Origin of the sequence: Mycobacterium marinum (assembly GCF_003391395.1) — a bacterium.
In the GTDB taxonomy this organism is placed as follows: Bacteria; Actinomycetota; Actinomycetes; order Mycobacteriales; family Mycobacteriaceae; genus Mycobacterium; species Mycobacterium marinum.
The window spans coordinates 2,016,455-2,074,125 of the sequence record NZ_CP024190.1; the positions used below are offsets into that span (position 1 = coordinate 2,016,455).

A 57,671-nucleotide genomic window follows, 5' to 3' on the forward strand; every position below is an offset into this window, starting at 1 on the left:
ACCCGGCGCGCGGCCGATTCCGACATGTTCAAGACAATCTCGTCGTCGAGCACCATCGCGCTGTGCAGGACTCCGGCCAGCCGGAAGCCGGTGTTCTGCACCGTCTGCACCAGCCGTTCGGCGGTGCCGGGCTCGGCGATGTCGCCGGTGACGACCTCGATCCGGGTGCCACCGGAGCTCAGATCCGCGATGGCCGCCCGAACGTCGTCGCTGGGCTCCGAACGTCCGTTCAGCACAATCAAACCCGCGCCCTGCTCGGCCAGCCACCGCGCGACCACGAAACCCAAACCGCCCATGCCGCCCACGATGAGGTAGCCGCCCTCCGGGCTGACCAACGGCTCCGGTGGCGGCGAGGCGATCGCCTCGACAGTGCCGCCATCGGGGATCGAGATGACGATCTTGCCGGTGTGCTTACCGGAGGCCATGAGCCGAAATCCGTCGGCCGCATCGCGCAGACCGAATTCGGTGACCGGAAGCACTTCCAGCGTGCCATCGGCCACATGCTCGAGTATTTCCTGCAGAAGTTCGCGGTACTTGGCCGGCTGCAGCTTCAGATTCAGGTCCAGGTCAACCACCGAGAACGACGCGCTCTTCGCCAGCGCGGCCAATCCCAGGTTGGCGTTGGCGTGGACGTCCTTCTTGCCCAGTTCGATAAACCGGCCGCCAGGGGCCAGTATCTGCACGCCGCGCTGAATCGCCTCGCCGGCCAGCGAGTTGAGAACGATGTCGACACCGTAGCCGTCTGTGAGCTCCAGAATTTCGTCGGCGAAGTCCACGGTGCGCGAGTCGCCGACGTAGTCGACGCCCAGGCTGGACAGCATTTCGCGTTTGGCATCCGAGCCGGCCGTCGTGTAGATGCGCGCGCCGATCATCTTCGCGATCGACACCGCTGCCATTCCGACCCCGCCGGTGGCGGAGTGGATCAGCACGCGTTCGCCGGGGGACAGCCGCCCGACCTCGCACAACGAGTGCCACGCGGTGAGATAGGCGATGCCGAAGGTGGCCGCCTCGTTATCGGGCAACGTGTCGGGGATCGGGACGACGAGATCGGCAATCGTGCCCAGATGCGATCCGAATGTGCCTGGGCCGAAGGCGATCACGCGCTGCCCGATCTCGAGCGAGTCGACGTCGTCGCCGATGGCAGTCACGTAGCCGACACACTCGCCGCCGATCACCGGAGCCGCACCGTCGAGTCCCGGGTAGACGCCCATCGCCTTGAGCACATCGCTGAAGTTGAGCCCGGCGGCGGCGACACGAACCTCCACCTGATCGCCTTGAGGCCGGCATCGTTTCACCTGATGCACGGTCAGCGAGTCCAGCCGTCCGGGTTGATCGGTCCGCAGCTGTACCGCCCCGCCGGCGTCCAGATTTACCACGGTGCGGCGAGATTCGAGTTCGAGATCGCCGGTGCCAACCGTCGGTGCGGCCACCAGTCGGTGGACATAGCGTTGTCCGTCCCGAAGCGAGATTTCGTCGTCGTCCGCGCCGGCGAGCAACTCTTGGGTCAGGGCGGCAAGTGAGCCCTCGCCGTCGCCCTCGATGTCGACGAGGGTGGTCTTGAGTTCCGGGTGCTCGAAGGTGAGCACGCGCGCGATTCCTCGAAGCTGTGTCTGTGCCAGGGTGACCTCGTCGGCCGGACTCAGTTGTTGTGCGCCCCGGGTGACGATCCACAGTCGTGGGCTGTTCCGGGCCCCCATCCGCGTCACGGTCTGTGCCACGTCGGCGATCATCAGCGTGCGCTGCTGGGTCAGGTCCAGTTGAGCGTCCTGCGGCAGGGCCTCATCGACGGCCCGTGGCGGACAGACCACGACGATGTCTTGCCACCGGACATCGGTTCGGGTGATGGCCGCGCGCAGCTTGGCTGCGTCGGCCGGCGACACCACGTCCAGCTCGGCGGCGCTGCCGGTCAGCGACGTCTGCAGGGCCGGCAACAGCCGGTCGTCGGCGCCGAGGTCACCGATCAACAACACGGCACCGGGTGTGGCGGCGGTTTGGTCGAGGGGTTTTGGCTCCCATTCCAGAGTGAACAGGCGGCTGGTGAGTTCGGTCGGGCTGGCGCTGGACCCCAGCACCGCCATCTCCACCTCGTCGATGACCAGCAGCGGCTGGCCATCGGGATCAACCAGGGTCACTCGGCCCACGAGGCGATCCGGGCGATCGGTGGCGGCGAGCGAGCCGATCGCGCGGACTCCCTCGGCGATGTCGCCGTACACGTGGATACCCGCGAAACGTATTGGCAGCACCAGGGTGTGGCCAGAATCCTGCTGTTCGGCGAGTTCGAGGGCCATCCGGGTGGCCCCGAGGGTCTGCACCGCGATATCCATCATCACCGGGTGTAGCGCGAAGCCGCGGTAACCGATCCTGGCCGAAGAGGGGAGCCGCACTTCCGCACGGGCCGCACCCGACTCGGTGACGGCGAGGCCGACGATTCCGCGAAACGCGGGTCCGTGCTGTTGCCCGGCACCGCGGAGCCGCTGATAGAGCTGCTCCGGGTCGAGTTCGTCGGTTGGGGCGCCCGCTTCCTCGACCGCCGGTCGCGGTGCGTCGCTATCGGAGGCGTCGTGGCGCGCGAGTGTCGCGGAGGCGTGCTTGACCCACCCCGAAGCGCCGCTTTGGGTGCTGATTTCGATCCGGCAGGTGTGCTCGTCCCCGGTGAGGGTGGTGACAAGTTCGGTGCCGTCGGTGACGTGGAGCAGTTGATGGAGGCTCAGTTCACGAATCACCCAGGGCTGATGCGCGTTTGAGGCCACCGAACCGTCCGGGCCGGCTGGGTCTGCCGAACCCTGGTCGCCTTCAGCGTCTTTGAAGGTGTCCATCGCTGCTGCCAGCGCGACCTCGGCGTAGGCCGACCCCGGCAGCACGCAAAGGTCGTCGATGACGTGATCTCCGAGCCACAGCAGATCCGGGCCCAGCTGGGATTCCCATACCCGGGTGCCATTGGTGGGATCGGTGACACCGATGCCGAGCAGTGGGTGGGATCCGGTCGCATAGCGAGACGCGGTCGTGCTGGAAATCCAGTGCTGGCCGTGTTGCCAGGGGGTGGTGGGGAGCACCGGGTGCGGTTCGGCAGGGTGCGGCGTCTGGGGTCCGCGGGTGGTGTGGGTCGCGTTGAAGTTGGTGTGGAACGTCAGGGTGTCATGCGCATCGCGCTGCAGGGTGCCGATGCTCAGATAACTCGCACCGGAATCGGTTTCGCCTTGGGCGCTGTCCTGGCTTGCGGCCAGGGTCTCGCTGATGGCGTGTGTCAACAGCGGGTGTGCGCTGATCTCGATGAAGGTGTGGTGGGCGGTGTCGGCGCCGTTGAAGGCATGGGTGATGGCCTGCTGGAAGCGCACCGGGTTGCGCATGTTGGTGGCCCAGTGCTCGGCGTCGAAGGCCGGGCGACTTTCCAGATCCTCATAGGTGGTTGAGATGATCGGAATGGAGGGCGGCCGTGGGGTGAGGTCGGCCAACTCGGACCGCATCAGGGGCTGCAGGGCATCCATCGCCGGGTTGTGCGGGGCCACTTCGATATTGACCCGGCCGGCGAAGCGGTTCTGCGCGCGTACCTGCTCGATGAGTTCGTCGATCATCTGGGGCGGGCCCGCGATGACGGTTTGGCGTGGCGAGGCGTAGATGGCCAACGTGACCTCGGGGTAGCCAGCGATCAGTGCCTCGGTAGCCGTGGCGTCCAGTTCGAGCATCGCCATGGTGCCCTGGCCCGACAGCGGTGCCATCAGCCGGGACCGGGTCGCGGTCACCCGCAGGCCCTCGGCCGGTGTCAAGGCACCGGCCACCACCGCGGCTGCCACTTCACCCATGGAATGGCCGATCACCAGATCGGGTGTAACCCCGTAGTGGCGCCACAGCGCGGTGAGCGCCAACTGCATCCCGATCAGACCCAGCTGGATCTGTTCGATGCCTTCCAGTTCTTTTCCGTCGGCGATCACGTCGTGGAGCGAAAACCCGGCCTCGGCCAGGAACACCGGTTCCAGTTCGGCGATCGCCGCGGCGAATGCGGGTTCGTCGGCGAGAAGTTGACGGCCCATTCCGGCCCACTGCGACCCGCGACCCGAGTACACGAACACGGTGCCGGGCCCGAGCGGTTTCTCGGGGCAGCCGACTACGCCGGTGGCCGGCTCGCCGGCGGCCAGCGCACGCAACCCCGTGATGGCTTGCTCGCGGTCGACGGCGGCCACCGTGGCAAATTTGGGTTGGCGGGCGCGGTGATGGTTGAGCGTGTGGGCCACATCGCTCAGTGGCACCTCGCTACCGGGGCCTTCCATCCAATCGGCCAGCGCAGCGGCCGTTGCGGCCACCCGCTGCGCCGTCTTACCCGACACCACCAGCGTCGACACCGCCGGAGCAGCGTCTCGCGGCACCGGCGCCGGATCCGGGGCCTGCTCGATCACCACGTGCGCATTGGTCCCGCTGACACCGAACGACGACACGCCGGCCCGGCGCGGTTGATCGGTCGCCGGCCATTCCATTTCCTCGGTGGCAATGGTCAGCCGCGACACGCCTTCACTGGCGTGGGGAGTGAGCTGGCGGAAGTTCAAGTTGCGTGGAATACGGCCGTGTCCGACGGCCAGCACCGACTTCATGAATCCGGCGATCCCGGCCGCGGCCTCCAGGTGGCCGAGGTTGGTCTTGACCGCGCCGAGCACCAGCGGCTCGCGGCCCTCCCGATCGGCGAAAACCTTACTCAGCGAGTCGAGTTCGATCGGGTCGCCGAGGGGAGTGCCGGTTCCGTGCGCCTCGATGTAGTCGATGTCGGCCGGCGTCAACTTGGCCGAATCGAGCGCCTGCGCCAGCAGCGCTTGCTGGGCCGGGCCATTGGGAACCGTCACGCCACTGCTGGCGCCGTCCTGGTTGACCGCCGAACCGCGCACCACGGCGAGGATCCGATTGCCGTCGCGCTGCGCGTCGGACAACCGCTTGAGCACCACCACGCCAGCGCCTTCGCTGCGCACGTACCCGTCGGCGTCCGCGTCGAAGGTCTTGCATTGCCCCTCCGGCGACAGCATGCCCCACCGGGAGCAGGCGATGCTGGTTCCGGGGCTGAGCAGCAGGTTGGTCCCGCCGACCAAGGCCATGTCGGTTTCGCGCCAGCGCAGGCTTTGGCAGGCCAGGTGGATGGCCACCAACGACGACGAGCACGCCGTGTCCAGGACCATGGCGGGACCCCGGGCCCCGAGCAGATAGGCGGTTCGTCCGGCAGCGAAGTTCGCCGAGTTCCCGGTGAGCAGGTAGGCGTCCAGTTCTTCGGCTCGCACGGCGCCCGACATCATCAGCATGTAGTCATAGGCCGTTACGCCGACGAAAACCCCGGTCTGGGTGCCGCGAATGGTCTGCGGCGGGATTCCCGCGTTTTCCAGGGCTTCCCAGGCAACTTCGAGGAACAACCGTTGTTGCGGGTCCATCGCCGCCGCCTCGCGCGGCGGGATGGAGAAGAACTCCGCATCGAATTCACTAGGCTCCCATGTCGAGAGGAAGCCGCCTTCGCGATTACAGATCGTTCCCGCAAGGGTGTGGTCGTCGGTGTAGAGGGCGTCGGCGTCCCACCGCTGGGAGGGAACCCGGACGATGCCGCTGCGGCCTTCGTGCAGCAAGTCCCAAAACTGTTCCGGGTTGTCGACTCCACCAGGGAATCGGCACCCCATGCCAACCACTGCGATTGGCTCGGTGCCCGCCTTTTCGGCGATTTCCAGGCGCGCGCTGAGGTCATCGATCTTGCGCAGCGCATCGGTTATGACCGCTCTGCGGTCCGGTGTCGCGGTCATCAGGTTCCTCGCAGCCTCTGCGAAAGCTGTTCCAATAGTTCGGCTTCGGTCAGTTCGTCGTAAACATCGGCTGTCGACTCATCGTCGGTCTCCAGCTCGGGCAGGATAGTCGCCAGATAGTCGGTAAGGCTGTAAACGGTCGGGTAGTCGAAAACCACCGACGGCGGCAGGAACTCGCCGAGGCTGTCCGACAGCGCCCGCTGCAGCGTCACGCTCATCAATGAGTCCATCCCGAGCTGGAAGAAGCCCGTGGAGGGATCCAGCGATTCGCCCGCATGTAAACCCATCACGTTGGCGGCAAGCATTGCCACCTGGTCGTGCAGCATGTCGTGGCGACGCTCCGGTGCACAGTTGCGCAGGGCGACACGGAATTCGCTTTCCAGCACCGTCGTCTCGTCCGAGACCGGCAGCACATCATCGACGATGCGCAGCGACCCGCGGGTTCGGTAGGCGGCGGCCAGCAGCGGCCAATCCGCCGCCACGACTACCGAATGCACTCCGGCGGCTTGGCTCATCACCAGCGGCAATGCGCCGATGGCGACGTCGTCCTGCATGGGCACCAGCCCGGAGCCGAGGCTGACCTGGCTGGCATCGTGCTCGGCGTCGGCGAGGGACTTCCACAGGCCCCAGTTGACCGTGGTGGCCGGCAACCCCATCACCCGGCGCGCGTAAGCCAGTGCGTCGAGGTAGCCGCTGGTGGCGGTGTAGTGGGCTAGCCAGCGTGAGCCGATCAGGCCGGAGATGGAGGAGAACAAGACGAAGTGACGCACCGGGACCTTCAGCGACAGCCGGTGCAGTAGGGCAGCGGCGTCGAGTTTGGGCGCAAACATGGCCGTCACGTCGTCGTTTGTCATCTCGGTGAGCAGCACGGGCTGGCCCGCGAAGGCGGCCAGATAGATGCCTTCCAGCGGTGGCAAGTCGGCACCGAACCGGTCGAACAACGCGGTCATCGCGGCTTCATCGGTGGCATCAGCGGCCGCGATGACGAGGTTAACCCCTTCTGCGCCAAGGTTTTCAGCCAACTTCTGCAGCCGCTGACCGGGATTGCGCGATACGGCGACGATGGTCTTGGCGCCCATCTCGGCGAGCTGGTTGATCAGGTGCGGCCCGATGTTACCGGTGGCGCCGATCACCAATTGGCTAGCGCCGGCATCCAGCGCGACCGGTTGCGCGGCGAGGGAGTGTCTGCGCAACCGGGGAACGTGGCGCACCCCCGACCGGTAGACCACCTGGTCCTCCGAGTCGGTGGCGTCGGCTTCGTCCAACACCTGGCGCGCGACCACCTGGGCCGGCACCGAGTTGTCGAAATCAATGATTGCGCCCCAGATTTCGGGGTGCTCGAGGGTTATGGTGCGGCCCAGACCCCACAACACGCCATGGCTGGGGTTCGCGGGATCGCCTTCGGCGATCGGCTGGGCGTTACGGGTGGCGATGAGCAACTTGGCCGGTGAGCCGTTGGCGATCATCGCCGTGGCGAGGCGGCGCACCTGGTGGAACAGCTGGTAGGCCTCTCCGACATCGAGCGGGTCGGCGGGGACCGGCGGCGCGTAGAGCACGTAGTCGACATCGCTGAGCGCCCGGGCCAACGCGGCCGGCTCGCTATCGCTGTCCAGCACGTCCGCGCCACGACCCAGTTCGGCGGCCAGGTCGGCATTGCCCAGCACCAGCCACCGGCCGTTGACCGCGGTCTGCGCACTCGGCGTGTCCGGCAAGGACTGCGCCGCCCACACAACCTTGTGGGACCACTCGTCGAGGAGGCTGCCGCTCTCCGGTGACCAGCGGGTATCCAACGCAGCCCCGGTACCGTCTCGAGACTCCGACCGCGACAGCGCGGGTGAACTCGAGGCCGCGTTGTCGATCCAGTGGTGGGTGTGGTGCCAGGGTGTGGTGGGGATTTGGGGGTGTGGTTCGGGGGGGTGGGGGGTTTGGGGTGGGGCGGTGCGCACGGTGTTGAGGTTGGTGCGAAAGACGATGGTGTCGTCGCTGTCGCGTTGCAGGGTCCCCAAGCAGGTGTGCTTGCTTCCGGGCTGCACGGCGTGCAGGGTTTCCAGGATCGCTTGGGTCAACAGCGGGTGTGCGCTGATTTCGATGAAGTTGTGCTTGTCGGTTGCCGCTGCGGTGATGGCTTGTTGGAAGTGCACTGGGTTGCGCATGTTGATGGCCCAGTGCTCGGCGTCGAAGGTCGGGCCGGATTCGCGGGCGGCGCCCAGGTCCGCGTAGGTGGTGGAGATGATCGGGATTGTTGGGGTCCGCGGCGCCAGATCCGCTAGTTCCGAACGCATCTGGGGTTGCAGCGCATCCATGGCCGGGTTGTGTGGGGCCACTTCGATGTTGACTCGGGTGGCGAAACGGTCTCGGGCGCGTACGACGGTGATCAACTCGTCGATCTGGTCGGTGGGCCCGGAGATCACGGTCTGGCGCGGCGAGTTGTAGATGCCCAGCGTGACCTGTGGGTAGTCGGCGATCAGCGCCTCGGTCTGGGACGCGTCGAGGCCGAGGAGGGCCATGGTGCCTTGTCCGGACAGTGGGGCCATCAGCCGCGAGCGCACGGCGGTCACCCGCAATCCTTCGGCGGGGGTCAGTGCTCCGGCGACCACGGCGGCGGCGACCTCGCCCATGGAGTGGCCGATGACCAGGTCGGGCTGGATTCCGTAGGAGCGCCACAGCTCGGTGAGGGTGAGCTGCATGCCGATCAGGCCTAGCTGGATCTGTTCGATCCCGACTAGTTCTGTTCCGTTGGCCAGGACGTCGTGCAGGGAGAACCCGGCTTCGGCCACGAATACCGGTTCCAGTTCGGCGACGGCTGCGGCGAAGGCGGGTTCGTCGGCCAGCAGTTGGCGGCCCATTCCGGCCCACTGCGATCCGCGGCCGGAGTAGACGAACACGGTGCCCGGCTCGGGCGGGGCGTCGGCTGGGTTGACCACGCCGGGGGCGTGTTGGCTGGCGGCCAGCGCGCGTAGTCCGGCCACCGCTTGGGCGCGTTCCCGGGCCACCACGGTGCCGAACCTGGCCTGCCGGGAACGGTGATGGTTGAGCGTGTGGGCCACATCGGCCAGCGCCACCTCGGCGCCCGGGCCCTCCATCCAATCGGCCAGCATCCCGGCCGTCGCAGCCACCCGCGCCGGCGTCTTACCCGCCACCACCAGCGTCGTGACCTCATCGTCGGTGCCGCGCCGGTTGGCTGGCGACAGTTCCGGACCCTGCTCGACGATTGCATGCGCATTCGTCCCGCCCAGGCCGAAGGAGGAAACCGCCGCCCGTCGTGGACCCGAATCTGACGGCCAAGCAATGTTGTCGAGCGGAACGAAAAGCCGCGTCGATGCCGCGTCGATGGCCGGATTCCATTGTGAGAAGTGCAGGTTCGGGGGGATTTGGCCGTGTTGCACGGCCAGTACCGCCTTGATGAACCCGGCCACGCCGGATGCGGCCTCGAGGTGACCGATGTTGGTCTTGACGGCTCCCAGCGCGCACGAGTCGCCATCCTGGCCTTTGATGAGGCCATAGGTGGCCGCCAGCGCCTCGAACTCGATCGGGTCCCCGAGTTGGGTTCCGGTGCCGTGGGTCTCCACGTAGTGCACACTCTCCGGCGCGACATCGGCCGAGCGCAACGCGTCGGCGATCACATCGCACTGGGCGGCCGTGTTCGGTGCCGTGATGCCGTTGGAGCGCCCGTCCTGGTTGACCGCGGAACCGCGCACCACCGCCAGTATCTGATCCTGGTCACGTAGCGCGTCGGTAAGACGCTTGAGCACCACAACCCCGGCACCTTCACCACGGACGAACCCGTCGGCGGCCGCATCGAAGGTGGCGCACCGGCCTTCCGGTGAGAGCAGACCCCACGCCGAGATGGCGATCTGGGTCTCCGGGCGCAGGGTCGCGCTGACCCCGCCCGCCAGTGCCAGATCGGTTTCGCGCAGGCGCAGGCTTTGGCACGCCAGGTGGATCGCCGACAAGGACGACGAGCAGGCCGTGTCGATTGCCGCGGCCGGGCCACGCAGCCCCAGCAGGTAGGAGATCCGCCCGGCGGTGATGCTGTGCGAGTTGCCGGTTCCGGTGTAGGCGTCCACGTTTTCGCGGCTGGACGCCAACATGGATTGGTACTCGTTGAAGTAGACGCCCATCATGACCGCGGTTCGCGTGCCGGCGAGGGATTCCGTTGGAATGCCGGCATGTTCGAGGGCTTCCCAGGTGACCTCGAGCAGCATCCGCTGTTGCGGGTCCATCGACGCCGCTTCGCGCGGGGTGATGCCGAAGAATTCGGCGTCGAATCCGGCGATGTCTGCTACGAAGGCGCCCCACTTGGTGGTCATGTGCCCGGGCGTCAACGGGTCGGGGTGGTAATAGTCGTCCGCGTCCCAGCGCTCCGCGGGAATCCCCGAGATGGCGTTGCCGCCTTCGACCAACAGGTCCCAGAAGCTGTCGGGGCCCGTTACGTTCCCCGGAAAACGGCAGCCGATACCCACGACCGCCACGGGCTCTGCCGTGGTGGTGCGTGAGGCCCGGGAGAACTCCTCGGACAGGGCAGCACGCTGCTGAGCCGTCATACTCGAGATGCGGCTGTACACAGATCGCATTACCCAGGGCCCTCCGGGAGCAATGAAGACGACTCGATGCGGTCGAACAGGCTGTCCAATGTGCTTCCCGCTGAAGCGGACAATTCGGCCATCTGGTCGTTACTTAAATTATCTTGTGGCGCAACACGGTTAGCGAGATAGCTGGCAAGTGATGCGACAGTCGGGTGATTGAACAGCATGGTTGCCGACAACTCGATACCCACGAACATCTCGGCCTCGCGCCGAATCGCCATCGCCATCAGGGAATTGAGCCCCAGTTCGGCAAGCGGCCGGTCGGTTTCCAGATCTGACTCCGAAACCCGCAGCTCGCGGGCGACTATCTTGCGTAGCCCCGCTTCAAACTCGGTGCGCACTTCCTGCGCCGACAGGTGCGACCAATCTCGCGCCGGAATCGTCGAAGCCTCCGCGAAATCGCGCAGCAGGTCGTCAACGATGTGCAGGGACCCCCGGGTTCGGTAGGCGGCGGCCAGCAGCGGCCAATCCGCTTCGACCACAACGGAATGCACTCCGGCGGCTTGGTTCATCAGCAGCGGCAGTGTGCCGATGGCGACGTCGTCCTGCATCGGCAGTAGTCCGGATCCCACGCTGACCTGGCTGGCGTCGTGCTCGGCGTCGGCGAGGGACTTCCACAGGCCCCAGTTGACCGTGGTGGCCGGCAACCCCAGGGCGTGGCGTGCGTAGGCCAGTGCGTCGAGGTAGCCGCTGGTGGCGGTGTAGTGGGCGAGCCAGCGTGAGCCGATCAGGCCGGAGATGGAGGAGAACAAGACGAAGTGGCGCGCCGGGACCTTCAGCGACAACCGGTGCAGCAGGGCCGCGGCGTCGAGCTTGGGTGCAAACATGGCGCGCACGTCGTCATCGGTCATTTCGTTGAGCAGGACCGGTCCGCCGGCAAAGGCCGCTAGGTAGATCCCCTCGAGGCGCGGCAAGTCGGCACCGAACCGGTCGAACAGCGCTGTCATCGCTGCTTCGTCGGTGGCATCAGCAGCTTCGATGACGAGGTTGGTCCCTTCTGCGGCAAGACTTTCAGCCAGTTCTTGGAGTCGCTGTCCGGGATTGCGCGACACCGCGACAACGGTCTTGGCGCCCATCTGCGCCAGCTGGCGGATCAAGTACGGGCCGATGTTACCAGTCGCGCCGATGACGAGTTGACTGCTGTTGGGGTCCAGCGTCACCGGCGCCACGGCAGGCGCCGTGCGGCGCTGCAAGCGGGGCACGTGGCGACCGCCACACCGGTAAACGACCTGGTCTTCGCCATCGGTGCCGGTGACTTCGCCCAGTATCTTCGGCGCCGCCAGCTCGGCCGGCATCGATTCGTCCAAATCGATAATGCCGCGCCAAATTTCGGGGTGCTCCAGGGCGATGGTGCGGCCCAGGCCCCACAGCACTCCGTGCGCGGGGTTGGCGCGATCGCCCTCGGCGATCGGCTGCGCGTTGCGGGTAACGAGCAACAGTTTCGCCGTCAAAGACGCCTTGGTCATCACCGTGACCAGGCGGCGCACCTGGTGGAAGAGCTGGTAGGCCGCGTTGACGTCAAGGGACTTTCCTGCGGGTGGGGCGTAGACCACATGCTCGACGCCGGCAAGCGCCGCGAGCAGCTCGCTCTCCTCGGTCAGCGCGGACGGGTCGATGACGTCGACGCGTGTTTGTGCGCCGGCGGCCAGGCCCAGCTCGGCACCGAGCTCTGCGTCCGCGAACACCAGCCACCGGGTACCGCTTGCGGTCTCGGTGCTTGCCTCGGCATCAGCCAACGGCTTGGTGGGCCAGCCCACCCGGTAGTGGCAGGAGTCAACCGCATCGTCGGAGTCGCCCGACACCGAGGGCTCGCTGGACCCAGCGGCGTCCTTGTCCGGGGTTGATGCCGATCGGCTGGCGACTGCTGGGGTGTCGATCCAGTGGTGGGTGTGGTGCCAGGGTGTGGTGGGGATTTGGGGGTGTGGTTCGGGGGGGTGGGGGGTTTGGGGTGGGGCGGTGCGCACGGTGTTGAGGTTGGTGCGAAAGACGATGGTGTCGTCGCTGTCGCGTTGCAGGGTCCCCAAGCAGGTGTATTTGCTTCCGGGCTGCACGGCGTGCAGGGTTTCCAGGATCGCTTGGGTCAACAGCGGGTGTGCGCTGATTTCGATGAAGTTGTGCTTGTCGGTTGCCGCTGCGGTGATGGCTTGTTGGAAGTGCACTGGGTTGCGCATGTTGATGGCCCAGTGCTCGGCGTCGAAGGTCGGGCCGGATTCGCGGGCGGCGCCCAGGTCCGCGTAGGTGGTGGAGATGATCGGGATTGTTGGGGTCCGCGGCGCCAGATCCGCTAGTTCCGAACGCATCTGGGGTTGCAGCGCATCCATGGCCGGGTTGTGTGGGGCCACTTCGATGTTGACTCGGGTGGCGAAACGGTCTCGGGCGCGTACGACGGTGATCAACTCGTCGATCTGGTCGGTGGGCCCGGAGATCACGGTCTGGCGCGGCGAGTTGTAGATGCCCAGCGTGACCTGTGGGTAGTCGGCGATCAGCGCCTCGGTCTGGGACACATCGAGCTCCAGGAGGGCCATGGTGCCTTGTCCGGACAGTGGGGCCATCAGCCGCGAGCGCACGGCGGTCACCCGCAATCCTTCGGCGGGGGTCAGTGCTCCGGCGACCACGGCGGCGGCGACCTCGCCCATGGAGTGGCCGATGACCAGGTCGGGCTGGATTCCGTAGGAGCGCCACAGCTCGGTGAGGGTGAGCTGCATGCCGATCAGGCCTAGCTGGATCTGTTCGATCCCGACTAGTTCTGTTCCGTTGGCCAGGACGTCGTGCAGGGAGAACCCGGCTTCGGCCACGAATACCGGTTCCAGTTCGGCGACGGCTGCGGCGAAGGCGGGTTCGTCGGCCAGCAGTTGGCGGCCCATTCCGGCCCACTGCGATCCGCGGCCGGAGTAGACGAACACGGTGCCCGGCTCGGGCGGGGCGTCGGCTGGGTTGACCACGCCGGGGGCGTGTTGGCTGGCGGCCAGCGCGCGTAGTCCGGCCACCGCTTGGGCGCGTTCCCGGGCGACCACGGTGCCGAACCTGGCCTGCCGGGAACGGTGATGGTTGAGCGTGTGGGCCACATCGGCCAGCGCCACCTCGGCGCCCGGGCCCTCCATCCAATCGGCCAGCATCCCGGCCGTCGCAGCCACCCGCGCCGGCGTCTTACCCGCCACCACCAGCGTCGACAGCGCCGGGGTCAAGCCCGCCTCGGGCGAGGAAGCCGCTTGTTGACCCTGCTCGATCACCACGTGGGCGTTGGTGCCGCCGAATCCGAATGACGACACGCCGGCCCGCCGCGGATGACCCGTGTCCGGCCAATCAGTCAGTTCGTCAACGACCTTCATCCGCAGGTCGGCGAAGGCAATGTGTGGGTTGGGGCTCTCGAAACGCTGGTTGGGCGGAATCTGGCCATGCTGCACCGCCAGCACCGCCTTGATGAAACCGGCGATTCCGGCCGCTGCCTCGGTGTGGCCGAGGTTGGTCTTGACGGCGCCGATGAGCAGCGGAGATTCCTCGGGACGACCGCGGCCCAGCACCGAGCCCAGGGCGCGCGCCTCGATCGGGTCGCCCAGCAATGTTCCGGTCCCGTGCGCTTCGACGTAGTCGACCTCGCTGGGCTGCATCCCCGCGTTCGTGTAGGCCGCACGGAGCACGGCCTGCTGCGCGGCCGGGTTGGGAGCCATCAGACCGTTGGAGCGACCGTCCTGGTTGATCGCCGAACCGCAGATCACTGCGAGCACTCGATCGCCGTCTTGCTGCGCGTCGGTCAACCGCTTGAGCACCACCACCCCGGCACCTTCACCACGGACGAAACCGTCGGCGGCCGCGTCGAAGGCGCGGCAGTTGCCGGTTGGCGACAATGCGCCGACCTGATCGAATCCGCGAAACACCGCCGGAGACAACAGCAAATTCACCCCGGCGGCGATCGCCAGGTTCGAGTCCTGCATTCGAAGGCTCTGGCAGGCGAGATGAATCGCCACCAACGACGACGAGCAAGCGGTGTCAACTGCCACCGAAGGGCCACGCAGGTCAAGGAAGTAGGAGAGGCGGTTGGCGATGATGCTCATCGCGCCGCCGGTGTTGCTCCAGCCATCGACTTGAGTGAGGTCGGTGGAAGCGATGGCGCCGTATTCACTCAGACATGAGCCGGCGAACACCCCGGTTTGCGAACGGCGCAGCGAGCTCGGCGGAATTCCCGCGTGCTCCAACGCTTCCCACGCCACCTCCAGTAGCAGGCGTTGCTGCGGGTCCATCTTGTCGGCCTCGCTGGCGGAGATCTCGAAGAAATCCGCGTCGAAGGCATCGATGTCGGACAGGTACGAGCCCCACCGGGTGGTGCGGGCCAGCAGCGCTTTTACCGCGGGCGATCCGTCGTCGAATTGCGCCCACCGTTCGTCGGGAACCCGACCGATCGAGGACTTGCGATCACAGAGGAACTGCCACAACGCTTCCGGTCCGGATATCCCGCCCGGAAACCGGCACCCCATGCCGACAACGGCGATGGGCTCCTCGAGTGAGCCGCGCACGGTGCGGCTCACTGCGGCTTCGGCCCCCGTGCTGGGCTCGGGCGCGGTTAGGTATGCGGCCAGGTCATTGATGGTCGGATGTTCCCAGAAGTCGATCGGGGAGACGGTCCTGCCCAGCAACTCGGTCAACTCGCCCGACAGCACAACGGCGTCACGGGAACTCACGCCGAGGTCAGCCAGCGAAAGGTTGGGGTCGACCTCATCGGGTGGGCAGCCGATGTTGGTGACCAGGTAATCGACGAGCCAGTGGCGGAGGTCGGCTTCTCCACCGATGCTCGGTGTCATACCGTCACGTCCAGCCGATTGAATCCGTCGCTGCGATAGCGTTCGACGCAGGCCGCACGCCGGATCTTTCCGCTGGTGGTGATCGGGATCGAGCCGGGCGGTACCAGCACGACGTCGGCCACCCGCAGACTGTGTGACTTCGAGATCGCCGAGGTGATCTCGCGCTTCACCGAGCGGAGCTTGACCATGGCTTCCTCCGCGGAAGCCCCCCGCCTCTTCAGCTCGATGATCGCCACCAGTTGCTCGGTGATGTTGTCCGGCACGGCAATGGCCGCCACGCGCCCGCCGGTGATCTCCTGGATCGTCGCTTCGATGTCGTCGGGGTAGTGGTTGCGGCCGTCCACGATCACGAGGTCCTTGATCCGGCCCATGATGAACAGTTCGCCATTGGACATGACGCCCAAGTCTCCGGTGCGCAGCCACGGCCCCTCAGGTGTTCCGGGCGCGGGATTGACGATCCGTGCGTTGAACGTGCGCTCGCTCTGCTCGGGCTTCTGCCAGTACCCCATGGCCACGTGCTCGCCATTCGCCCAGATCTCACCGACCGTCCCCGATGGGTTCTCGATCATGGTCTCGGGGTTGACGATTCGCACGGCCGACGGGTCGGGCGACCCGTAGCTGATGAGTTCAGTGCCGACCGATCCGTCAGCCCGGCACGGCCTGGCGTGGCCGGCGGTCAGGGACTCGTAGTCGAACCGGACCGTCCTGGGGGTGGTGCCGGGTTCCGGTGCGGCCACGTAGAGGGTTGCCTCGGCGAGGCCGTAGGACGGTCGCACCGCAGCTGGGCTGAGGTTGAAGGGAGCGAAACGCTCGGTGAACCGCTTGATCGTTGCCACGTGAATGCGCTCACTGCCGCTGACGATCCCGAGCACGTCACCCAGGTCGAGTCCGGCCAAGTCCTCGTCGGTCGTCCTGCGCACCGCCAATTCGAAGGCAAAGTTCGGTGCCGCGGAAAAGCATTTGGGATGGCTGGCCAGCAACTGCATCCAACGGGCCGGCCGGCGCAGGAACGACATCGGGCTTAACAAGACGGCGGTGCAACCGGTCACCAATGGGGCGCAAATTCCGAGGATGAGACCCATGTCGTGAAACAGCGGCAGCCATGACACCAAGGTGGTGTCCGCCGGCATCTTGTCGGGACCGCCGAAATACCCGTACAGGCTCTGCGTCACGTTCGCGATGACATTCTCGTGCGAGACGATGACGCCGGCCGGGGTGCGGGTCGACCCAGACGTGTACTGCAGATACGCGGACCCGGAGGAGGGCTGCGGGAGAGCTTGCAGCGGGCGCGGGGTGTCCAGGTCGAGCAGGTCGACCTCGATGACCGACGGAGCGGGCTGTCCGTCTTGTGAGCAGGCGTATTTTGTGACGTCACCTACCACAGCCGAGGTTGTGAGAATGGCGACCGGTTGGGAATCCAGCAGTACCGCGGATACACGTTCGTCGTGAACGCCGTACTGCGGTGTTGAAAGTGGGACCCCGATAAAGCCGGCCTGTAGTGCGCCGAGGAACGCGACAACGTATTCCAGCCCCTGCGGTGCCAAAATCGCTACTCGGTCACCCGGGACGCCATACATTGTGAGTTCGTCAGCAACGACGCAGGCACGCGCATAAACCTGCGACCAGGTCAACGTCTCGGCAAAGCCGTTGGGATCTAAGTCGTAGTCCAGAAAAGTAAAGGCAGTCTCGTTGGGCCGCTGGTCGGCCTGCTCCTTCAGCAAAGAGGGGATGGAACGGTCGGTCACCGGCATCGAACTACACTCCCATTCGGCTGTCTGCTCAATTATGTGTTGCGGAAGCTGTGAACCCGCTTGCGATCGCACAGCGAGACTTCTCAGCGCTGTCTAACCGCGCTGGTCCGCATTGACCAGGCCGCTCTGTTGCTGCCGCAGTTTTGCACCTCGCAAAGCACGCCTGCGTGGCACCAGCAGTCGGCCCTAGACTAAACCCAGTTCCCCGAATAACGAATCCCTAGCTGTAGGGTATGCGCCTTCGGAGACAGGTGCGGGCGGTATTCGGAAAATCTGGTCGCTGCTTGCGACGCCCGCAGGTCGCACTATCTAGTATCCCAGCGCTTTGATCAGCATTGAGCGCTAATTTCATGCCCCCCGGGGGAAGCGGTCGTACGTTCTGTGAAATTTGAGGCATGTGTGACCAATGTCTAGTTGCGTGAGATATGAGGTTTCGACTGCTAGGACCAGGATGCCAGCGGTTTTGGGACTGGCGTCCAGTTGTGACAAAGGTAACATCGGCGAAACCTCCGTCGCGGGTGATCCATGGCACATTGGCCCAGGCTAGGTGGCATGCGGGGGTGAAACCGGGTGGGCTTGCGGCGGCCCGGCGGCCCTCCGCCGGCGTGCAGCGAACCGGGATGCCGGAGCGTGGTAAGCCGCCCGTCAGCCGGCGTCGTGGGCCCAGGTTTCGCCCTAGCTAAATTTGGTCAAACTGCTGCAGCGTTCCGATCTCTATGTCGCTTACCAGCTCTGGCAAATTTTTGTTCAGGTAAAAATGGTCGCCGGGAAACTCGCGGAGCGAAAAGTCTCCGGTGGTGCGCTCGCGCCACGGTTCCATGTCTTCTCGGGTGGCAATCCAATCTTTGCTCCCGATAAATGTGTAGATTGGGCACGATAATTTGTTTTCCGGTGGGCAGCTATAACCGGCGATGGCTCGAACTGCCCTCAATGTCGGCAGGACTCCCACTCGAAATTCTTCATCGTTGAAGAATTCTGGATCGGTTCCAGTTGCCCGGGCGACGAGGTCGAGCATCTCGTTATCCGAGTAGCCCTTCAGTTGCTTGTACTTGATGTGGCCCGGCGCCGAGCAGGCCGACAGAAACAGGGCAAGTACCCGATATCCCGCCGCCTCGAATCGCAGTGCCACTTCGAACGCCAGCATTCCGCCCATGCTGTGACCGAAAAGCGCGACCGGAGTGTCAATCCGAGCCGCTGGCTTCATGATCGCGAAGATTTCCTCGGCGAGGCCGGGGATGCTTTCCAGTGGCGGCAGGCCGTACCCGTCCTGCTGGCCGGGGTATTGGACGGCTACCCGCTTCACTTCGCCGGAAAATTCCTTAGCAAATGGAACGTAATCCTTCGCCGTTCCACCGGCATGTGGGAAAATGTATAGCGTAGGTGCAGTTAGCTTTTCGTCGCTTTTACTGTTACTTGAGCGCCCGTTCACGGGGTCACCATACCTTGGTTTACAAACCGCTTGTATCGGCGTTCTTCCTCGTCGTGGTGGCTAGACGACTCACTGGCGCGGTGCCGCGCGGGCCCGGCGATGACCGCTTCGGCGGCCACACCCGCCGGCCCGGGCCGCCGCTGGGCGTGGCCGTGTGCTGCAGGAACCGCCGTATCGCGGGTCGCCGAGACCGCGTTGAAATCTGGAAATAGACCCGACACACCGGTGCCGAACCATCGTCACAGGGATAACACCGGGCACACTGGTAACAACAGCAGTGCCAGTGATACCAGGAGGGTATGGCCGTGTACCGAGTCTTTGAAGCGCTCGACGAATTGGGCGCAATCGTCGAAGAAGCCCGCGGCGTGCCGATGACGGCCGGATGCGTTGTGCCCCGTGGCGACGTGCTCGAGCTGCTCGACGACATCAAAGACGCGATTCCGGGTGAACTTGACGACGCCCAGGATGTGCTCGACGCGCGCGACTCAATGCTGCAGGAGGCCAAGGCGCATGCCGACTCGATGGTGTCCTCGGCGACCACCGAGTCGGAATCGATGCTCAACCACGCCCGTGCGGAGGCTGACCGGATTCTCTCCGATGCGAAAGCTCAGGCCGATCGGATGGTTGGTGAGGCGCGCCAGCACAGCGAACGAATGGTAGGGGAAGCGCGCGAGGAGGCCATTCGTATCGCGGCCGCGGCCAAGCGCGAATACGAAGCGAGCATGAGTCGGGCCAAGTCGGAATGCGATCGGCTCATCGAAAGCGGCAATATCTCGTACGAGAACGCCGTGCAGGAGGGCATCAAAGAACAGCAACGCCTGGTTTCGCAGAACGAGGTGGTCCAGGCGGCAAATGCGGAAGCCACCCGGCTGGTCGATACCGCCCACGCCGAGTCCGACCGGCTGCGTGGTGAATGCGATGTCTATGTGGACACGAAACTTGCCGAGTTCGAGGAAATGCTCAACGGCACGCTCCGTTCTGTCGGGCGGGGACGCCACCAGCTACGCACCGCGGCCGGCACGCACGACTACGCCACGCGCTAGTCGCGAGCGGCCGCCGGGAGGCCGGGCAAACCGGATGGCGCCAGACCGCGGGCTCGCGCCGTAGGATTTCGTCTATGGCAAGGCAGCGTAGCCAGACAAAATCGGGACATGTAAGTAGCCCCTTGACGGTCGACATTGCCCGACTCGGGCGCCGCCCCGGGTCGATGGTCACCGTGCGCACCACTGTGGACAGCCCCTCACGCATCGGGCTGGACCTGATCGCGATCGACAAGGGTGCGCCGGTGGAGCTCGACCTGAGGGTGGAGTCGGTATCGGAGGGAGTGCTGGTGACAGGGACCGTCGCCGCGGACACCGTCGGTGAGTGCTCGCGCTGCCTTACTCCCGTCACCGGCAGCGTGCAGGTGCACCTGACCGAGCTATTCGCCTATCCCGACAGCACCACCGAGGCGACCACGGAGGAAGGCGAGGTCAGCCGCGTCGTCGACGAGAGGATCGACCTCGAGCAACCGATCATCGACGCCGTCGGTCTGGAACTGCCGTTGTCGCCGGTGTGCCGGCCCGATTGCTCGGGACTGTGCCCACAGTGCGGTGTCGCCTTGGATGCCGAGCCCGGTCATCACCATGACCAAATCGATCCGAGGTGGTCCAAGCTGGCCGACATGTTCACCCCCGACGGCCCCGAGGCGACGGGGCGGGGTGAGCGGTGAGCGTGTCACGGCAAGCGCTGCTCGACGCGGTGGGCGTCGAGCTGCCTGAGGAACTTGTCACGCTGGCGTTGACGCATCGCAGCTACGCCTATGAGAACGGCGGGTTGCCGACCAACGAGAGGCTGGAGTTTCTGGGCGACGCGGTGCTGGGGCTGACGATCACCGACGAGCTCTTCCACCGGCATCCGGAACGCTCGGAAGGCGACCTGGCCAAACTGCGGGCCAGCGTGGTCAACACTCAGGCGCTGGCCGATGTGGCGCGCCACCTGTCCGAACACGGTCTGGGGGCCCACATGCTGTTGGGGCGGGGTGAGGCCAACACCGGTGGTGCCGATAAATCCAGCATCCTGGCCGACGGCATGGAATCGCTGCTGGGCGCGATATACCTGCACCACGGAATGGAGGTGGCGCGCGAGGCGATCCTGCGCATCTTCGGTCCGTTGCTCGACGCGGCACCCACGCTGGGCGCCGGATTGGATTGGAAGACCAGCCTGCAGGAATTGACCGCCTCGCGCAGTCTGGGCGCCCCGTCTTACGCGGTGACATCCACCGGCCCGGATCATCACAAGGAGTTCACCGCGGTGGTCGTGGTGAACAACACCGAATACGGATCGGGAGTCGGGCGTTCGAAGAAGGAAGCCGAGCAGAAGGCGGCGGCCGCCGCCTACCAGGCACTCGAAGGTCTGGAAGTCCTCGACGGCGCCATGCCCGGCAACTCGTCGGCCTAGATGCCTGAGCTGCCCGAAGTCGAGGTGGTGCGGCGCGGCCTGCAGGACCACGTGGTGGGCAGGACGATGACCGCGGTGCGGGTCCACCACCCCCGTGCGGTGCGCCGCCACGAAGCAGGGCCGGCCGACTTGACGGCGCGGCTGCTCGGCGCGCGCATCACCGGAACCGATCGGCGCGGCAAGTACCTGTGGTTGACGCTGGACTCTGGGTCGCCCACGACCGGGCGCGATGATCCGGACACCGCGCTGGTGGTGCACCTGGGTATGAGCGGGCAGATGTTGCTGGGGGGTGTTCCACGCGCCGAGCACGTGCGGATCTCCGCCGTGCTCGATGACGGGACGGTGCTGAGCTTTGCCGACCAACGGACCTTCGGCGGGTGGCTGCTTGCCGACCTGGTGAGCGTCGACGGCAGCGTGGTACCGGCGCCGGTCGCGCACCTGGCGCGTGACCCGCTTGACCCGCTATTCGACGCCGACTCCGTCATTAAAGTGTTGCGGGGCAAGCACTCTGAGATCAAACGCCAACTCCTCGACCAGCAGGTGGTGTCGGGAATCGGCAACATCTACGCCGATGAGGCGCTGTGGCGGGCCAAGGTGCACGGCGCCCGGGTGGCCGCCACGCTGACCCGTCGGCAACTGGGCGCGGTTTTGGATGCTGCCGCCGATGTGATGCGTGCGGCGCTGGCCAAGGGCGGGACCTCGTTTGATTCGCTGTATGTGAACGTCAACGGTCAGTCGGGCTACTTCGACCGATCGCTGGACGCGTACGGCCGCGAAGGAGAAAACTGCCGGCGCTGTGGTGCGGTGATGCGTCGGGAAAAGTTCATGAACCGCTCGTCGTCCTACTGCCCGAGATGTCAGCCGCGGCCCCGCCGGTAGCCGGAGTCGAGTTCGTGGGGGTGAGGTGGCGCCGTCCCGGGGCGGTAGTGGTGTCCGGAGCCGGCACCGCAATTTAGTAGAAAGAAGCCATGACGCAACTGTGGGTCGAACGCACCGGCGCCCGCCGCTATACCGGACACAGCTCGCGGGGTGCGCAGGTACTCATCGGCTCTGAGGACGTCGACGGGGTGTTCACCCCGGGCGAGTTGATGAAGATTGCGCTTGCCGCGTGCAGCGGTATGTCCAGTGACCGGCCGCTGGCTCGTCGTCTCGGCGACGACTACCAAGCCGTGGTCAGGGTTTCCGGTGCCGCCGACCGCGATCAGGAACGCTATCCGCTGTTGGAGGAGACCCTGGAGCTGGACCTGTCGGGTTTGTCCGAAGACGAGAAAGAGCGCGTGCGCGTGGTTGTCGACCGGGCTATCGACCTGGTCTGCACCGTGGGCCGCACGCTGAAGTCGGGCACCGTGGTCAACTTCGAGGTCGCCGATGTCGCGCCCGTGTCACAGCCGGATGTGCGGCTGACCGCATGGGTGCACGGTCACGTCCAGGGGGTCGGTTTTCGCTGGTGGACCCGCTGCCGGGCGCTGGAGCTGGGCCTGACCGGTTACGCCGCCAATCACGCTGACGGCCGGGTGATGGTGGTCGCCCAGGGGCCGCGTGACTCGGGTGTTCAGCTGCTGCGGTTGCTCGAGGGTGATACCACTCCTGGCCGGGTGGACAAGGTCGTCGCGGACTGGTCGCAACCGGTTGAACCGATCAGTGGGTTCAGCGAGCGATAGCCCGGGCGGCGAGATGCGCCGCGAGTGAGGGTGCGCGGGTCCGCCAGCTTGCGGGGGACCGGCTGGGGCGAATGCGCTGCTGGGTAGTCTGGCTGGTCGTGTACCTCAAGAGTCTGACGCTGAAGGGCTTCAAATCCTTCGCTGCGCCGACGACTCTGCGCTTCGAGCCGGGCATCACGGCCGTGGTCGGGCCCAACGGATCCGGCAAGTCCAATGTGGTGGATGCCCTGGCCTGGGTGATGGGGGAGCAGGGCGCCAAGACCCTGCGTGGCGGAAAGATGGAAGACGTCATTTTCGCCGGTACGTCGTCGCGGGCACCGCTGGGGCGCGCCGAAGTCACGGTCACGATCGACAATTCCGACAACGCCCTGCCGATCGAGTACACCGAGGTGTCGATCACCAGGCGCATGTTCCGCGATGGCGCCAGCGAGTACGAAATCAACGGCAGCAGTTGCCGGTTGATGGATGTCCAGGAACTGCTGAGCGACTCCGGCATCGGCCGTGAGATGCATGTGATCGTCGGTCAGGGCAAGCTGGACGAGATCCTGCAGTCGCGACCGGAGGACCGCCGCGCATTCATCGAAGAAGCCGCGGGTGTGCTCAAACATCGCAAGCGCAAGGAAAAAGCCTTGCGCAAACTCGACGCGATGTCGGCCAACCTGGCCCGGCTCACCGACCTGACCACCGAACTGCGTCGCCAGCTCAAGCCGCTGGGCCGACAGGCCGAGGTGGCCCGCCGTGCCCAGACCATTCAGGCCGATCTGCGCGATGCGCGGCTGCGGCTGGCCGCCGACGATGTGGTGAGCAGGCGCGCCGAGCGCGAAGCCATTTTCGAAGCCGAGGCGACGATGCGTCGCGAGCACGACGAGGCCGCTGCCCGCCTGACCGTGGCGGCCGAAGAGTTGGCCGCCCACGAGGCGGCGCTGGCCGAGCTCACGTCCAGGGCGGAGTCGGTTCAGCACACCTGGTTCGGGTTGTCGGCATTGGCCGAACGAGTGGGCACCACGGTGCGCATCGCCAACGAGCGTGCTCAGCATCTCGACGTCGAGCCGGTGACCAACAGCGACACCGACCCGGACGCGTTGGAAGCAGAGGCCGAGCAGGTCGCGATCGCCGAACAGCAGCTGCTGGTCGAGCTGGCCGAAGCCCGCGACCGGCTGGATGCCGCGCGCGCGGAGTTGGCCGACCGTGAGCATCGCGCCGCCGAGGCCGACCGCGCGCACTTGGCGGCGGTCCGCGCCGAGGCCGACCGCCGTGAGGGGCTGGCGCGGCTGGCCGGACAGGTGGAAACCATGCGGGCGCGCGTCGAATCGATCGACGACAGCGTTGCGCGGCTCTCCGAGCGCATCGAACATGCCGCCGCCCGGGCCCAGCAGACCCGCGCGGAGTTCGAGACCGTGCAGGCCCGCGTCGGCGAATTGGATCAGGGCGAGGTCGGTCTGGACGAGCAGCACGAACGCACGGTCGCGGCACTGCGGCTGGCCGAGCAGCGGCTCGCCGAACTGCAGGTCGCCGAACGTGACGCCGAGCGACAGGTGGCGTCGCTGCGGGCCCGCATCGAGGCGCTGTCGGTGGGTCTGGACCGCAAGGACGGCGCGGCGTGGCTGGCCCGCAATCACAGCGATGCCGGGCTTTTCGGGTCGGTTGCCCAGCTGGTCAAGGTGCGTTCGGGTTACGAGGCGGCAGTTGCCGCAGTGCTCGGGTCGGCGGCCGAGGCACTGGCCGCCGACAGTTTCGGGGCAGCCCGCAGCGCGGTCACCGCGCTCAAGCAAGCCGACGGCGGCCGCGCCGCGCTGGTGCTGGGTGATTGGCCGGGTGCCCACGACCACCGGCCGGCCGGTGGCCTGCCGTCCGGGGCGCTGTGGGCGCTGGATTTGATCGAGGTGCCGTCGCGGTTACGACCAGCGATGACGGCGATGCTCTCGGGCGTTGTCGTGGTCAACGATTTGTCCGAAGCGCTGGATCTGGTGCAGGCCCAACCGCAACTGCGTGCGGTCACCCTCGACGGTGATCTGGTGGGTGCCGGCTGGGTGAGCGGCGGTTCGGACCGCAAACCCAGCACGCTGGAGATCACTTCGGAGATCGACAAGGCCCGTAGCGAGCTGGCCGCCGCGGAGGTGCGGGTGGCCGAACTCGGCGCGGCGCTCTCGGGTGCGTTGACCGATCAGACCGCCCGCCAGGATGCGGCCGAACAGGCCTTGGCGGCGCTCAACGAATCCGACACCGCCATTTCGGCGATGTATGAGCAACTAGGCCGCATCGGACAGGATGCGCGTGGGTCCGAGGAAGAGTGGACCAGGCTGCTGCGACAGCGTGAGGAATTAGAGGTTGGGCGAACGCAGACCCTCGAAGAGGTTCTCGAGCTGGAGAGCCGGCTGCGCAACGCTCAAGAGTCCCAGCACGTCCAGGCTGCCGAACCGGTCGACCGCCAGCAGATAGCGGCCGCTGCCGAGAGCGCGCGCGCCATTGAAGTGGAGGCCAGGCTGACCGTGCGGACCGCCGAGGAGCGTGCCAACGCGTTGCGCGGGCGGGCTGACTCGCTGCGCCGGGCGGCCGCGGCGGAACGTGAAGCCCGGGTGCGCGCCGAACTTGCGCGGGCGGTTCGATTGCGCTCGGCGGCGGTGGCCGCGGCCGTCGCAGAATCCGGGCGGCTGTTGGCGTGGCGGTTGAACCGGGTGGTCGATGCGGCGTCGCAGCTTCGTGACGAGTTGGCGGCCGAACGGCAGCAGCGTTCAGCGGCGATGTCGGCGGTTCGTGAAGAAACCAACTCGCTGAGCGCGCGAGTGGCCATACTGACTGATTCGCTGCACCGTGACGAGGTGGCAAATGCCCAGGCGGCGTTGCGAATTGAGCAAGTCGAACAGATGGTGCTAGAGCAGTTCGGGATGGCGCCATCAGATCTGGTCGCCGAGTACGGCCCAGATGTTGCGCTGCCGCCCACCGAGCTGGAGATGGCCGAATTCGAACAGGCCCGCGAACGTGGCGAACAGGTCGTCGCGCCGGCCCCGATGCCTTTTGATCGCGCCACCCAGCAGCGCCGCGCCAAACGCGCCGAGCGTGAACTGACGGAGCTGGGCAGGGTCAACCCGCTAGCCCTGGAAGAATTTGCTGCGCTAGAGGAGCGCTATAACTTCCTGTCCACCCAGCTCGAGGACGTCAAAGCGGCCCGCAAGGATTTGCTGGATGTGGTTGCCGACGTCGATGCCCGCATTCTGCAGGTGTTCAGCGACGCCTTCGTTGACGTGGAACGTGAGTTCCGGACCGTTTTCAGTTCGTTGTTCCCGGGTGGTGAGGGCCGGTTGCGGCTCACTGCGCCCGAGGACATGCTCACCACCGGCATCGAGGTGGAGGCCCGCCCGCCCGGCAAGAAGGTCTCCCGGCTGTCGTTGCTCTCCGGTGGTGAGAAGGCGCTGACCGCGGTGGCGATGCTGGTGGCGATCTTCCGGGCCCGTCCGTCGCCGTTCTACATCATGGACGAGGTGGAGGCGGCCCTCGATGACACGAACCTGCGCCGGTTGATCGGCCTGTTCGAGATGCTGCGGGACCGATCGCAGCTCATCATCATCACGCACCAGAAGCCGACAATGGAAGTCGCCGATGCGCTCTATGGGGTCACCATGCAGGGCGATGGCATTACCGCGGTGATCTCGCAGCGGATCCGCGGTCAGCAGGTGGGTGCGGGTTCCGCTTAGGGCGCCGGTGGCACCGAACGGCGGCTGCGGCCCATCCCGTCCGTAGGTGGGGCAGGCCAACGGGTAGAACGGTTTTCCGATGGCCCCAACGGAGCGTTCGAAACCGTGATCGCGACCGCAGCCAACACCCCCAGACTTATCTGATTGATACCAACTGGTCCACCGAGTCTGCGGGAAGTTCGCCGTCCACCACCGCGGTGACCTCCATCCTCGTTAGGGTGATCGCGCCATCGTGGTTGTCGAGGAACGCGGTGTCAGCTGCATCGCGTCCGGTGGCGATTCGCACCAGGGACTGCCGCGGAGCGAGCAGTGTTCCGTCAACCACTCGCCATATGCCGTCGACGTAGGCCTCAGCAACGGCATGAAAGTCCATCGGATACAGACCGGGTGCATAGACCGATACGACGCGGGCCGGCACGTTGACCGCGCGCAGCAGCGCGACCACCAGGTGCGCGAAGTCGCGGCACACTCCGGCGCCGGCGAGCAGGGTGTCCACCGCTCCGTCGATCGGATCGCTGGAACCTGGGACGTAGTCGAGCCGGGTGCCCACCCACGAGGAGACCATTTCCAACAGCGATGTGGTGTTGGCGTAGTTGCCGAATTCGGTTGCAGCGAAGCCGTAGAACTTGTCGGCCTCGGCGTACCTGCTGGGCCGCAGGTACATCGACAAGTCGTATTCGGTCACCGGTGCTGGATCGGTCCTGCCCACGATCGTTGCGGCGTAGGCAACTCTCAGGGTGCCCGCCTGGATATCGATCTTGTGGATACGGTTGCCGTGCATTCCGCTGATTTCCTGGGGGTGAACGGCGTTTCCGTCGAGCAAAAACGACAATGACTCGAACACCTCGGCGTTCGGGTGCGGTGCAATGGCAATCTGGAACTCTAATGTCGTCGGCCCTGTGACCTCGACGTCTAACTCTGCGCCCACCTGTCGTTTCATGTCGAAGACCGCCCAGCCGGCGAGTTCTCAGCGATCAGAACCGTCTTCGGAATCATCGAGCCCCTTTCCGCCATCGCCCACGTAACGCGATCCGGTTTCCGGTGTAGCGCATGCGGAATCCCACATTGACTGTGCCGCAGATAATGCCGTTTTGATTGCGGTGCCGGCCAACGTATGGGCGACCTGGCCCTGGCCGAATTCGCCGCACCGCCCGGTTGCGAGGCCAACGTATCGATGTCGGCATGGCTACCGGTGACCAGCGCTTCAGCGATGGGAGTCATGATGCCTTTCGCCTCTGGTATCCGGTGTCCGGCGGACCGCGTCGCGGCCCTCAGCCTCCAACTCGCGCGGGCTTTCTGAATGCGAGCCAGCGTTGCTGGGCATCGGTTGCCAACGTGCGCCGCTGTCGCGCACCGACGCTTATCCCGAGAAGTGTGTCCACCGTGGCGGTGCTATTCGGTGCTGCGGCGTTCGTCACCGCGGCGTGCGCATTGCTTGGATCGCAACAGTGCGGCACCACCAATAGGGCGATAGCCTCACGGTTGATTCCGCGTACTTCGATGGTGTTGGGCGGATGCGGCCGGTGGCAGTCGAGCTGTACGGTTCGATCGCCGGTGATGAGTTTCGTCGGTGTTCTTCCCCATTCGCTGTGGTTGTAGACCACACGGGCGATAGCGCCGAGACGGACTGTGAGCGCCGCCAACAGATCTGGCAGTTCTGCTGTCAGATCATCGCTGTGCGGCCACCATGCTCCGTCGACGTAGCCGCTCCGGGGTTCCTGGGGCTTCAGGCGCAACCGCAAGGTGGGTACCGGCGTGCTGCGGTTTCGGGCATTTCCAGGCGCCGGCTGCCGCGTCATGGCGACGCTCCTAACTGGGCAGCGAGACTGACCGGATTCTCGGGTCGACAACCACACGGTGTGGCTCATTCACGTGTACCAGATGCCACCGATACAAGCCACTCTACGCCGATCCGTGATCGGCTGTTCGGAGCGGCAACGAGCACCCAACAGGGTTTGAACTTCTCTGAACTGCAATAGGTTTAGGTGTGTTGGGCGCTGCACCACCGACGTCGCGACTACGGGTCGCGACGTCGGTGTCGGCCCACCGTTGGTATACCAGTCGGCTGTCGCGACTGGTTTCGGTGAACCTCGCATTGCGTCGACGGCGTTCGGTTACCCATCGGGTGTCGGCGGCCCTGCTGGCCGCGCGCTCCACTGCTGCCAGCAGGCGCATGATTACCAAGTGCGGCGCCATCACGCACACCGTGGCTGTGCAGGTTCATGACCCGGGTGAGCGAGCGAAACGCAAAAATGTGTGCTGACAATCATTGTCACACCTCGTCCTATATCAGAATTCCAGTACACGCCTGTTGCGGCGGCATGTCAACGCAGTAGCGCGCGGGATTGCCACCGTAGAAATGTCAAGTAAGCAAACAATTTCGACCGTATTCGAGATCAGGACCCAAGGGTGCCGACACGTCGGAAGTGGCTTCCCGGAGGCCCGAACAGGCAGTCATGCTCGTTCGGTGGTAGGACCATCGGTTGAGCTGATCGAGTGACCAGTGCAGCGGAGCGGTTGGTGATTTCCATTCTCGCGCTTTCGACTTCAATGTCCAGATCTCGGCGTCGGTAGCTGTCGGTTGGCGAATCGCGGTCGTGCCGCTTCGGGCCGCGGTGCTGAGCTCCCAGCATGCCCTGCCGAAGCTCAGGAGCGCCGGGCACGTGCCCGGCGTACGGCTTCATCGAGAATCTGTTGGGCCACCTCAGCCATCTTGCGGTGTTCAGCTTGGCTGATCTCCCGCAGCTGTGTGAGCGCCTCCTCGGCGCTACATCCGGTCCGCCCCCGGACCAGGCCGATCGCTTGATCGATCACTGGGCGTGTCAAGAGCGCTGTCTGCAGTTGGGCGGTAAGGGCCTTCGCCTGCGTGAGGACCCGGGCGTTGTGTACCGCTACCGCCGCGGGCGCTGCGAACATTTTCCCGAGTTCGGCTGCGCGCTCATCGAAGACGTCTTTGCCGTGTGCATAAACACTGATCGCCCCGATCACCTGTCCAGCCACTAGCAGCGGCAGCGACAGTGCACTGTGCACCCCCAAGCGCCCCACCCGAGGGCCGAACCGTGGCCACATCTTCTCCCCGCCCAATGATCCCGACCGCACGGTGCGTCCTTCGTTTGCCGTGGTGATGCCGGGCCCCTCCTTGACGGTCACGTACTGGATCTTGTCGATATCGGCGACGAATGGGGCGCTAGCCGCCAATGCCTCGACAATGTTGTCCACTCGGTCGACCCGCAACAGGGCCACCCCGGCGCCCTCGGCGCCGGGAATCGCGCGGACCGCGTACGTCGCAACCTGCGCCAGTAAGTCAGCCAATCCCAGACTGTCGGCGACCAGCCCTGCCAGCGCGCCGATCCCGGCCTGCAGATCGGCGATATCGGTGTTGTCCTCCGCTGAGGTCAACGTCTGGTCCCGCGCGCCGCCGCTGTGCCGACTGTGAACTCCGCCATATACCCCTGCCTGTGCTGGGCATCCCGTCGAAGGCCAGTATCCGCGAAGGCCCCGGCGACGTCATCCACGGCGTGGCCTCTGCGAGGTGGGCCTCACCCGGCAACGATCCTTGGATATGGGCTCCGATTGCACCGTTAGCCGGAAATTTGATGTGGCTCAGCAGATTATCAACGCGCACCGGGAGGTGCGAGGTGGGTGTAGCATCGGTGGCAGCTGAGAAATAGCTGGTCCGGGATGAGTTCGGCTGTCCGCTGCGGAACTCCAGGAGTACTGGCTCCGACACCCGGCACTCCGGTGATCGTTTGGTCCGGACTTGCCATGACTGCCTCATCTGTAGACCCATTGGCCTACTCGCCTGCAGCAGATTGGTCTTGCACCGTGCCGGTGCAACCCCTGCACGACGACAACCGAGTTTGCGAGGGCACGACTCTCGGGCAAGGCCGGTGGTGTTGGGGCTGAAGTCGGTGATTCACATGACCCCTTGATTCCGCTCAACGAGGTCGAACCCAACAGGTAGGTAGCGACAGTGCAATACGCCTGTGCCGCCAGAATTGACGGGCCGGAATTAGGCAGGCGATGTTGGCTGCTGCCGGAGTTGAATTCCCTCTCCCTTCCCCTCGCACAACATCGAAACTAGAAACTAGGTAAACACCATGATCATTCTGGGAATCATCCTTCTCGTTGTCGGATTCCTTTTGAAAATCTCGATCCTGTGGACCGTCGGAATCGTTGTCCTGCTGATCGGCGTAGTACTCACCGTCATGGGATCAATGGGACACGCGGTCGGCGGACGGCGCACCTACTACTGATTTGCCGACCCGGCTGACCGTGAAGACAGCAGTACGGCGGCAGCGTACGTGCGGCATTGTTGTCCGTTGTTAGCAACGAACACCACCAATTCACGCGCCCACCAATCCAGGGATTCGAGATGGCTACTAGCACCGACGTTGCAATCGCCCCGTTAGTGATTGGTGACCTGTGCCACACAGGCCGGCGGCGACGCCAAGACAGCGCACGCGGTCGGCTCAATAGCCCAGACGCCGTACTCCACGGCCCCGCACCGGCCACGGCGAAAAGATTCGCCAGGTGATGCACCGACATCAGCACCAGCCGCTCTACCGACGACATGTTCTCAACTGCGTGTCGAGTTGATTGGAGGACATATGCCCGCCAAGGAGACAGCGTTGTGTTTGTCCATACTCTCCCTGGGCAACGTCCCTTCCCGGCCGTTGGGAGATGGCACCCTGCGTTTAGAGATTCTTCGACTGAAGTCAGAGGTGGTCGTCATCAGCGCATGCGGCGACATCGACGCGTCCGACGTCGGCGCTGTGGTCCGGTGCACGCTGGGGCAAGTAGCGGGCTGTCGAGGGCTGATACTCGATCTGCGTTGGGTGGATTTCTTTGGGGCCGGGGGTTTCTTGGCTTTGCACAAGATTTCTGCCAACTGCGCCCGCGCTCGGATAGGCTGGGCACTCCTACTCAGCGCAGCCGTCTCACGGGTGCTGTCGGTCTGCGACCCACAAGCCAGCCTGCCCGCAGTCAGCACCCTCGACGCTTCGCTGGCCGAACGACTAACCCGATCCGAATGTCCATTTGTACGGGTGACCAGCGTCGATTCCGCAACCTGCCGGCCTGGACCAGTACAACCCCGGTGCTCTGGGCGGCCCCGCGCCCGGTACTGGGCAACACACGTCTCGCATCGCGACCCGCAAACCGGCGAGGCAATCGCGGTACCGGTAAGTGGCACAACCACAACCGATTTTCAACGAGAATCATCGGCCGTCGGACCTGAGCTCCCAGTTGGGGACGGGATTGGAATGAAGAAGGACAAGGCAACCCAATGTGAGCAGAACCTGTGCGGCCGCCGGCGGAGGTCCACAACGGCGACGCCAGCGACACACGCCGAGCGTCCATTGACGCTGTCGCCGAGCGCATGTGCCAGCTGTCGGCCGACTGACCTGTTCTCGATCCAGACCAGACTCGATGATGGCAATGCCGAGGAATAGGGGCCCGATGACGCAGCAGGCTAGACGGTTTCCCGTCCGGCAATTGGCGGGACGCCTGCCTCCGGTAGGAATGCCGGGAAAGTCTCCATGAGGCAACAAGTCCAAACCCGGCAAATCAACCACCAAGAACGACCCTGAACCCGATGGTGTCACGCCCAAGCCCTGGTAACACGTCCGCCGGCCGGCGAGTAGGGTGCGGCGCCGTCTGGCCTGAACATTGGTAGACATCTATGGCAATAACGCAAGTCGCGGAATTCGCACACCTGAGCGATGCCGACCTCGAGGCTCTCGGAGCCGACTTGGCGGCCATCCGCCGGGACATCGAGGATGAGCGCGGCGAAAAGGACAGGGCGTACATACTGCGGACCATCGCGTTTCAGCGATTGCTCGACATAGCCGCGCGCATCACCATTGCCGTCAGCCGCAGCAGGTTCGGTTGGTTGCTGGGCGTCACCGCGCTCGCCGCGGCCAAGAGCATCGAGAATATGGAGCTCGGCCATAACATCGGCCATGGTCAATGGGATTGGATGAATGATCCCGAAATTCATTCCAGCACCTGGGAGTGGGATATGGCGGGTGTCTCGTCCCAATGGCGGTATTCCCACAACTATCGCCACCATGTGTTCACCAACGTTGTTGGTGTGGACGACGACCTCGGTTTTGGCGTTCTGCGAGTCACCCGTGACCAGAAGTGGCGCCCGAGTCATTTGTACCAACCTTTGCGAAACGTACTATTGGCAATAATGTTCGAGTGGGGCATTGCGGCGCACGGCCTGCACTCAGAACATGAGCGCGCGGCAACTGACGCCGAGAAATCCGCCCATACCCGTGCGCTGATTCGCAAGATGGCTCGGCAAGCCGGCAAGGACTACTTGTTCTTCCCCACTCTCAGTCTTCGACGTTGGCGCCGAGCCCTGACGGGGAACATCGCCGCGAACCTGCTACGCAATTTGTGGGCCTACATCGTGATCGCGTGCGGGCACTTTCCGGACGGAGCGGAGAAGTTCACCCCTGCCGCGCTGGAGGGCGAAACGAAACCCGAATGGTATCTGCGGCAGATGCTGGGTACTGCGAACTTTCGCGCTGGCCCGGTGCTGGCGTTCCTCAGCGGAAACCTCTGCTACCAGATCGAACACCACCTTTTCCCGGATCTGCCGAGCAACCGCTACGCGCAGATAGCACAACGGGTTCGGGTGGTATGCGCCACCTACGATCTTCCGTATACGACCGGACCGCTTGCCCGCCAGTACCTGCTCACCTTCCGCACCATCTCCAAGCTGGCGCTTCCGGACCGTTTCCTCATTGCCACGTGTGACGACGCCCCTGAGACTGCCTCGGAGATCAAGTTCCGCCACGTCACCGCACCCATGGTGTCGGGTAGGAGCGACAGCGACGCCCGGCGTCGTGGACTGGTCTCTGCGACACGTCAGGGCCAGGTTCGCCAGCGATCGAGACACCACGCACGCCGCGACGTCGCAGGATAGTGACCGGTGCAGTCTTGTGCGAATGGCCAAGACCGCTCGCGATCAATTCGTGCGGACCCGCGATGCTCGGCCCACGACGACAAGCACTGATTCGCCCTCTAGACGCCATAATGCGTATTCCGCTTGGTGGGGCCTGTCGGCACGAATACCCCGACCTGGAAGGATGTCAGTGTGTCGGAAGGTTTCTGGATCGCCATCGCGGTCGTCGCCGCCCTAGTCCTCATCGGCGCGCTGGTCGTCGGCTTGTTACGGTACCGACGCCGGCAGATCAAGCTGTTGGCCGCGCCAAAATCCGACACTATCGATCGTTCGGGCGGCTACACGGCATCTTCCGGTATCGCTTTCAGTCAGACTCCAACGACAACCGAACCGGTCGATCGGATAGACACCAGCGGTCTGCCCGCGGTGGGGGACGATGCGACCGTCCCGCGCGATGCACCGAAACGCACCGTCTCCGAGGTGCATCTTCCAGACGTCGAGTTCGAACCCGAGACCTCGGCCTCGGTTGCCGTGGAACCGGGGCCGCCGCTGGCACCTGAAGCACCCGAGGCGCCCGAAGTGTCTGAAGCGCCTGAGGTTGCCGAAGTTGAGGCCATCGAGCCGCCGGAAGGCCGCTTGGAGCGCCTGCGCGGACGCCTCGCCAAGTCACAGAACGCGCTCGGGCGCAGCGTGCTGGGTCTGATCGGTGGCGGTGACCTGGACGAGGACTCCTGGCAGGACGTCGAAGACACCCTGTTGGTCGCCGACCTCGGGCCGGTTGTCACCGAGGCGGTGGTGTCACAGTTGCGCAGCCGGCTGGCCAGCGGCAATGTCCGTAGCGAGGATGACGCCCGGGCGGTGTTTCGTGATGTCCTGATCAAGGCGCTGCAACCCGACATGGATCGTTCGATCCGCGCGTTGCCGCATCCGGACCATCCGTCGGTGCTGCTGGTGGTCGGCGTGAACGGAACCGGCAAAACCACCACGGTCGGCAAGCTGGCGCGGGTGCTGGTGGCCGATGGCCGGCGCGTGGTGCTGGGTGCGGCAGACACCTTCCGGGCGGCGGCGGCGGTCCAGCTGCAGACATGGGCGGCCCGGGTGGGCGCGGAGGTGGTCAGCGGGGCCGAGGGCGCCGATCCGGCATCGGTGGCCTTCGATGCCGTCGACAAGGGGGTCGCCGCGGGCGCCGACGTCGTCCTCATCGATACCGCCGGTCGGCTGCACACCAAGGTCGGCCTGATGGATGAGCTGGGCAAAGTGAAGCGTGTGGTGACCCGGCGCGCGGCCGTCGACGAGGTGTTGCTGGTGCTCGACGCCACCATCGGGCAGAACGGGCTGGCTCAGGCCAAGGTCTTTGCCGAGGTCGTCGACATCACCGGGGTGGTGCTGACAAAACTGGACGGAACAGCCAAGGGCGGCATTGTCTTTCGTGTTCAACAGGAACTCGGCGTGCCGGTGAAGCTGGTTGGGCTCGGCGAAGGCCCCGACGACCTGGCGCCGTTCGAACCCGCCGCGTTTGTCGACGCCCTGCTCGGCTGAAAGCTACTCCACAGCAAGTTTTACGTTAATCCTGATGAAACACGTCGGCACCATTGCTGCAACAACTACTGCGCATGGTTCTGGATCAGGTCACCAGTCAACAAATCTGGGGCCCTCCCAACGCTGACTGGAGGTGATAACGAGTGAGTGACTTCCCGATAATGGGTGTGCCCGACACCGGCGACACCGCCTGGATGCTGGCGAGTTCGGCGCTCGTGCTGCTGATGACGCCGGGGCTGGCGTTCTTCTATGGCGGCATGGTGCGCGCCAAGAGCGTGCTGAACATGATCATGATGAGCATCAGCGCGATGGGCGTTGTGACCGTGCTGTGGGTGCTCTACGGCTACTCGGTCGCTTTCGGCAACGACATGGGCGGCGTCGCCGGAAACCCGACCGAATACCTGGGGTTGAAGGGGCTGATCGGGGGCAATGGGGCGCCCGCGGATCCCGCCACGCAGACCGCGGCGGTGGACATCCCGCTGGCCGGTTCGCTGCCCATGACGGTGTTTGTGGCATTCCAGCTGATGTTCGCCATCATCACGGTCGCACTGATCTCGGGGGCGGTGGCTGACCGGCTCAAGTTCGGCGCCTGGTTGCTGTTCGCCGGACTGTGGGCGACCTTCGTCTACTTCCCGGTCGCGCACTGGGTCTTCTCGTTCGACGGCGTCACCGCTGCCACCGGCGGCTGGATCGCCAACAAGCTGCACGCGATCGACTTCGCGGGGGGAACCGCGGTCCACATCAACGCCGGTGTGGCCGGCTTGGTGCTGGCGCTGGTGCTGGGCAAGCGGCGCGGTTGGCCCACGACACTGTTCCGGCCGCACAACCTGCCATTCGTGATGCTCGGGGCGGGGCTGCTGTGGTTCGGCTGGTACGGGTTCAACGCCGGTTCGGCGACCAGCTCCAACGGCACCGCGGCCACGACGTTCGTCACCACCACCGTCGCTACGGCCGCGGCGATGCTCGCCTGGCTGCTCACCGAGCGAATCCGGGACGGCAAGGCGACCACGCTGGGTGCCGCCTCGGGCATTGTCGCCGGGTTGGTTGCCATCACCCCGTCGTGCTCTTCGGTCAACGTGCTGGGCGCGCTGGTGGTCGGCGCGGTAGCCGGGGTGCTGTGTGCGCTGGCGGTCGGATTGAAGTTCAGACTTGGATTCGACGACTCGCTCGACGTGGTCGGCGTGCACCTGGTCGGTGGTCTGGCCGGCACCTTGCTGGTGGGCCTGATGGCCGCCCCGGAGAGCCCGGCCATCAACGGAGTCGAGGGTGTCTCCAAGGGCCTGTTCTACGGCGGCGGCTTCGATCAGCTGGTACGACAAGCTGTCGGAGCCTCTAGCGTTCTCATCTATTCTGGTGTAGTCACGCTCATCCTTGCTTTGATCCTGAAGTACACCATCGGGTTGCGTCTGGGTCCGGAGCAGGAGTCCGCGGGCATCGACGAGGCTGAGCACGCCGAGAACGGCTACGACTTCGCGGTCGCTAGCGGTTCGGTTCTACCTCGTCCCGGCATCGTCGCGGATTCGCGTAACGGCCTAGAGGAGCGAGTAGGCGAGAAAGTGGAGGCGGAGCCGAAATGAAGCTGATCACAGCGATCGTAAAGCCGTTCACCCTCGACGACGTCAAGACCAGCCTCGAAGAAGCTGGAGTCTTGGGAATGACGGTCAGCGAGATCCAGGGCTATGGGCGGCAAAAGGGGCACACCGAGGTCTACCGGGGCGCCGAATATTCGGTGGACTTCGTGCCCAAGGTCCGAATCGAGGTCGTGGTCGACGACTCCATCGTGGACAAGGTCGTGGACAGCATCGTCCGGGCCGCGCGCACGGGAAAGATCGGCGACGGCAAGGTGTGGGTCAGCCCCGTGGACACCATCGTGCGAGTACGCACGGGTGAACGCGGACCTGACGCGCTGTGAGAATAGCCGCGCATTGCGCAACGAATCCGGATGGGCCGGCCGGGCGTGAGACAGCACCGGCCGGACCCGTCCGGGGTATCTGATTCGGAGGTCATGGAGCCGGGGAGTGTCCGCGCGGCAAGCGATTTGGCTGCCGCGCGGCGCCAGTTGTTGTCCGATGATCATCGCGACATGGATCCCGCCGAGTTGCGGCAGGCGTGGCTGGATCTGCATGAGTCCTGGCTGATCGCCAAGGCCGCGCAGATCGGGATCGCCGATGACAGCGGTTATGCGATCGTCGGGGTCGGTGGGCTCGGCCGGCGCGAGCTGCTGCCGTATTCGGATCTGGATCTGGTGCTGTTGCACGACGGCAAGCCCGTCGAGGAACTGGGCGATGTCGCCGACGCACTGTGGTATCCACTGTGGGACGCCAACATTCGGCTGGACCACAGTGTGCGCACCGTCTCGGATGCCCTGGGTGTGGCCGGTGCTGACATGGCGGCCGCGCTGGGCATGTTGGAAGCCCGCCACATCGTCGGGGACCAACAGCTCTCGGCGAGCTTGATCGACGGCGTACGCCGCCAGTGGCGCAGCGGAATCCGTTCGCGGATGAACGAACTCGTCGACATGACCCACGACCGTTGGCTGCGCTGCGGGCGCGTCGCCAACCGCGCCGAGCCCGATCTGAAGTCGGGTCGCGGTGGCCTGCGCGATGTCCAGTTGCTCGACGCGCTGGCGATCGCCCAGCTCATCGATCGCCACGGCCTGGTCACGCCCGACATGCCGGTGGGTTCACTGGATGCCGCATACCTCACCCTGCTCAATGTGCGTACCGAGTTGCACCGGGTCTCCGGCCGTGGCCGCGACCTGCTGTTGGCTCAACATGCCGACGACATCAGCGCGGCGCTGCATTTCGGCGATCGGTTCGACCTGGCCCGGATGCTGTCCAGCGCTGGCCGCACCATCGCCTACCACGCCGAAAGCGGGCTGCGGACCGCCTGCAATGCCTTGCCCCGGCGCGGCATCTCAGCGCTGCGGCGGCGCCCCAAGCGGCGCCCGCTGGACGAGGGCGTGGTCGAATGTGCCAACGAAATCGTGCTGGCCCGCGACGCCCAACCCGAACAAGATGCCGGTCTGGTACTGCGGGTGGCCGCCGCGGCGGCCCACGCCGGGTTGCCGATCGGTGCCGCCACGCTGCGCCGGTTGGCCGACAGCGCTGCGGAATTGCCGACGCCGTGGCCCCGAGAGGTCCTCGACGACCTGCTGGTGGTGCTGCTTGCCGGTCCCACCGCGGTGGTGACCATCGAAGCGCTCGATCGCACCGGGCTATGGGGGCGCCTGTTGCCGGAGTGGGGTGCGATCCGAGACCTGCCGCCGCGCGACGTGGCCCACAAATGGACGGTGGATCGCCATCTGATCGAGACCGCCGTGCAGGCGGCGCCGCTCACCACGCAGGTGGCCAGGCCCGACCTGCTTGCGCTCGGCGCGCTGTTGCACGACATCGGCAAGGGCAGGGGAGCCGATCACAGCGTGCTCGGCGCCGAGATGGTCGTGGCGATCGGTCAGCGGCTGGGCATTTCCGCCCCCGACATCGATCTGCTGTCCAAGCTGGTCCGCCACCACTTGTTGCTACCGGTCGTGGCCACCCGAAGCGACCTGAATGACCCCAGCACCATCACGCGGGTGTCGGAGGCCCTGGGCGGGGATCCGCAATTGCTCGAGGTGCTGCGCGCGCTGACCGAAGCGGACTCGAAGGCGACCGGTCCGGGTGTGTGGAGTGACTGGAAGGCGTCGCTGGTCGACGACCTGGTGTCGCGCTGCCGCTTGGCGATGGCGGGCGAACCGCTGCCGCGTGCCGATCCCGAAGCGCCACACTATGTTTCGCTGTCGGCTGACCACGGAGTGCACGTGGAGATCGCGCCCGGCGAGAGTGCTCGCATGTACCAGGTGGTGATGGCCGCTCCGAACAAGCCCGGGTTGGTGTCCAAGGCGGCGGCGGTGCTGGCGCTGAATTCGCTGGGTGTGCATTCGGCGTGGGTGAACAGCCACGAGGGCGTCGCGATCACCCAATTCGTGGTGTCACCGCTGTTCGGCACCCCGGCCGCCGCCGACCTGTTGCGTCAGCAGTTCGTCGGCGCGCTCAGCGGCGACATCGACGCCCTGGCCATGGTGGAAAAGCGGGACAGCGAGGCCACCAGCAACGCGTCCCAGCGAGCCGGCGAGGTGGTCGCGGGGGTGCCGGTCACGCGTTCGACCGCGCCGCCGCGCATCCTTTGGCTCGACTCCGCCGCCCCCGATCAGCTGGTGCTCGAAGTTCGTTCGATGGACCGGCCGGGACTGCTCGCGCTGCTGACGCGCGCGCTGGAACGGGCGGGCGCAGACATCGTCTGGGCCAAGGTGAACACGTTCGGGTCGACCGCCGCAGACGTGTTCTGCGTGACGGTTTCGGCCGGGCTCGAGGAGCCCCAAGCACGGGCCGCGATGGAGCAACAGCTCTCGGCCGTGCTGGGTGGGTCCGCGGACGTGCTGCTCGACGAGCCCGTCGGCGACTAGCCGTGCGAACCGGTGGGCCGGCCGGCCTCACCCATGTTCGGCGTTGAGTTGGCGCACCGCGTCAATGCGCGCCTTGAGCTGGTCGCGGGTTGCCGCGGCGATCGGCGGTCCACCGCAGCGCCGCCGCAGTTCGTTGTGGATCCATCCGTGCGGCTTGCCGGTCCGGTGGTGGGCTATCGACACGAGGGTGTTGAGCTCGCGGCGCAGCTCGCGGATCTGGCCGTGGGTGGTGGCCGGCTCGGCCAGCGTCCCGACTTGTGTGACCCCTTGTTGCAGCTGGGCCCGCTTCTGCAGTTGTTCGTCTTGGCGACGGTGTAGCAAGGCGCGCATCTGATCGGCATCCAGCAGGCCGGGGATGCCCAGATAATCGGCTTCCTCGTCGCTGCCCGCCGGGGTGGCGGTCCCGAACGAGGAACCGTCGAAGATGACCTGATCGAGTTCGGCGTCGGCTCCCAGCGAGGTGAAGCCCTTCTCGAGATCGCCCTGCTCGTCTTGTGTCTTGGTGGCCGGATCGCCGTCGAGCGGATCATCGAGGGATTCGCGATGCGGTTTGCCCAGAACGTGGTTGCGCTGGGCCTCGAGTTCGCTGGCCAACTGCAACAGGTTGGGCACCGAGGGCAGGAAAATGCTCGCGGTCTCGCCCGGTCGGCGGGACCGGACGAATCTGCCGATGGCCTGCGCGAAGAACAACGGTGTCGAAGCGCTGGTGGCGTAGATCCCCACGGACAGGCGGGGCACGTCGACGCCTTCGGACACCATGCGCACCGCGACCAGCCAGCGGCTGGTGCCGTTGGAGAATTCCGTGATCCGTTCCGATGATCCGGGGTCGTCGGAGAGCACGACCGTGGGTGTTTCCCCGGTCATCTTCTGCAGCAAAGCGGCGTAGGCGCGGGCCGCCGTGCGGTCGGAGGCGATGATCATGCCCCCGGCATCGGGCACGTGCTCGCGCAACTGACGCAGCCGCCGGTCCGCGGCCGCGATCACCGCGGGCATCCATTCGCCGGCCGGATCCAGCGCCGTGCGCCACGCCCGTGCGGTCTGTTCGGCCGACAGTGGCTCGCCCAGTCGCGCCTCGTGCTCTTCGCCCGCGCTATCGCGCCAGCGGGCCTGCCCGGAGTAGGCGAGGAACACCACCGGCCGGACCACGCCGTCGGCAAGGGCCTCCGCGTAGCCGTAGGTGTGGTCGGCCTGGGAGCGCAACACACCTTCCCCGTCGGGCTCATAGTTGACGAACGGGATGGGGGAGTCGTCGCTGCGGAAGGGCGTCCCGGTCAGCGCGAGCCGGCGCGACGCGTCGCTGAACGCCTCCCGGATCGCGTCGCCCCAGGTCTTGGCATCGCCGCCGTGGTGGATCTCATCGAAGATGACCAGGGTCTTGCGCTGCTCGGTGCGCACCCGGTGCAGCGTCGGATGCGCTGCGACCTGGGCATAGGTGACCACCACACCGTGATACTCGGCCGAAGTCTGGGCGTTGGAGTTGCTGAACTTCGGGTCCAGCGAGAGGCCCAGCCGAGCGCCCGCCTGCGCCCACTGGGTCTTGAGATGCTCGGTCGGCACCACCACCGTGATCTGCTCTGCGGCCCGCTGACCAAGCGCTTCGGCCGCGATCCGCAGGGCGAATGCCGTCTTGCCGGACCCGGGGGTGGCCACCGCCAGGAAATCACGCGGCTGGGTGCCCAGGTACTTCACCAGCGCCCTGCGCTGCCAGCTGCGCAGCGGTCGAGTGCCCTCGATGATGGGTTCGGCGGGGCTTACCGACTGCATCGACCTTGCTCCCCCCGTAGCTGTTCGGCCGCGCCTGGCGTTCACCAATCGAGCCACTGCCAAGCCCCGGATCCGCGGCGTCGCTGCCGCGCGGTGCCCTCGCGGCGCAGCTCACGACGGTCTTCATCGACCGGTCGACGACTTGGCGAGTGTGAAATCTAGCATGACAACACATTTCGGCACGTGCACGACACCGGTCGGTGCGGTGTTGGGAGCTACCCGGACGCTCGGTGGCGGCTTGCCGGCGCGGTGAATCCGCCGGTGTCGTCGAAGAACGCCCACTGGCCGCCGTCGTTGACCTCCAACCGCCAGCCCAGCCGGGAACTGCCCGCAACCGAGCCGGTGAACCACGTGTGTGCGTCCTCGGCGCTGTCGCAGTTCTTCGTCGCGACGATAGCGCCGTGCGGATCGATAACTCGGAACGCAACCATGGGGCTTGGTTAGCCCTTCCGGCGGGCTTTCAATCGCGGCGGGAGGTCGCGCTGTGGCACGGCGGGATTTGTCGCGCCGGCGAGCGGACCAAGGGCCACGACAGTGCCGCACCATGATTACGCATTAGGCTGGCGGTCGTGTTTGAATCGCTGTCCGACCGGTTGACCGGTGCCCTGCAGGGGCTGCGCGGCAAGGGCCGCCTCACCGACGCCGATATCGATGCCACTGCCCGTGAGATCCGGCTGGCCCTGCTCGAGGCCGACGTTTCGTTGCCGGTGGTTCGGGCTTTTGTCCACCGGATCAAAGAACGCGCCCGTGGGGCCGTGGTATCCGGAGCCCTCAACCCGGCGCAACAGGTTGTCAAGATCGTCAACGAGGAGCTCGTCGGCATCCTCGGCGGCCAGACGCGCGAGTTGGTTTTCGCCAAGACACCGCCGACCGTGGTGATGCTGGCCGGTCTGCAGGGGTCCGGCAAGACGACGCTGGCCGGCAAGTTGGCCGCACGTCTTCGCGGCCAAGGCCACACGCCGCTGCTGGTGGCCTGTGACCTGCAGCGACCGGCCGCGGTGAACCAGCTGCAGGTGGTCGGCCAGCGGGCCGGGGTGCCGGTATTCGCGCCGCATCCGGGCGCCTCGCCCGAATCCGGCCCCGGCGACCCGGTAGCCGTCGCCGCGGCGGGGCTGGCCGAAGCCCAGGCCAAGCATTTCGACGTCGTCATCGTGGACACCGCCGGCCGGTTGGGCATCGACGAGGAGTTGATGGCCCAGGCCTCGGCCATCCGCAAGGCCATCAACCCCGACGAGGTGCTGTTCGTCCTGGACGCGATGATCGGCCAGGACGCCGTGGCCACCGCCCAGGCATTCGGGGAAGGGGTCGGCTTCACCGGGGTGGCCCTGACCAAGCTCGACGGCGATGCCCGCGGTGGTGCCGCGTTGTCGGTCCGCGAAGTGACCGGCGTTCCGATCCTTTTCGCGTCAACCGGGGAGAAGCTCGAGGACTTCGACGTCTTCCACCCGGATCGCATGGCCAGTCGCATCCTGGGCATGGGCGACGTGTTGAGCCTGATCGAACAGGCCGAACAGGTCTTTGACGCCGAGCAGGCCGAACAAGCCGCCGCCAAGATCGGCGCCGGCGAACTGACCCTGGAAGACTTCCTCGAGCAGATGCTCGCGGTGCGCAAGATGGGCCCGATCGGCAACCTGCTGGGCATGCTGCCCGGTGGTGCGCAGATGAAGGATGCGCTGGCCGAGGTCGACGACAAGCACCTGGATCGGATCCAGGCCATCATCCGCGGTATGACACCCGAAGAACGGGCCGACCCCAAAATCATCAATGCGTCGCGTCGGTTGCGTATCGCCAACGGCTCCGGTGTATCGGTGTCGGAGGTCAACCAGCTGGTCGACCGCTTCTTCGAAGCTCGCAAGATGATGTCGTCGATGCTCGGCGGCATGGGCATCCCCGGCATGGGGCGCAAATCCGCGACCCGAAAAAGCAAGGGTGCAAAAGGCAAGGCCGGCAAGAAGGGCAAGAAGGGGGGCGCCCGCGGTCCGACTCCGCCGAAGGTGAAAAGCCCCTTCGGCATGCCGGGTATGCCGGGTATGCCGGGTATGCCGGCCGGATTCCCGGATCTGTCGCAGATGCCCGAAGGGCTCGATGAGCTGCCGCCCGGCCTGGCCGACTTCGACCTGTCCAAGCTGAATTTCCCGGGCAAGAAGTAGTCCGCCGTGCGACTGCACGTGCGGGGGCGGGGGCTGCCCGACGAGACTGCGGTCGAGCTGTGGATCGTCGACGGCCACATCAGCACGGAGCCGGTCAGCGGCGCCGACACGGTCTTCGACGGCGGCTGGATTCTGCCCGGGCTGGTCGACGCGCATTGCCACGTTGGGCTGGGCCACCACGGTGCCATCGAGCTTGACCAGGCCATCGCCCAAGCCGAAGCCGAACGCGACGCGGGGGCGCTGCTGCTGCGCGATTGCGGGGCACCCACCGACACTCGCCCCCTCGACGACCGCGAAGACCTGCCGCGAATCATCCGCGCGGGCCGCCATCTGGCCAGACCGAAACGCTACATTCCGGGATTCGCGGCAGAACTCGAAGACGAATCCGAGTTGCCCGCCGCGGTGGCCGCCCAAGCCCGCCGCGGCGACGGCTGGATCAAGCTGGTCGGGGACTGGATCGACCGCCAAATCGGCGATCTCGCCCCGCTGTGGTCCGACGAGGTACTCAAAGCCGCCATCGACGCGGCACACGCCAACGGTGCCAGGGTCACCGCGCACGTTTTCGGAGAGGATGCGCTGCCCGGATTGATCAACGCCGGGATTGACTGCATCGAGCACGGCACCGGCCTGACCGACGACACGATTTCGCTCATGCGCGACCACGGGACCGCTCTGGTCCCCACGCTGATCAACGTCGAGAACTTCCCCGGCATCGCCGATTCCGCCGTCCGCTATCCGACCTACGCCGCCCACATGCGCTACCTGTATGCGAGCACCTACCCCCGGGTCGCGGCGGCGCGCGAGGCGGGGATTGCGATCTACGCCGGCACCGACGCGGGCGGCACGATCCAACACGGGCGGATCGCCGATGAAGTCGAAGCCCTCAAGAAGATCGGAATGAGCGCCACCGAGGCGCTGGGTGCCGCGTGCTGGGAGGCGCGGCGCTGGCTGGGCCGGCCCACGGTAGAGCACGGGGCATCGGCGGACCTGGTGTGCTTTTCCGAAGACCCCCGTCGGGGTGCCGCAATACTTAACCGGCCGGATTTGGTGATCCTGCGTGGCCGGACGTATCGCCCCAACCAACTAGGTCACCGCTAGCTCAGCGGCGGTCGTGCGCGGCTACTCGCGCCTGGCTACTATCGCGAAATGGCGTTGGACAACGGTGCGGTCTATGCCGGCTACACCGTGGTTCGCAGGTTGCGCGCGGACGCGACCGGTGAGAGCTGTCTGGTTAGCGAACCCGGCTTTCCGGGCTGGCAGGTGCTCGAGATCCTTCCGCAGTCGTGGTCGTCGGATGACGCATTCCGCCGGCGATTCGAGCGCGACAGCGCGATCGCGGCCAGGCTCTATCACCCGCACATCGTTGAGGTTCGCGCCCACGGTGAGCTGGACGGCAGGCTGTGGATCGCGATGGACTACATCGAGGGCATCGATGTCGGGCAGCTGATGCGCGATCGGTTTCCCGCGGTCTTGCCGGTCGGCGAGGTACTCGAGATCGTGGCTCCGGTCGCCGACGCCCTCGACTATGCCCATCAACGCGGGCTCGTCCACGGCGACGTCAAACCCGCCAACATCGTGATGACGAATGCGGGGGAGGGCCAACCCCGGATCCTGTTGAAAGGCTTCGGCATAGCAGCTCCCCACGGCGCGCCGGGCGACGCGACCGGATCTGTGGCGCCCGAACAACTCACCGGCGCCGAGGCCGACGGGCGCTCCGACCAGTATGCGTTGGCGGCCACCGCCATGATCCTGCTCACCGGCGCGGCCCCGGTTGGCGGTTCCCCATCCGCGGCGCCCAAACTCAGCGACCTGCGTCCCGACCTGGCACGGCTGGATGCGCTGTTCGCCAGAGCGCTGGCAACCGAGCCGGCCGGCCGCTTCCGGACCTGCCACGAGCTAGCGGATGCGCTGCGCGATGAGGTCGGGGGCAGTTTCGGCGCTGCCGGCCGGGACGACATGGAGGTGGGCGCGTCCTGGGACCTCTCCCCGGATGCCGGGGCCACCGGTGCGAGCCAGGACCGCGAGGTCCTTGACTACCCGGCCTACGGCTGGCCGGCGGTCGCACCGCCGCAGCCCCCGGCCCAACCCGTACCCATGCCGATGGCTCCCCAGCCGCCCGCCACCCTGCTGCAGGCGGTGGCAGCGTCGCTGGCACGGCGGCTCAACGAATTCTCCGCGGCGGGCCGTGAGCCGCGCAAGCGCAGGCTACGACGCATTCTCATCGGGTCGGTGGCCGCGATCCTGCTGGTGGGCATGCTGGCCGTCGCCATCCCGAGCCTGCGTGAGATAACCAGCAGCCCACCTCCAGCAGCGGCCCCCGCAACCAGTTCACCGCCCGCGCCCAGCACGTCGGCCACCAGCCCCCAGGCCGCCACCCCGGAGCCCCTGGACGGCACCTACAGCATCGAAATCCAACGCGCCAAGCAGCTCTACAACGGCAGACCCAGCCCACAGCCGCCCAATGTGACCACCTGGTGGGCCATCCAATCCTCGTGCATACCGACGGGGTGCCTCGCGGCTGCCGCCATGCTCGACGGCTACGGTCATGGGCAGGCCAAGCAGGGTATTCCCCCCATCATCATGGAGTTTTCCGAAGGTCAGTGGCGATCGCGGCCCGATACGGTGCGGTTTGCCTGCATCGGGCCCAATGGCGAGGCGAACACCCAGACCACAGTGCAGGTGCTGACGCTGCGCCCGCAATCCACGGGTGACCTCGTCGGTGATCTGGTGGTCACCGTGGAAACCAATGAGTGCGGCCAACAATCGGCCGTGATCCGGATCCCCGCGGTGGCTAGCCGCAGTGGCGATATTCCGCCTGGGATCAAGGTGCCCAACCCGGTGACGATCCCCAAAGCTCCTCAGGCGCCTGCCACGTCCGAGTCCCCGTCCGAGACGCCAACGATCACCCCGACCACCCCGACCACTGCGCCGTCGGGCCCCGGCCGCTGACCGACAACTGCCCGGCACAAATGGGGGAGGAGCGCGAATCCAAAAAAGATTGCGAGTGATCGCTATCTATGTTAGATTGCCTGCAACCCGCAATCTGGAGGAACTGTGACCTACGACGTGATCATCCGTGACGGACTCTGGTTCGACGGAACCGGCAGCGCGCCGCAAACCCGCATGCTCGGAATCCGCGACGGCGTGGTGGCGACGGTGTCGGCGGGCCCGCTGGATGAGACCGGATGCGCCCAGGTCATCGACGCGGCCGGGAAGTGGGTCATGCCCGGCTTCATCGACGTGCACACCCACTACGACGCCGAGGTGCTACTCGATCCCGGGCTGCGCGAGTCGGTACGCCACGGTGTCACCACGGTGTTGCTCGGAAACTGCTCCCTGTCGACGGTCTACGCGGGCGCCGAAGATGCCGCCGACCTGTTCAGTCGGGTCGAGGCGGTGCCGCGCCAGTTCGTCTTGGGTGCCTTGTCTGCCGCCAAGAGCGAACGCGCATGGTCGAACGCGGCCGAATACATCACGGCCATCGACTCCCTGCCGCTTGGTCCGAATGTGAGCTCACTGCTTGGTCATTCGGACCTGCGAGCCACCGTCCTCGGGCTCGAACGTGCCACCGACGCGAGCGTGCGGCCCAGCGAAGCCGAGCTGGGGCGGATGGCCACGCTGCTCGATGAGGCACTCGATGCCGGGATGCTCGGCATGTCCGGGATGGACTCGGCGATCGACAAGCTCGACGGTGAGCGCTTCCGGTCGCGCGCGCTGCCGTCGACCTTCGCGACGTGGCGGGAACGGCGCCGGCTGATCAAAGTTTTGCGCAAGCGCGGGCGAATCCTGCAGAGTGCGCCCAACGTCGACAAGCCCGCTTCGGCGCTGCTGTTCTTCCTGGCCAGCAGTCGGATCCTGAACCGCCGCAAGGGAGTTCGGATGAGCTTGCTGGTCTCTGCCGACTCCAAGTCGATGCCGATGGCGGTGCACACGTTCGGATTGGGTGCCCGGCTGCTGAACAAGCTGTTGGCCGCCAGCGTCCGATTCCAGCACCTGCCGGTGCCGTTCGAGCTCTACTCCGACGGAATCGACCTGCCGGTCTTCGAGGAGTTCGGCGCCGGCACCGCGGCGTTGCACCTTCGCGAACAAGTGGAGCGCAACCAGTTGTTGGCCGACGAGTCCTACCGTCGCGAGTTTCGGCGTGAGTTCGACCGCACCAAACTCGGACCGTCCTTGTGGCACAAAGACTTTCACGACGCGGTGATCGTCGAGTGCCCCGACGAGTCGTTGATCGGCAAGAGCTTCGGGGCCATCGCAGACGAGCGCGGGCTGCATCCACTCGATGCGTTCCTCGACGTGCTCGTCGAAAACGGCGAACGCAACGTGCGCTGGACGACCGTCGTCGCCAACCACCGTCCCAAACAGCTCAACAAGCTGGCCGCCGAGCCCGGCGTTCACATGGGCTTCTCCGACGCCGGCGCGCACCTGCGCAACATGGCCTTCTACAACTTCCCGCTGCGGTTGCTCAAGCGAACCTGGGACGCCGAGCGGGCCGGAAAGCCGTTCCTGTCCCTGCAGCAGGCGGTGTATCGCCTGACCGGTGAACTGGCCGAGTGGTTTGGCGTCGATGCCGGCACGTTGCGCGAGGGTGACCGCGCGGACTTCGTGGTGATCGACCCGGCCCACCTCGACGAATCGGTCGACGGCTATCACGAGGCGCAGGTGCCGTTCTATGGCGGCCTGTCGCGCATGGTCAATCGCAACGACGCGACCGTGATCGCCACCGGTGTGGCCGGTGCCGTGGTGTTCGGCAGCGGCCAGTTCCGGGACGGTTATGGTCAAACGGTGCGGTCGGGCCGGTACCTGAGGGCGGGGCAGCGATACACGGCAGCTAGCGTCAGCGCCTGAGATGGCCCGGACCCAGCAGCAACGCCGCGAAGAAACCGTCGCGCGGCTGCTGCAGGCCAGCATTGATACCATCGTCGAGGTCGGATACGCCCGGGCGTCGGCGGCCATCATCACCAAGCGTGCCGGCGTGTCGGTGGGCGCTCTGTTCCGTCACTTCGAGACGATGGGCGACTTCATGGCGGCGACCGCCTACGAGGTGCTACGCCGGCAACTGGACACCTTCACCAAGCAAGTCGCCGAAATACCCGCGGACCGGCCGGCGCTGGAAGCGGCGCTGGCAATACTGCGAGACATCACCGCCGGGGCGACCAACGCGGTGCTGTATGAACTCATGATCGCGGCGCGCACCGACGACAAGCTCAAAGAAACCCTGCAGCACGTCCTGGGGCAATATCGCGCCAAGATCTACGACGCCGCGCGCACCCTGCCCGGCGCTATGGGCTTCCCGGAGGAGACCTTCCCGGCCATCGTGGCGTTGTTGACCAACGTGTTCGACGGAGCCGCGATCGTGGGCGCGGTGTTGCCTCAGCCGGACATCGACGAGCAGCGAATCCCGGTGCTCGCCGCGCTACTGAGCGCCGCGGTGCCGGATACCGCTCCCTAGCGGTCGAGCCCGCCGGCGGCTACAGAGATCCGATGCCGGATTGCGGGTTGAGGGCGAATCCCCAGTCGAAAAGACTTCCGGCCTGGTCCCAGTAGGTGGGCCCGCCCTCTTTGACCAGCCCGTACATCATGGCAATCACCAGCCGGCGGCCGTTTCGGGCCGCCGCACCGACAAAGGTCTTGCGGGCGGCGTTGGTGTAACCCGTCTTGCCCCCGATCGCGCCCGGATAGCGCTGTAACAGCTCGTCTTGGTTGACGATCGGGTGCTCACCATCCTCGCCGGGGAACATCGCCGACGGCTCCGCGGTGATGTGCGCGAACACCGGATTGGCCATCGCGGTGCGGAAGATCACCGCGAGGTCATGAGCGGTCGACCATCCCGACCCGCCGGGGCCGTCCAATCCCGAGGGAGTGGCCGCGTGGGTGTTCATGGCGCCCAACGCGGCGGCTTTGGCGTTCATCTTGGCGACCGCGGCGTCCTGGCCGCCGAGCATCTGAGCCAGCGTGTTGGCGGCATCATTGCCCGACACCAGCAGCAGGCCGTCGAGCAGCTGGCGGGCGGTGTAGGTGTGACCCGGTTTGACGCCGACGCAGTTGCACTCCACGTGCGTGTCGGCCTCGTCTGCGACGACGGTCGAGTTCAGGTCGAGCTCGTCGAGCGCCACCAAAGCCAGGAGCACCTTGATGGTGCTCGCGGGCGGGTGGGTGACATTCTGGTCGCGCCCGGCAAGCACCTGGCCGGTGTCCAGATCGGCGACGATCCAGGTCTGTGCGGGACCGTCGGGGATTGGCACCGATCCGGCCGGCTGCATTTCGGTATCGGCCGATGCGGTGGCACCGCTGATGGTGGCGGCCGTGAGCAGCGCCGCGGCTACGGCCATGACCTTTCGCATGGGCGCAAAGTGTAACTTCCGCGGCTTCGGGACGCCTATTTTCGAACGGATCGGCGGTGTTGAATCGAATCATGTTGAGCCTGCCCGAAATTTCTGACCGGTTAGAGATCCAGCAGCTGCTCGTGGACTACTCCACCGCCATTGACCTGCGCCGATTCGATGACCTCGACAAGGTGTTCACCCCGGACGCCTATATCGACTACCGCGCGATGGGCGGCATCGACGGCCAGTACCCGCACGTCAAGGCGTGGCTTGCCGAGGTGTTGCCCAACTTCGCCAACTACGCGCACATGCTGGGTCTGCCATCGATTCGGCTCGCCGGCGACACCGCGACCGCGCGCACTTTCTGCTTCAACCCGATGGTGTTCGCCGACGAGAAGCCCACCACCATGTTGCTCGGGCTGTGGTACGACGACGAGTTCGTGCGCACCGCCGAGGGCTGGCGGATGAGCCGCCGCGCCGAAACGAAGTGCTTCGATCGACGCCCCTGACGCCGGCGCGCCCCAGCGGTGCGTTGGCGGATCGAGCGAATTTCCGGGATCGCAGGGTGCTCTGGCACAATGGGCGGCTGTCCACCGCGCGACCGTGCATCGTTGCGATACCGCCCGGTGGTCGAACACGCGAGGCAAAACCGGTTCCCGGCATCCCGCCCGGATCGCTGAATTGCAGCGTGCACACACAGGAGAAATCGCTTTCATGGCTGTAAAGATCAAGCTCACCCGGCTCGGCAAGATCCGCAACCCGCAGTACCGCATCGCGGTCGCGGACGCTCGCACCCGGCGTGACGGTCGCTCGATCGAGGTCATCGGCCGCTACCACCCCAAGGAAGAGCCGAGCCTGATCGAGATCAACTCCGAGCGTGCCCAATACTGGCTGTCCGTGGGGGCGCAGCCCACCGAACCCGTTCTCAAGCTGCTCAAGATCACCGGTGACTGGCAGAAGTTCAAGGGCCTGCCCGGCGCAGAGGGCCGGTTGAAGGTCAAGCCCCCCAAGCCCAGCAAGCTCGAACTGTTCAACGCCGCGTTGGCTGCCGCCGAGGGTGGTCCCACCACCGAGGCCACCAAGCCGAAGAAGAAGTCGCCGGCCAAGAAGGCCAAGGGCGGCGAAGGCGACGCCGATGCAGCGGCCGAGAAGGTGGAAGCTTCCGCCGAGGGTAAGCAGACCGAATCGGCCGAGAGCTGACGACCGCTATGAGCACTGTCGTGGTCGACGCTGTCGAGCATCTGGTCCGCGGAATCGTGGACAACCCCGACGATGTGCGGGTGGACATGGTGACGAGCCGTCGCGGACGCACCGTCGAAGTCCACGTCCACCCCGACGACTTGGGCAAGGTGATCGGGCGCGGGGGACGTACCGCAACGGCACTGCGGACACTGGTCGCCGGCATCGGCGGCCGTGGTATCCGCGTTGACGTGGTGGACACCGACCAGTAGCGAAGCCTTGCTCATGGAGCACCGATGGAGCTGGTAATCGGGCGCGTGGTGAAACCGCACGGGATTACCGGCGAGGTTGTCGTCGAGATCCGAACCGACGAACCGGACCGCCGGTTCACGCCGGGTGCCAGCCTGCGCGCCAAGAGATCCCGAGACGGCGGCACCGGCCGCAATTATGTGATCGAAGGCGTGCGTGAGCACGGTGCGCGGCTGCTGGTGCGATTGGCCGGGGTGAACGACCGGGACACGGCGGATGGGCTGCGTGGCAGTCTGTTCGTCATCGATTCCGCCGACCTGCCGCCGATCGACGAGCCCGACACCTACTACGACCACCAGTTGGAGGGACTTCGGGTCCGGACCACGGCGGGCCAAGACGTCGGAGTGGTCGCCGAGATACTGCACACCGGTGCCGGCGAGTTGCTGGCGGTCAAATGTGATTCCGGCGAGGTGTTGGTGCCGTTCGTCGGCGCGATCGTCACGTCGGTGTCGCTGGACGACCGCATCCTCGAGATCGACCCGCCCGACGGGCTGCTGGACCTGGGGTCCTAGGGGGTGTCATGAAAATCGACGTGGTGACGATTTTCCCGGCGTACCTGGACCCGCTGCGGCAATCGTTGCCGGGCAGGGCGATTGCGTCGGGCCTCGTCGACCTACAGGTGCACGACCTGCGCCGGTGGACCTACGACGTGCACCACTCGGTAGACGACTCGCCCTACGGCGGCGGGCCCGGAATGGTCATGAAGGCGCCGGTCTGGGGGGAAGCGCTCGACGAAATATGTTCGGCTGAAACGCTTCTGGTTGTCCCGACGCCCGCCGGCTCGCTGTTCGACCAGGCCACCGCGCGACGGTGGAGTGCCGAGCAGCACTTGGTGTTCGCCTGCGGCCGGTATGAGGGGATAGACCAGCGGGTCGCCGAGGACTCGGCCCGGCGCATGCGGGTCGAGGAAGTCTCGATCGGCGACTATGTCCTGCCCGGCGGGGAGTCCGCGGCGGTGGTGATGATCGAGGCCGTGCTGCGATTGTTGACCGGAGTGCTGGGCAATCCCGCATCCCACCAAGAGGATTCGTTCTCGCCGGAACTGGATCGGTTGCTGGAGGGGCCCAGCTATACCCGGCCACCGAGCTGGCGGGGGCTCGACGTGCCCGAGATCCTGCTCTCCGGTGACCACGCGCGCATCGCCACTTGGCGCCGGGAGGTCTCGTTGCGGCGCACCCGGGAGCGCCGGCCCGACCTCGCGCCACCGGAGTAGCCCTGCCGAGCAGACGCGGAATCGCACATCGCGAAGCGGTTTGGCGCGATTCTGTGTCTGCTCGCCGGTAAGACGGGCGCTGAGGGGCCGTAGGGCCCGCGCCGGACCGGGTCAGATCCGGCCGGCGGGAAACATCGTCTTGACGGCCTGGGTGATCGTTTCGCGCGCGGTGGCGTCATCGGAGGCCTGCAGCGATTCGATCACCATGATGTAGCGGCGGTCCGAGCCGATGATTCCGGTCGACAGATGCATCCAGTCGGCGCCGATGCAGCACATCCAACCCTGCTTGACCGCGACCGGTTCGGCAGAGAGGCCGTCGGGGATGCCAAACCGTTGTGGGTAGCCGTCGATTCCGTTCGGAGTGGACTGGGCCAGGTCGTTGACGATGATGGCGGCACTCTGCAACGGCAGCCCACCCTCCCCGTCGAGCAACATCTCGTAGTAGCGGATCAGGTCAGGTGCGGAACTGAAGGTGTTCCACCAGCGCCCGTCGCTGGGTGGTGCGGTGGCGGCCAATCCGTACCGGGTCGCGATCTCGGTGACGATGGCATCGCCGCCGAGCTCGCCCCAGAACTGCTCGGCGGCGCCGTCATCCGATGAGCGCAGCATGTTGTCGAGGGCCTGGCGATCCTGGGCAGAAAGGGTGGTCTTGCCCTGGGACGCCCGCAAAAGCAACTCGTCGGCGATGAACAGCTTGGACACCGAAGCGGTGGCGATGATCGAGGTCTTGCCGTTGGAGACCAGCTGGTGGGTAGCGCGGTCCAGGATCGCGACCGTGATGGTGGCGCCCTTGGCGGCGGCTTCCTCGGTTGCCCGCTGGATGCGTTCTTGAACCCCGACCAGACCGGCCGAGGGCAATAGCGCGGCAGGATCCTCGGGCGGCGTGATGGCGCGCAGCAGCAGTTCGATCAGCTGTTGCTGCTGGGGCTGGGACTGTTGCCGGGATGATTCGCGATCATCGGTGCCATACGCCTTGGCCTGCACCTTTGCCTCGCAACCGGTGAGCACCAGCGATACCACCAATGCCACCGCCGCAGCGGCGGTCAGCATCGTCAGCGGCCGTGCTCGCATGCTTCTCCTTCAGCACTCTCCGGTAACGCGAAGACGCGCAAGTGTGGCGGCCGCACTGCCATCTGCCCCGGGAATCACGCAAAGCTGAGGGTTCGGCCTGCGCGGTTTGGCACCTGTCATATGTACCACTTGCAGGCGCTTTGCGGACGATGTGAACCGCCCGGATTTCCTGTGATTTTCACTGCATGCGTACCGTCTGGCACAATTGGCCAGTTGTCTTTAGCAGTTGTCGGCGGGCCGCTTGCTCCGCCTGCTGCGAGATACACCCATAAAGCCCATATCCATTGGCTTGGTAAGTGCCGCGTGCCTGCGTGTATGCGGTCTGCCGAGCCGCGATCCGGAGGAAGTGTCTTTCCAATGAACAGGCTGGACTTCGTCGACCAGGCGTCGCTGCGCGACGACATCCCGGCCTTCAGCCCGGGCGACACCATCAATGTGCACGTCAAAGTCATCGAGGGCGCCAAGGAGCGTATCCAGGTGTTCAAGGGTGTGGTGATTCGCCGGCAGGGTGGGGGCATCCGCGAGACGTTCACAGTGCGCAAGGAAAGCTACGGCGTCGGCGTCGAGCGGACGTTCCCGGTGCACTCGCCGAACATCGACCACATCGAGGTGGTAACGCGCGGTGACGTTCGTCGCGCCAAGCTGTACTACCTTCGTGAACTGCGCGGCAAGAAGGCCAAGATCAAGGAGAAGCGCTGACCGGCGCGGCCTTGGTGGCCATCCCGGCCTGCCTGGGCACCACCGGCGGTTCAACTCGCCAGTGGCTCGCCAGTCTCGAAGGCTACGGCGTGCGCTGGCTACGCTGATCACGTGACCGAAACCACGGACTCCTCATCTGAGCGCGAGCCCGACGCAGGTCAGTCGGAGGCGCCGCTCGCTGCTCGAGGTGCTGATGCCCCGGCTGCGGCGGATCAGGAAGAACCTGGGGCGGAGTCGAGGGCGGCCGACGAGGACGAGTCGAAGCCGGCCAAGAAATCGACCCTGCGCGAACTCGCGACCCTGGCCGTCATCGCGATAGTGATCTACTACGTCATGTTGACGTTTGTGGCGCGTCCATACCTGATTCCGTCGGAGTCGATGGAGCCCACCCTGCACGGGTGTTCGACCTGCGTCGGTGACCGCATCATGGTGGACAAGCTCACCTACCGGTTCACTTCGCCCAAGCCCGGTGACGTCATCGTCTTCAAGGGACCACCGTCGTGGAACGTCGGCTACAAGTCGATACGTTCGAGCAACACAGCGCTGCGCTGGGTGCAAAACGCCCTCTCGTTCATCGGTTTCGTGCCCCCGGACGAGAACGATTTGGTCAAACGCGTCATCGCGGTGGGCGGACAGACCGTCCAATGCCGCTCCGACACCGGGTTGACCGTCGACGGTAAGCCGCTCAAGGAGCCATATCTGGATCCGGCCACCATGCTGGCTGACCCATCCGTCTACCCCTGCCTGGGCAGCGAATTCGGGCCGGTGACCGTCCCGGCGGGCCGGCTGTGGGTGATGGGCGACAATCGGACCCACTCGGCGGATTCGCGGGCACATTGCCCCATGCTGTGCACCGGGGACGCCATGGCCGGCACCGTGCCGGTGGCCAACGTCATCGGCAAGGCACGGTTCATCGTGTGGCCGCCGTCGCGGTGGGGCGTGGTGCGTTCGGTGAACCCCCAAACGGGCCAGTAACCGTGGCCACCACCTGGCCGCCACGAACCGTGATCCGCAAGTCTTCCGGACTGCGCACGCTGGAGTCCGCGCTGCAGCGCAGCGGTCTGGGACCGGTTGCCGGTGTGGATGAGGTGGGGCGAGGTGCGTGCGCGGGCCCGCTGGTGGTCGCCGCTTGTGCACTCGGGCCGAATCGCTACGAGAGCTTGGCCGCCCTCGACGATTCGAAAAAACTCACCGAAAAGACTCGGGAAAAGCTGTTCCCGTTGATCTGCCGCTATGCCCTGGCCTACCACGTGGTGTTCATTCCGTCGGTGGAGGTCGACCGTCGTGGTGTGCACGTGGCCAACATCGAAGGCATGCGGCGCGCGGTGGCCGGGCTGTCGGTGCGCCCCGGCTATGTGCTCAGCGACGGCTTTCGGGTCCCGGGATTGTCGGTGCCGTCGCTGCCGGTGATCGGTGGCGACGCGGCCGCCGCCTGCATTGCCGCGGCCAGCGTGCTGGCAAAGGTCAGCCGCGACCGGCTGATGGTGGCGATGGACACCCAGTACCCCGGATACGGATTCGCCGAGCACAAGGGCTACAGCACCCGCGCACACACCCTGGCGCTGACCCAGCTAGGGCCCTGCCCCGAGCATCGTCGGTCGTTCATCAACGTTCGCCGAGTGGCCACCCGGTCCAACGGCGCCGCGACGGCCGAGTGCGAAGCGGACCCTCCCCAAGAGCGTGACGGAACCGGGTAGGGAAAGATGGGGCAAGATTTCCGACCGGGCGGCGATCGGCGCCGCCGGTGGCGCGCGGAGTCCTGCAGGGCCCCGAGTGGGAGATCTGGCAAATTGGTGGGAGAAGGACGTCTGAGCAGATGAGTGCAGAGGATCTCGAGAAGTACGAAACCGAGATGGAGCTCTCGCTGTACCGCGAATACAAGGACATCGTCGGCCAGTTCAGCTACGTCGTGGAAACCGAGCGACGCTTCTACCTGGCTAACAGTGTGGAGATGGTGCCGCGCAACGCCGATGGCGAGGTGTATTTCGAGCTACGACTGGCCGATGCCTGGGTATGGGACATGTACCGGCCGGCTCGGTTCGTCAAGCAGGTGCGGGTGGTCACCTTCAAGGACGTCAACATCGAAGAGGTGGAGAAGCCCGAGCTGAGGCTGCCCGAATAGTTCTCCTAGCCGCTGACGGTGGGGTTGACCGTGTCGTCGGTTTCGAGGGCTTCGGGGGGCAGTTGGCCACGGTTTTCGATGACGGTGCGGGCAACATCGGCGAGCTTGATATTGAGGCTCTGGGAATGGTGGCGGAGCAGGTCGAACGCCTCATCCTCGGTGAACCCATTCAGCAACATCAACATGCCGACGGCTTTTCCGATCTCGCGGTTGCTGAGCAGCCCGCGGCGCAGGCTGGCGGCATCCTCGCCGTGTGCGATGGCGTTGACCGCCACGCTCGCAAACGATGCCAGCACCGCCGCACGGCCGGCGGACTCGGTATCGAAACTGTTGGGGGTTTCGCTGAATAGGTTGAGTGCGGCGCCCTTGCGCTTGTCGACCAACAGCCGGAATCCCATGGCGCCGCGTACCGGTGTTTGGGCCAGAAGCGCGGCCGCAAACTTCGGCCATTGCGTCGGAGTGGTCAGGTCCGTTTCGATCTGCGGCGTTTCTTCCTCGATGGCGTCGATGCACGGGCCGTCGCCGGCTTTGCGCTCGAGTTCGTCGACGTGCTGGGCCAGCCGGTCGCTGGCGCCGACGGTGATGTAGCGGTCATCGGTGCGGACCAGCAAGCTGGCATGGTCACACCCCGGAACGATCAGGGTGGCGGCGATGCAGATCGCGGAGTACATCTCGGCGGGTTGGGCTCCCTGATAGATGATCTCGGCGAGGGCCGCAAAGACTGTCGCCGGGTCGGCGGTCGTCCCACCCGGTACCGAGTCCGGGTTGCTGTCCTTCGGTGTGGCCGTCACGTGTTCCCTCACTTCGGGTGGCAGGGGGGAGTCGCCCCCCAGTGCGCTGGCGTAGATTATCGGGCCTCGTCGGGCCCTCAAACTCCGACAGCGCGTTCCAACTCTTTCAGCGATGTCTCCAAGTGCCCGAGCATGCGCTGCAGGCGAGGCACGCTGCGCCGGCAACCGACGAGCCCGAAATCGAGATTGTCGGCGTTGTTGGTCACTGTAATGTTCATCGCCTGGCCGTCCAGGGCAATTGAGAGTGGATAGTTTCCGACCAGCCGCGCGCCCCGCCAATACAGCGGTTTGGGCGCGCCGGGCACATTCGAGATGACGATGTTGAACGGTGGCGGCGCGGTGGCCACGAAACCGGGAACCAGTCCGAACACCAAACCGCCGGTCAGTAAGCCCGACAACGCCAGCTGCTGGATGCGGGGAAGCTGAGCGAACACCTTCTTGTTGTCCGACATCGACTGGCTGATCACCTCGAGGCGTTTCATCGGGTCGTCGAGGTTGGTCGCGAGGTTGCACAGCAGGGTGCCAACCATGTTGCCGCCGCGATCGGCATCGCCTTCCTTGCGCAGACTCACCGGAACCATGGCGATCAGTGGGGCGTCGGGAAGTGCGTGTTGATCGATCAGGTAGGCGCGCAGCGCGCCGGCCGACATCGCCAGGACGACATCGTTGACGGTGACGTTTGCCGCGTTCTTCACCGCCTTGATGCGATCGAGGGACCAGGACTGGGCGGCCACCCGGCGTGCTCCACCGATCCGGACATTGAACATTGTCTTTGGAGCTCTAAACGGCAGGGTCAGTTGCTGCTCGAGCAGCGCTGCGCGGGCCAGCGACAGCGCCGAGGGCGCCAGAGACGCTGTGGCGCCAACCGTCTCGGTGAGTAGCCGAAGCGGTGAGGATCTGTGCCCCGGGTTCGAGCGGCGCCGCGGTTTTAGTTCCCACGGCACCCGGATCTCGTCGTCATCCGGATCGGTGCTGAATGCGCGCTGCATCAGCTTCTGCGCGGAAACCCCATCCTGCAATGAATGGTGGAAC

At 65.8% G+C, this 57,671-nt stretch carries 39 protein-coding genes and 3 pseudogenes (2 of these 42 running past the window's edge); 27 read left to right on the plus strand and 15 right to left on the minus strand.

Annotated elements, in window-relative coordinates; translation table 11 throughout:
* The 6 genes and pseudogenes from CCUG20998_RS08445 to CCUG20998_RS08465 all read right to left on the minus strand — a co-directional run.
* A protein-coding gene (locus tag CCUG20998_RS08445; RefSeq protein WP_020728225.1) for a type I polyketide synthase crosses the window boundary here: on the minus strand, positions 1 to 5,762 show its 5' portion. The gene continues 844 nt to the left of window position 1, outside the view; only the first 5,762 of its 6,606 coding nucleotides appear in the window; it begins with the start codon at positions 5,760 to 5,762; its stop codon lies off the left edge, out of view.
* Positions 5,762 to 10,336 (minus strand): type I polyketide synthase, encoded by a 4,575-nt coding sequence (locus CCUG20998_RS08450; RefSeq protein WP_116269099.1) that lies wholly within the window; start codon positions 10,334 to 10,336, stop codon positions 5,762 to 5,764. The genes CCUG20998_RS08445 and CCUG20998_RS08450 overlap by 1 nt, the downstream gene beginning before the upstream one ends.
* The gene (locus CCUG20998_RS29250) at positions 10,336 to 11,814 is read right to left on the minus strand and encodes a beta-ketoacyl reductase (protein ID WP_406682455.1); all 1,479 of its coding nucleotides are present in this window, start codon (positions 11,812 to 11,814) and stop codon (positions 10,336 to 10,338) included. Before CCUG20998_RS29250 ends, CCUG20998_RS08450 begins: the two co-directional genes overlap by 1 nt.
* A gap of 221 nt (positions 11,815 to 12,035) precedes the next feature.
* Positions 12,036 to 15,144: pseudogene (locus tag CCUG20998_RS29255) on the minus strand (type I polyketide synthase); the annotation flags it as partial.
* On the minus strand, positions 15,141 to 16,895 hold the full coding sequence (gene fadD26, locus CCUG20998_RS08460; protein ID WP_036455385.1) for a long-chain-fatty-acid--AMP ligase FAAL26/FadD26: 1,755 nt from the start codon (positions 16,893 to 16,895) through the stop codon (positions 15,141 to 15,143). The gene fadD26 and the pseudogene CCUG20998_RS29255, both read right to left, overlap by 4 nt.
* A gap of 679 nt (positions 16,896 to 17,574) precedes the next feature.
* The gene (locus tag CCUG20998_RS08465; protein ID WP_036426411.1) at positions 17,575 to 18,360 is read right to left on the minus strand and encodes a thioesterase II family protein; all 786 of its coding nucleotides are present in this window, start codon (positions 18,358 to 18,360) and stop codon (positions 17,575 to 17,577) included.
* 269 nt (positions 18,361 to 18,629) lie between these two features.
* Here CCUG20998_RS08465 and sepIVA point away from each other — a divergent pair, with 269 nt between their 5' ends.
* The 7 genes and pseudogenes from sepIVA to smc all read left to right on the plus strand — a co-directional run bounded on the left by sepIVA (position 18,630) and on the right by smc (position 26,116).
* Positions 18,630 to 19,367 carry a cell division protein SepIVA gene (sepIVA, locus tag CCUG20998_RS08475; RefSeq protein ID WP_015355171.1) on the plus strand — a complete coding sequence of 246 codons (738 nt, stop codon included), beginning with the start codon at positions 18,630 to 18,632 and terminating at the stop codon, positions 19,365 to 19,367.
* A 74-nt stretch (positions 19,368 to 19,441) separates the two neighbouring features.
* Positions 19,442 to 20,035 (plus strand): YceD family protein, encoded by a 594-nt coding sequence (locus CCUG20998_RS08480; protein ID WP_050674498.1) that lies wholly within the window; start codon positions 19,442 to 19,444, stop codon positions 20,033 to 20,035.
* Positions 20,032 to 20,763 (plus strand): ribonuclease III, encoded by a 732-nt coding sequence (gene rnc, locus CCUG20998_RS08485; RefSeq protein ID WP_020728233.1) that lies wholly within the window; start codon positions 20,032 to 20,034, stop codon positions 20,761 to 20,763. Before CCUG20998_RS08480 ends, rnc begins: the two co-directional genes overlap by 4 nt.
* Complete coding sequence (mutM, locus tag CCUG20998_RS08490; RefSeq protein ID WP_020728234.1) at positions 20,764 to 21,642, plus strand: DNA-formamidopyrimidine glycosylase; 879 nt, start codon at positions 20,764 to 20,766, stop codon at positions 21,640 to 21,642. It begins immediately after the preceding gene.
* Between the two features lie 89 nt (positions 21,643 to 21,731).
* A pseudogene (locus CCUG20998_RS28360) lies at positions 21,732 to 22,136 on the plus strand (OsmC family protein); the annotation flags it as partial.
* A gap of 6 nt (positions 22,137 to 22,142) precedes the next feature.
* Positions 22,143 to 22,424 (plus strand): acylphosphatase, encoded by a 282-nt coding sequence (locus CCUG20998_RS28365; RefSeq protein WP_231389693.1) that lies wholly within the window; start codon positions 22,143 to 22,145, stop codon positions 22,422 to 22,424.
* A 98-nt stretch (positions 22,425 to 22,522) separates the two neighbouring features.
* Positions 22,523 to 26,116, plus strand: coding sequence for a chromosome segregation protein SMC (gene smc / locus CCUG20998_RS08500; protein ID WP_036455781.1), 3,594 nt, complete (start codon positions 22,523 to 22,525; stop codon positions 26,114 to 26,116).
* Positions 26,117 to 26,252: 136 nt separating this feature from the next.
* Here smc and CCUG20998_RS08505 read toward each other — a convergent pair whose 3' ends face one another.
* The 3 genes from CCUG20998_RS08505 to CCUG20998_RS08520 all read right to left on the minus strand — a co-directional run bounded on the left by CCUG20998_RS08505 (position 26,253) and on the right by CCUG20998_RS08520 (position 29,515).
* On the minus strand, positions 26,253 to 27,056 hold the full coding sequence (locus tag CCUG20998_RS08505; RefSeq protein ID WP_020728237.1) for a transglutaminase-like domain-containing protein: 804 nt from the start codon (positions 27,054 to 27,056) through the stop codon (positions 26,253 to 26,255).
* Between the two features lie 331 nt (positions 27,057 to 27,387).
* Positions 27,388 to 27,915: a DUF5994 family protein gene (locus CCUG20998_RS08515; protein WP_050674499.1), complete on the minus strand. Its 528-nt coding sequence runs from the start codon at positions 27,913 to 27,915 to the stop codon at positions 27,388 to 27,390.
* 847 nt (positions 27,916 to 28,762) lie between these two features.
* The gene (locus CCUG20998_RS08520; RefSeq protein WP_020728241.1) at positions 28,763 to 29,515 is read right to left on the minus strand and encodes a GAF and ANTAR domain-containing protein; all 753 of its coding nucleotides are present in this window, start codon (positions 29,513 to 29,515) and stop codon (positions 28,763 to 28,765) included.
* Positions 29,516 to 30,216: 701 nt separating this feature from the next.
* On the opposite strand from CCUG20998_RS08520, the gene CCUG20998_RS27820 reads away from it, so the two are divergent.
* The 6 genes from CCUG20998_RS27820 (at position 30,217) to CCUG20998_RS08545 (ending at position 39,015) form a co-directional block, all read left to right on the plus strand.
* Positions 30,217 to 30,372, plus strand: coding sequence for a DUF6131 family protein (locus CCUG20998_RS27820; RefSeq protein ID WP_020728242.1), 156 nt, complete (start codon positions 30,217 to 30,219; stop codon positions 30,370 to 30,372).
* 1,427 nt (positions 30,373 to 31,799) lie between these two features.
* A complete protein-coding gene (locus CCUG20998_RS08525) occupies positions 31,800 to 33,053 on the plus strand; it encodes a fatty acid desaturase family protein (RefSeq protein WP_038579230.1) in 1,254 nt (417 codons plus the stop codon).
* 171 nt (positions 33,054 to 33,224) lie between these two features.
* Positions 33,225 to 34,571, plus strand: a complete 1,347-nt coding sequence (gene ftsY, locus CCUG20998_RS08530; RefSeq protein ID WP_020728245.1) for a signal recognition particle-docking protein FtsY — start codon at positions 33,225 to 33,227, stop codon at positions 34,569 to 34,571.
* 143 nt (positions 34,572 to 34,714) lie between these two features.
* Positions 34,715 to 36,148, plus strand: a complete 1,434-nt coding sequence (locus CCUG20998_RS08535) for an ammonium transporter (RefSeq protein WP_020728246.1) — start codon at positions 34,715 to 34,717, stop codon at positions 36,146 to 36,148.
* The gene (glnB, locus tag CCUG20998_RS08540; RefSeq protein WP_012393592.1) at positions 36,145 to 36,483 is read left to right on the plus strand and encodes a nitrogen regulatory protein P-II; all 339 of its coding nucleotides are present in this window, start codon (positions 36,145 to 36,147) and stop codon (positions 36,481 to 36,483) included. The genes CCUG20998_RS08535 and glnB overlap by 4 nt, the downstream gene beginning before the upstream one ends.
* Before the next feature lie 93 nt (positions 36,484 to 36,576).
* Positions 36,577 to 39,015, plus strand: a complete 2,439-nt coding sequence (locus tag CCUG20998_RS08545; RefSeq protein ID WP_036449723.1) for a [protein-PII] uridylyltransferase — start codon at positions 36,577 to 36,579, stop codon at positions 39,013 to 39,015.
* Positions 39,016 to 39,042: 27 nt separating this feature from the next.
* Here the strand turns inward: CCUG20998_RS08545 and CCUG20998_RS08550 are convergent, their stop codons facing one another.
* Entirely contained in the window at positions 39,043 to 40,779 is a 1,737-nt protein-coding gene (locus CCUG20998_RS08550) for a DEAD/DEAH box helicase (protein ID WP_012393594.1), read from the minus strand.
* Between the two features lie 215 nt (positions 40,780 to 40,994).
* On the minus strand, positions 40,995 to 41,210 hold the full coding sequence (locus CCUG20998_RS08555; protein ID WP_011740092.1) for a hypothetical protein: 216 nt from the start codon (positions 41,208 to 41,210) through the stop codon (positions 40,995 to 40,997).
* A gap of 138 nt (positions 41,211 to 41,348) precedes the next feature.
* On the opposite strand from CCUG20998_RS08555, the gene ffh reads away from it, so the two are divergent.
* The 5 genes from ffh (at position 41,349) to CCUG20998_RS08580 (ending at position 48,381) form a co-directional block, all read left to right on the plus strand.
* The gene (gene ffh / locus CCUG20998_RS08560) at positions 41,349 to 42,929 is read left to right on the plus strand and encodes a signal recognition particle protein (protein WP_020724684.1); all 1,581 of its coding nucleotides are present in this window, start codon (positions 41,349 to 41,351) and stop codon (positions 42,927 to 42,929) included.
* Between the two features lie 6 nt (positions 42,930 to 42,935).
* On the plus strand, positions 42,936 to 44,027 hold the full coding sequence (locus CCUG20998_RS08565) for a metal-dependent hydrolase family protein (protein ID WP_020728247.1): 1,092 nt from the start codon (positions 42,936 to 42,938) through the stop codon (positions 44,025 to 44,027).
* 48 nt (positions 44,028 to 44,075) lie between these two features.
* Positions 44,076 to 45,878 (plus strand): serine/threonine-protein kinase, encoded by a 1,803-nt coding sequence (locus tag CCUG20998_RS08570; RefSeq protein WP_020728248.1) that lies wholly within the window; start codon positions 44,076 to 44,078, stop codon positions 45,876 to 45,878.
* A 75-nt stretch (positions 45,879 to 45,953) separates the two neighbouring features.
* Positions 45,954 to 47,777 carry an N-acyl-D-amino-acid deacylase family protein gene (locus CCUG20998_RS08575; RefSeq protein WP_103653986.1) on the plus strand — a complete coding sequence of 608 codons (1,824 nt, stop codon included), beginning with the start codon at positions 45,954 to 45,956 and terminating at the stop codon, positions 47,775 to 47,777.
* A gap of 1 nt (position 47,778) precedes the next feature.
* Positions 47,779 to 48,381, plus strand: coding sequence for a TetR/AcrR family transcriptional regulator (locus tag CCUG20998_RS08580; RefSeq protein ID WP_020728250.1), 603 nt, complete (start codon positions 47,779 to 47,781; stop codon positions 48,379 to 48,381).
* A 19-nt stretch (positions 48,382 to 48,400) separates the two neighbouring features.
* Here the strand turns inward: CCUG20998_RS08580 and CCUG20998_RS08585 are convergent, their stop codons facing one another.
* Entirely contained in the window at positions 48,401 to 49,273 is an 873-nt protein-coding gene (locus tag CCUG20998_RS08585; RefSeq protein ID WP_036455397.1) for a D-alanyl-D-alanine carboxypeptidase family protein, read from the minus strand.
* 56 nt (positions 49,274 to 49,329) lie between these two features.
* On the opposite strand from CCUG20998_RS08585, the gene CCUG20998_RS08590 reads away from it, so the two are divergent.
* From CCUG20998_RS08590 to trmD, 5 genes are all read left to right on the plus strand, one after another.
* Positions 49,330 to 49,764 (plus strand): nuclear transport factor 2 family protein, encoded by a 435-nt coding sequence (locus CCUG20998_RS08590; protein ID WP_020728252.1) that lies wholly within the window; start codon positions 49,330 to 49,332, stop codon positions 49,762 to 49,764.
* Between the two features lie 205 nt (positions 49,765 to 49,969).
* On the plus strand, positions 49,970 to 50,455 hold the full coding sequence (gene rpsP, locus CCUG20998_RS08595; RefSeq protein ID WP_020728254.1) for a 30S ribosomal protein S16: 486 nt from the start codon (positions 49,970 to 49,972) through the stop codon (positions 50,453 to 50,455).
* An 8-nt stretch (positions 50,456 to 50,463) separates the two neighbouring features.
* Complete coding sequence (locus CCUG20998_RS08600) at positions 50,464 to 50,706, plus strand: RNA-binding protein (protein WP_003878715.1); 243 nt, start codon at positions 50,464 to 50,466, stop codon at positions 50,704 to 50,706.
* Positions 50,707 to 50,730: 24 nt separating this feature from the next.
* Entirely contained in the window at positions 50,731 to 51,255 is a 525-nt protein-coding gene (gene rimM, locus CCUG20998_RS08605; protein ID WP_020728255.1) for a ribosome maturation factor RimM, read from the plus strand.
* Between the two features lie 8 nt (positions 51,256 to 51,263).
* A complete protein-coding gene (gene trmD, locus CCUG20998_RS08610; protein ID WP_012393603.1) occupies positions 51,264 to 51,956 on the plus strand; it encodes a tRNA (guanosine(37)-N1)-methyltransferase TrmD in 693 nt (230 codons plus the stop codon).
* A gap of 111 nt (positions 51,957 to 52,067) precedes the next feature.
* On the opposite strand, the gene CCUG20998_RS08615 is transcribed toward trmD, so the two are convergent.
* Positions 52,068 to 53,027 (minus strand): serine hydrolase, encoded by a 960-nt coding sequence (locus CCUG20998_RS08615; protein WP_020728256.1) that lies wholly within the window; start codon positions 53,025 to 53,027, stop codon positions 52,068 to 52,070.
* Positions 53,028 to 53,384: 357 nt separating this feature from the next.
* Here CCUG20998_RS08615 and rplS point away from each other — a divergent pair, with 357 nt between their 5' ends.
* The 4 genes and pseudogenes from rplS to CCUG20998_RS08635 all read left to right on the plus strand — a co-directional run bounded on the left by rplS (position 53,385) and on the right by CCUG20998_RS08635 (position 55,848).
* Positions 53,385 to 53,726: a 50S ribosomal protein L19 gene (gene rplS, locus CCUG20998_RS08620; RefSeq protein WP_012393605.1), complete on the plus strand. Its 342-nt coding sequence runs from the start codon at positions 53,385 to 53,387 to the stop codon at positions 53,724 to 53,726.
* Positions 53,727 to 53,837: 111 nt separating this feature from the next.
* Positions 53,838 to 54,701: a signal peptidase I gene (gene lepB, locus CCUG20998_RS08625; protein WP_020728257.1), complete on the plus strand. Its 864-nt coding sequence runs from the start codon at positions 53,838 to 53,840 to the stop codon at positions 54,699 to 54,701.
* 2 nt (positions 54,702 to 54,703) lie between these two features.
* A pseudogene (locus CCUG20998_RS08630) lies at positions 54,704 to 55,538 on the plus strand (ribonuclease HII).
* Positions 55,539 to 55,542: 4 nt separating this feature from the next.
* Complete coding sequence (locus tag CCUG20998_RS08635) at positions 55,543 to 55,848, plus strand: DUF2469 domain-containing protein (RefSeq protein ID WP_012393608.1); 306 nt, start codon at positions 55,543 to 55,545, stop codon at positions 55,846 to 55,848.
* Between the two features lie 5 nt (positions 55,849 to 55,853).
* Here the strand turns inward: CCUG20998_RS08635 and CCUG20998_RS08640 are convergent, their stop codons facing one another.
* Together CCUG20998_RS08640 and CCUG20998_RS08645 are read right to left on the minus strand one after the other, a co-directional pair.
* On the minus strand, positions 55,854 to 56,639 hold the full coding sequence (locus CCUG20998_RS08640) for a GAF and ANTAR domain-containing protein (RefSeq protein WP_020728259.1): 786 nt from the start codon (positions 56,637 to 56,639) through the stop codon (positions 55,854 to 55,856).
* Positions 56,640 to 56,716: 77 nt separating this feature from the next.
* Positions 56,717 to 57,671: the 3' portion of a WS/DGAT/MGAT family O-acyltransferase gene (locus CCUG20998_RS08645; protein WP_020728260.1), read on the minus strand. It continues 404 nt past the right edge of the window; 955 of the gene's 1,359 nt are visible here — the last part of the coding sequence; its start codon lies off the right edge, out of view; its stop codon occupies positions 56,717 to 56,719.

Excerpts from the sequence above, each read along its gene's own strand:
- CCUG20998_RS08450 (WP_116269099.1), bottom strand. The coding sequence starts at position 10,336 with ATGCGATCTGTGTACAGCCGCATCTCGAGTATGACGGCTCAGCAGCGT.
- CCUG20998_RS29250 (WP_406682455.1), bottom strand. The coding sequence starts at position 11,814 with ATGACCAAGGCGTCTTTGACGGCGAAACTGTTGCTCGTTACCCGCAAC.
- fadD26 (WP_036455385.1), bottom strand. The coding sequence starts at position 16,895 with ATGCCGGTGACCGACCGTTCCATCCCCTCTTTGCTGAAGGAGCAGGCC.
- CCUG20998_RS08480 (WP_050674498.1), top strand. The coding sequence starts at position 19,442 with ATGGCAAGGCAGCGTAGCCAGACAAAATCGGGACATGTAAGTAGCCCC.
- mutM (WP_020728234.1), top strand. The coding sequence starts at position 20,764 with ATGCCTGAGCTGCCCGAAGTCGAGGTGGTGCGGCGCGGCCTGCAGGAC.
- CCUG20998_RS08505 (WP_020728237.1), bottom strand. The coding sequence starts at position 27,056 with ATGAAACGACAGGTGGGCGCAGAGTTAGACGTCGAGGTCACAGGGCCG.
- CCUG20998_RS08515 (WP_050674499.1), bottom strand. The coding sequence starts at position 27,915 with ATGACGCGGCAGCCGGCGCCTGGAAATGCCCGAAACCGCAGCACGCCG.
- CCUG20998_RS27820 (WP_020728242.1), top strand. The coding sequence starts at position 30,217 with ATGATCATTCTGGGAATCATCCTTCTCGTTGTCGGATTCCTTTTGAAA.
- CCUG20998_RS08525 (WP_038579230.1), top strand. The coding sequence starts at position 31,800 with ATGGCAATAACGCAAGTCGCGGAATTCGCACACCTGAGCGATGCCGAC.
- glnB (WP_012393592.1), top strand. The coding sequence starts at position 36,145 with ATGAAGCTGATCACAGCGATCGTAAAGCCGTTCACCCTCGACGACGTC.
- CCUG20998_RS08545 (WP_036449723.1), top strand. The coding sequence starts at position 36,577 with ATGGAGCCGGGGAGTGTCCGCGCGGCAAGCGATTTGGCTGCCGCGCGG.
- CCUG20998_RS08550 (WP_012393594.1), bottom strand. The coding sequence starts at position 40,779 with ATGCAGTCGGTAAGCCCCGCCGAACCCATCATCGAGGGCACTCGACCG.
- CCUG20998_RS08555 (WP_011740092.1), bottom strand. The coding sequence starts at position 41,210 with ATGGTTGCGTTCCGAGTTATCGATCCGCACGGCGCTATCGTCGCGACG.
- CCUG20998_RS08570 (WP_020728248.1), top strand. The coding sequence starts at position 44,076 with ATGGCGTTGGACAACGGTGCGGTCTATGCCGGCTACACCGTGGTTCGC.
- CCUG20998_RS08580 (WP_020728250.1), top strand. The coding sequence starts at position 47,779 with ATGGCCCGGACCCAGCAGCAACGCCGCGAAGAAACCGTCGCGCGGCTG.
- CCUG20998_RS08585 (WP_036455397.1), bottom strand. The coding sequence starts at position 49,273 with ATGCGAAAGGTCATGGCCGTAGCCGCGGCGCTGCTCACGGCCGCCACC.
- rpsP (WP_020728254.1), top strand. The coding sequence starts at position 49,970 with ATGGCTGTAAAGATCAAGCTCACCCGGCTCGGCAAGATCCGCAACCCG.
- CCUG20998_RS08600 (WP_003878715.1), top strand. The coding sequence starts at position 50,464 with ATGAGCACTGTCGTGGTCGACGCTGTCGAGCATCTGGTCCGCGGAATC.
- rimM (WP_020728255.1), top strand. The coding sequence starts at position 50,731 with ATGGAGCTGGTAATCGGGCGCGTGGTGAAACCGCACGGGATTACCGGC.
- trmD (WP_012393603.1), top strand. The coding sequence starts at position 51,264 with ATGAAAATCGACGTGGTGACGATTTTCCCGGCGTACCTGGACCCGCTG.
- CCUG20998_RS08615 (WP_020728256.1), bottom strand. The coding sequence starts at position 53,027 with ATGCGAGCACGGCCGCTGACGATGCTGACCGCCGCTGCGGCGGTGGCA.
- rplS (WP_012393605.1), top strand. The coding sequence starts at position 53,385 with ATGAACAGGCTGGACTTCGTCGACCAGGCGTCGCTGCGCGACGACATC.
- CCUG20998_RS08635 (WP_012393608.1), top strand. The coding sequence starts at position 55,543 with ATGAGTGCAGAGGATCTCGAGAAGTACGAAACCGAGATGGAGCTCTCG.